Origin of the sequence: Actinobacillus porcitonsillarum, assembly GCF_003101015.1 — a bacterium.
GTDB classification, from domain to species: Bacteria; Pseudomonadota; Gammaproteobacteria; order Enterobacterales; family Pasteurellaceae; genus Haemophilus_A; species Haemophilus_A porcitonsillarum.
In genome coordinates, this window is the sequence record NZ_CP029206.1 from 807,401 (window position 1) to 865,071 (window position 57,671).

General features: G+C 41.1%; 45 protein-coding genes (2 of these 45 running past the window's edge). 26 read left to right on the forward strand and 19 right to left on the reverse strand.

Going from position 1 to position 57,671, the window contains the following annotated elements; genetic code table 11:
- The 4 genes in view from DDU33_RS04110 to ptrA are tightly spaced (at most 48 nt apart) and all read left to right on the forward strand, a layout consistent with a single transcriptional unit that may run on beyond the window.
- Nucleotides 1-185, forward strand: the end of a protein-coding gene (locus DDU33_RS04110) for a DUF2572 family protein (protein WP_108923319.1). 466 nt of this gene lie to the left of the window's left edge; the window shows 185 of its 651 coding nt (coding positions 467-651); its start codon lies off the left edge, out of view; the stop codon is at nt 183-185.
- Nucleotides 175-489 carry a DUF5374 domain-containing protein gene (locus DDU33_RS04115; RefSeq protein WP_108923321.1) on the forward strand — a complete coding sequence of 105 codons (315 nt, stop codon included), beginning with the start codon at nt 175-177 and terminating at the stop codon, nt 487-489. Before DDU33_RS04110 ends, DDU33_RS04115 begins: the two co-directional genes overlap by 11 nt.
- Nucleotides 490-537: 48 nt before the next feature.
- Nucleotides 538-3,795 (forward strand): exodeoxyribonuclease V subunit gamma, encoded by a 3,258-nt coding sequence (recC, locus tag DDU33_RS04120; RefSeq protein WP_108923324.1) that lies wholly within the window; start codon nt 538-540, stop codon nt 3,793-3,795.
- Entirely contained in the window at nt 3,792-6,749 is a 2,958-nt protein-coding gene (ptrA, locus tag DDU33_RS04125; protein ID WP_108923326.1) for a pitrilysin, read from the forward strand. Before recC ends, ptrA begins: the two co-directional genes overlap by 4 nt.
- A gap of 40 nt (nt 6,750-6,789) precedes the next feature.
- Here ptrA and putA read toward each other — a convergent pair whose 3' ends face one another.
- From putA to dnaK, 5 genes are all read right to left on the reverse strand, one after another.
- Nucleotides 6,790-10,398, reverse strand: a complete 3,609-nt coding sequence (gene putA, locus DDU33_RS04130) for a bifunctional proline dehydrogenase/L-glutamate gamma-semialdehyde dehydrogenase PutA (RefSeq protein WP_108923327.1) — start codon at nt 10,396-10,398, stop codon at nt 6,790-6,792.
- 225 nt (nt 10,399-10,623) lie between these two features.
- Nucleotides 10,624-12,132, reverse strand: coding sequence for a sodium/proline symporter PutP (gene putP, locus DDU33_RS04135; RefSeq protein ID WP_108923329.1), 1,509 nt, complete (start codon nt 12,130-12,132; stop codon nt 10,624-10,626).
- Nucleotides 12,133-12,439: 307 nt separating this feature from the next.
- Complete coding sequence (locus DDU33_RS04140) at nt 12,440-13,669, reverse strand: serine/threonine transporter (RefSeq protein WP_108923331.1); 1,230 nt, start codon at nt 13,667-13,669, stop codon at nt 12,440-12,442.
- 238 nt (nt 13,670-13,907) lie between these two features.
- Entirely contained in the window at nt 13,908-15,056 is a 1,149-nt protein-coding gene (dnaJ, locus tag DDU33_RS04145) for a molecular chaperone DnaJ (RefSeq protein WP_108923333.1), read from the reverse strand.
- A gap of 300 nt (nt 15,057-15,356) precedes the next feature.
- Nucleotides 15,357-17,258 (reverse strand): molecular chaperone DnaK, encoded by a 1,902-nt coding sequence (dnaK, locus tag DDU33_RS04150; RefSeq protein WP_005818091.1) that lies wholly within the window; start codon nt 17,256-17,258, stop codon nt 15,357-15,359.
- Between the two features lie 396 nt (nt 17,259-17,654).
- Here dnaK and DDU33_RS04155 point away from each other — a divergent pair, with 396 nt between their 5' ends.
- The 5 genes from DDU33_RS04155 (at nt 17,655) to DDU33_RS04175 (ending at nt 22,045) form a co-directional block, all read left to right on the forward strand.
- Nucleotides 17,655-19,679 (forward strand): M13 family metallopeptidase, encoded by a 2,025-nt coding sequence (locus DDU33_RS04155; protein WP_108923335.1) that lies wholly within the window; start codon nt 17,655-17,657, stop codon nt 19,677-19,679.
- 110 nt (nt 19,680-19,789) lie between these two features.
- Entirely contained in the window at nt 19,790-20,020 is a 231-nt protein-coding gene (locus DDU33_RS04160) for a zinc ribbon domain-containing protein (protein ID WP_005818265.1), read from the forward strand.
- Nucleotides 20,021-20,257: 237 nt separating this feature from the next.
- Complete coding sequence (locus DDU33_RS04165; RefSeq protein ID WP_108923337.1) at nt 20,258-20,629, forward strand: hypothetical protein; 372 nt, start codon at nt 20,258-20,260, stop codon at nt 20,627-20,629.
- Nucleotides 20,611-21,189 (forward strand): DNA-3-methyladenine glycosylase I, encoded by a 579-nt coding sequence (locus DDU33_RS04170; RefSeq protein WP_108923339.1) that lies wholly within the window; start codon nt 20,611-20,613, stop codon nt 21,187-21,189. Before DDU33_RS04165 ends, DDU33_RS04170 begins: the two co-directional genes overlap by 19 nt.
- A gap of 25 nt (nt 21,190-21,214) precedes the next feature.
- Nucleotides 21,215-22,045 carry a glycosyltransferase family A protein gene (locus DDU33_RS04175; RefSeq protein ID WP_005818268.1) on the forward strand — a complete coding sequence of 277 codons (831 nt, stop codon included), beginning with the start codon at nt 21,215-21,217 and terminating at the stop codon, nt 22,043-22,045.
- Between the two features lie 25 nt (nt 22,046-22,070).
- Here DDU33_RS04175 and malQ read toward each other — a convergent pair whose 3' ends face one another.
- The 4 genes from malQ to malE form a co-directional block, all read right to left on the reverse strand.
- Entirely contained in the window at nt 22,071-24,083 is a 2,013-nt protein-coding gene (malQ, locus tag DDU33_RS04180) for a 4-alpha-glucanotransferase (RefSeq protein WP_108923341.1), read from the reverse strand.
- 206 nt (nt 24,084-24,289) lie between these two features.
- A complete protein-coding gene (gene malG / locus DDU33_RS04185) occupies nt 24,290-25,180 on the reverse strand; it encodes a maltose ABC transporter permease MalG (protein ID WP_005826016.1) in 891 nt (296 codons plus the stop codon).
- 203 nt (nt 25,181-25,383) lie between these two features.
- Nucleotides 25,384-26,940, reverse strand: coding sequence for a maltose ABC transporter permease MalF (gene malF / locus DDU33_RS04190; protein WP_108923343.1), 1,557 nt, complete (start codon nt 26,938-26,940; stop codon nt 25,384-25,386).
- A gap of 247 nt (nt 26,941-27,187) precedes the next feature.
- Nucleotides 27,188-28,372, reverse strand: coding sequence for a maltose/maltodextrin ABC transporter substrate-binding protein MalE (gene malE / locus DDU33_RS04195; RefSeq protein WP_108923345.1), 1,185 nt, complete (start codon nt 28,370-28,372; stop codon nt 27,188-27,190).
- A 325-nt stretch (nt 28,373-28,697) separates the two neighbouring features.
- Between malE and malK the strand changes: the two genes are divergently transcribed.
- From malK to malT, 5 genes are all read left to right on the forward strand, one after another.
- Nucleotides 28,698-29,837, forward strand: coding sequence for a maltose/maltodextrin ABC transporter ATP-binding protein MalK (gene malK / locus DDU33_RS04200; protein WP_005821321.1), 1,140 nt, complete (start codon nt 28,698-28,700; stop codon nt 29,835-29,837).
- Between the two features lie 80 nt (nt 29,838-29,917).
- Nucleotides 29,918-31,210, forward strand: a complete 1,293-nt coding sequence (locus tag DDU33_RS04205; protein WP_108923347.1) for a maltoporin — start codon at nt 29,918-29,920, stop codon at nt 31,208-31,210.
- Between the two features lie 227 nt (nt 31,211-31,437).
- On the forward strand, nt 31,438-32,292 hold the full coding sequence (malM, locus tag DDU33_RS04210; protein ID WP_108923349.1) for a maltose operon protein MalM: 855 nt from the start codon (nt 31,438-31,440) through the stop codon (nt 32,290-32,292).
- A gap of 176 nt (nt 32,293-32,468) precedes the next feature.
- Nucleotides 32,469-34,526: an alpha-amylase gene (locus DDU33_RS04220; RefSeq protein WP_108923351.1), complete on the forward strand. Its 2,058-nt coding sequence runs from the start codon at nt 32,469-32,471 to the stop codon at nt 34,524-34,526.
- Between the two features lie 138 nt (nt 34,527-34,664).
- Nucleotides 34,665-37,382: an HTH-type transcriptional regulator MalT gene (malT, locus tag DDU33_RS04225; RefSeq protein WP_108923353.1), complete on the forward strand. Its 2,718-nt coding sequence runs from the start codon at nt 34,665-34,667 to the stop codon at nt 37,380-37,382.
- A 186-nt stretch (nt 37,383-37,568) separates the two neighbouring features.
- Here the strand turns inward: malT and glgP are convergent, their stop codons facing one another.
- Complete coding sequence (gene glgP, locus DDU33_RS04230) at nt 37,569-39,968, reverse strand: glycogen/starch/alpha-glucan family phosphorylase (protein ID WP_108923355.1); 2,400 nt, start codon at nt 39,966-39,968, stop codon at nt 37,569-37,571.
- Between the two features lie 212 nt (nt 39,969-40,180).
- Nucleotides 40,181-41,140 carry a ferrochelatase gene (gene hemH, locus DDU33_RS04235; RefSeq protein WP_108923357.1) on the reverse strand — a complete coding sequence of 320 codons (960 nt, stop codon included), beginning with the start codon at nt 41,138-41,140 and terminating at the stop codon, nt 40,181-40,183.
- A 248-nt stretch (nt 41,141-41,388) separates the two neighbouring features.
- Between hemH and rpmH the strand changes: the two genes are divergently transcribed.
- The 4 genes from rpmH (at nt 41,389) to DDU33_RS04255 (ending at nt 43,053) form a co-directional block, all read left to right on the forward strand.
- Nucleotides 41,389-41,523 carry a 50S ribosomal protein L34 gene (gene rpmH, locus DDU33_RS04240; protein WP_005599701.1) on the forward strand — a complete coding sequence of 45 codons (135 nt, stop codon included), beginning with the start codon at nt 41,389-41,391 and terminating at the stop codon, nt 41,521-41,523.
- A gap of 61 nt (nt 41,524-41,584) precedes the next feature.
- A complete protein-coding gene (gene rnpA / locus DDU33_RS04245) occupies nt 41,585-41,929 on the forward strand; it encodes a ribonuclease P protein component (RefSeq protein WP_005820524.1) in 345 nt (114 codons plus the stop codon).
- Nucleotides 41,875-42,198, forward strand: a complete 324-nt coding sequence (gene yidD, locus DDU33_RS04250) for a membrane protein insertion efficiency factor YidD (RefSeq protein ID WP_039895991.1) — start codon at nt 41,875-41,877, stop codon at nt 42,196-42,198. The genes rnpA and yidD overlap by 55 nt, the downstream gene beginning before the upstream one ends.
- 225 nt (nt 42,199-42,423) lie before the next feature.
- Complete coding sequence (locus DDU33_RS04255; RefSeq protein ID WP_108923359.1) at nt 42,424-43,053, forward strand: tellurite resistance TerB family protein; 630 nt, start codon at nt 42,424-42,426, stop codon at nt 43,051-43,053.
- A 29-nt stretch (nt 43,054-43,082) separates the two neighbouring features.
- Here DDU33_RS04255 and DDU33_RS04260 read toward each other — a convergent pair whose 3' ends face one another.
- The 4 genes from DDU33_RS04260 to rplU form a co-directional block, all read right to left on the reverse strand.
- Nucleotides 43,083-44,027 carry a DMT family transporter gene (locus DDU33_RS04260; RefSeq protein WP_108923360.1) on the reverse strand — a complete coding sequence of 315 codons (945 nt, stop codon included), beginning with the start codon at nt 44,025-44,027 and terminating at the stop codon, nt 43,083-43,085.
- Complete coding sequence (locus tag DDU33_RS04265) at nt 44,024-44,950, reverse strand: DMT family transporter (protein ID WP_108923361.1); 927 nt, start codon at nt 44,948-44,950, stop codon at nt 44,024-44,026. Before DDU33_RS04265 ends, DDU33_RS04260 begins: the two co-directional genes overlap by 4 nt.
- Before the next feature lie 85 nt (nt 44,951-45,035).
- Nucleotides 45,036-45,293, reverse strand: a complete 258-nt coding sequence (gene rpmA / locus DDU33_RS04270) for a 50S ribosomal protein L27 (protein ID WP_005820534.1) — start codon at nt 45,291-45,293, stop codon at nt 45,036-45,038.
- A gap of 20 nt (nt 45,294-45,313) precedes the next feature.
- The gene (gene rplU / locus DDU33_RS04275; protein WP_005820536.1) at nt 45,314-45,625 is read right to left on the reverse strand and encodes a 50S ribosomal protein L21; all 312 of its coding nucleotides are present in this window, start codon (nt 45,623-45,625) and stop codon (nt 45,314-45,316) included.
- 267 nt (nt 45,626-45,892) lie between these two features.
- Between rplU and ispB the strand changes: the two genes are divergently transcribed.
- The 6 genes from ispB to mutM all read left to right on the forward strand — a co-directional run bounded on the left by ispB (nt 45,893) and on the right by mutM (nt 51,838).
- Nucleotides 45,893-46,876: an octaprenyl diphosphate synthase gene (gene ispB, locus DDU33_RS04280; RefSeq protein ID WP_005820537.1), complete on the forward strand. Its 984-nt coding sequence runs from the start codon at nt 45,893-45,895 to the stop codon at nt 46,874-46,876.
- Between the two features lie 133 nt (nt 46,877-47,009).
- The gene (locus DDU33_RS04285; RefSeq protein ID WP_005820539.1) at nt 47,010-47,750 is read left to right on the forward strand and encodes an epoxyqueuosine reductase QueH; all 741 of its coding nucleotides are present in this window, start codon (nt 47,010-47,012) and stop codon (nt 47,748-47,750) included.
- Between the two features lie 82 nt (nt 47,751-47,832).
- Nucleotides 47,833-48,768: an ACP S-malonyltransferase gene (gene fabD, locus DDU33_RS04290; protein WP_108923363.1), complete on the forward strand. Its 936-nt coding sequence runs from the start codon at nt 47,833-47,835 to the stop codon at nt 48,766-48,768.
- A 73-nt stretch (nt 48,769-48,841) separates the two neighbouring features.
- Entirely contained in the window at nt 48,842-49,567 is a 726-nt protein-coding gene (gene fabG, locus DDU33_RS04295) for a 3-oxoacyl-ACP reductase FabG (RefSeq protein WP_108923365.1), read from the forward strand.
- Between the two features lie 93 nt (nt 49,568-49,660).
- On the forward strand, nt 49,661-50,947 hold the full coding sequence (gene brnQ, locus DDU33_RS04300) for a branched-chain amino acid transport system II carrier protein (protein ID WP_108923367.1): 1,287 nt from the start codon (nt 49,661-49,663) through the stop codon (nt 50,945-50,947).
- Between the two features lie 66 nt (nt 50,948-51,013).
- A complete protein-coding gene (gene mutM, locus DDU33_RS04305) occupies nt 51,014-51,838 on the forward strand; it encodes a bifunctional DNA-formamidopyrimidine glycosylase/DNA-(apurinic or apyrimidinic site) lyase (protein ID WP_005820545.1) in 825 nt (274 codons plus the stop codon).
- Nucleotides 51,839-51,876: 38 nt separating this feature from the next.
- Here the strand turns inward: mutM and ddc are convergent, their stop codons facing one another.
- From ddc to rpmB, 4 genes are all read right to left on the reverse strand, one after another.
- Nucleotides 51,877-53,412 (reverse strand): L-2,4-diaminobutyrate decarboxylase, encoded by a 1,536-nt coding sequence (ddc, locus tag DDU33_RS04310; protein WP_005820547.1) that lies wholly within the window; start codon nt 53,410-53,412, stop codon nt 51,877-51,879.
- A 130-nt stretch (nt 53,413-53,542) separates the two neighbouring features.
- Nucleotides 53,543-54,907, reverse strand: coding sequence for a diaminobutyrate--2-oxoglutarate transaminase (locus tag DDU33_RS04315; protein ID WP_108923369.1), 1,365 nt, complete (start codon nt 54,905-54,907; stop codon nt 53,543-53,545).
- Between the two features lie 356 nt (nt 54,908-55,263).
- Entirely contained in the window at nt 55,264-55,434 is a 171-nt protein-coding gene (gene rpmG, locus DDU33_RS04320; protein WP_005624479.1) for a 50S ribosomal protein L33, read from the reverse strand.
- 11 nt (nt 55,435-55,445) lie between these two features.
- Nucleotides 55,446-55,682 (reverse strand): 50S ribosomal protein L28, encoded by a 237-nt coding sequence (gene rpmB, locus DDU33_RS04325; RefSeq protein ID WP_005599762.1) that lies wholly within the window; start codon nt 55,680-55,682, stop codon nt 55,446-55,448.
- A gap of 402 nt (nt 55,683-56,084) precedes the next feature.
- Here rpmB and murG point away from each other — a divergent pair, with 402 nt between their 5' ends.
- Together murG and murC are read left to right on the forward strand one after the other, a co-directional pair.
- Nucleotides 56,085-57,140, forward strand: a complete 1,056-nt coding sequence (gene murG, locus DDU33_RS04330; RefSeq protein ID WP_108923371.1) for an undecaprenyldiphospho-muramoylpentapeptide beta-N-acetylglucosaminyltransferase — start codon at nt 56,085-56,087, stop codon at nt 57,138-57,140.
- 52 nt (nt 57,141-57,192) lie between these two features.
- Nucleotides 57,193-57,671 carry the 5' end (the start) of a UDP-N-acetylmuramate--L-alanine ligase gene (murC, locus tag DDU33_RS04335; protein ID WP_108923372.1) on the forward strand. Its footprint extends 949 nt past the window's final position, so only the first 479 of its 1,428 coding nucleotides appear in the window; its start codon is at nt 57,193-57,195; its stop codon lies beyond the right edge, outside the window.

Here is a 57,671-nt window from a genome sequence, read left to right on the forward strand (position 1 = left end):
TTACACAGGACTATTTTGATATTACCGGTACAAAGAAAATCTACGGCACGTTATATTCCGGGTTTGATAATGAAAGAGAAGAGCGGAATCTCACATTTAAACGCAGTGTGATTGATAATTTAGACCAAAAATACTCCATCTGGCGAGAATTGCCTTATACAAGGAATATATTAAATGATCCGTAACAAAATAAAGGCGGAAACCTTTGTTTCCCTTTTGGTGGTATTGGCATTGTTTGCTATGATTTGGTTAAGTTATACCGCTTGGTTACAAACACAATCACAAAAACAGAGCCAGCTATATCAAGAACAGCAAGCCTTACAGATCGTTGAAAACCAGCTTGCATTGCAAATGGTGGGGATGACGTGTGAATCTCAGGTTCAGCAGAACCAGTTGGTATTTCATATTCAATGTTCTTCGAATGTGATAACCGTAAAATATCCACAAGGGCAGGTGACGGTAAAAAAATCGAACAGCAAAACAAATTGAATCTCCCTGTAAATTCAAGCACAATAGCTCATTCAATAAGGGGCTTGTATGTTTACGGTTTATTATTCTAATCAGCTTACGGCATTAGCCGAAATGCTTATTCATCATCAAAAGGTTAATTCGAACGAAGATCCATTCCAATCAGAAACCATTTTGGTGCAAAGTGTCGGCATGGCACAATGGCTACAAATGCAAATTGCGGAAAGCATGGGCGTTGCAGGAAACTATGAATTCCCATTTCCAACCAGTTTTTTATGGCAACAATACCGCCTGCTTTTTCCTCATCTCCCTAAAGAAAATATTTTTGAACGTGGTGTGATGACATGGCGCTTGATGCGGATTATCCCTTCTGTTCTTGAACGTCTGGAATTTCAAGGCTTGCGTGCTTATTTAACGCACGATAAAGAGCAAGACTCACTCAAGCTGTATCAATTAGCCACGAAAATTGCTGATTTATTTGACCAGTATTTAGTTTATCGTCCTCATTGGCTTGTCTATTGGGAAAATGGACAATGGCAAGAGGTTGTTAGAGAAATTCAGAGCCAACCTTTTTCTACAAACCTTCAAACAGGCATACAAGAGAATGTTCATTGGCAAAGCCTCTTATGGAATATGCTCATCGAAGATACCCGAAAAGATTACGATGAGTTGTTATTTACCACTTCTCATCGAGCTTACTTACAACAAAAATTCTTCGACAAGCTCGAAGATTTAACTGAAGAAGAGTACAAAAAATTACCTAAGCGTATTTTTGTTTTTGGTATTTCTTCCCTCCCGACAACACAATTTGCGACACTCTTAAAATTAAGTGAGTATTGTGATGTACATTTATTTTTCTTAAACCCAAGCCAAATGTATTGGGGCGATAGTATTGAAAATGTCGCTTTAGAAAAAATAGCGCTCAAGCAACAATTATCGGAAACAGAAATTCAGCAATTACTTGCTCAACAAGGCAATCAGTTGTTATCAATGTGGGGAAAACAAGGGAGAGACTTTTTTGATCAACTTGCTGAATACTCGCCTGAGCCAATTGAATTGTTCTTTGAAAATGATCAAGAGAGTAATTTATCTCGCTTAAAACAAGCCATTTTAAATAATGATAATCCGAGCTATCTTGAGTTAGAAAACGACAATTCCATTCAAATTCATAATTGCCATAGTGCGATGCGAGAAGTGGAAGTATTACAGAATCAGCTCCTTCACTTATTTGAGCAAAATCCGCACCTTTCTCCAAAAGATATTATTGTGATGGCGGCGGATATTGAACAATATGCACCTTACATCAATGCGGTCTTTTCTCGTTATGGACGGGAAGATGCACGTTATATTCCTTTTACCATCTCGGATCAAAAAATTAGCCAAGTTGATCCTGTGATTTCCAGTTTTCTCGTCATGCTTAAATTAAGGGATAGCACCTTTAGTGCAGAAGCTTTGCTTGATTTATTAGAAGTGGAGGCGATAGGACAACAATTTGGTTTTAACCGTGAAGATTTAACCTGTTTACGCCATTGGATAAAAGAAAGTGGTATCCGCTCAACATTAACCATCGAGCAAGAAAATGGTTGGCAAAACTATAACTCTTGGGAAAATGGATTAGATCGCTTGTTATTAGGTAGCTGCTTAAAAGAAGAAAATGGCATTTGGCAAAACACGATTGCCTTTAACGAAAGTTATGGATTATCCGCAGAACGTGTCGGGAAATTAGCAGAATTTATTGAAAAACTGACCGCTTGGTCGGTGCTGTCTTTAGAATCGCATCCGATTTCTACATGGAAGCAAGCGTTAGAGGATCTCGTTAAGGCAGTTTATCAAGAAAATGATGCGAGCAATGATGCGTTATTCCTAATTCAGCAAGAATTAGAAGCACTTGAAGCATTGGTTTTACAAGCTAAATTTGATGAACCGGTTGCTTTTGAGGTCATTGAGCGAGCTTTACAAGATCGCCTAAATAGCCAGTCTCATGTGATGCATTTTATGACAGGAAAAGTGAATTTCTGTACTCTACTTCCAATGCGTGCGATTCCATTTAAAGTGGTGTGCTTGTTGGGAATGAATGAGGCAGATTTTCCTCGTCAGCCGGTGATCAATAGCTTTGATTTAATGCAATATCACCCACGAAAAGGGGATCGAGCAAGACGTGAAGATGATCGCTACCTCTTTTTAGAAGCGCTACTTTCTGCCGAGGAGGTGTTTTACATCAGCTATGTTGGCAAATCCTTAGTGAAAGATGAAGAGAGAGAACCTTCTGTTCTGGTAAGTCAGTTCGTAGATTATTTAGCGAAGTATTACTCGCTCTCTTTGGAACAAGAGCACCCAATGAATGCGTTTAGTGAGCGTAATTTTAAATCGGGTTATGTTTCTTATCACAAAGAATGGCTCGAATTTGCGCAACAAGCGGTTGAATCTCACGACTTTTTTGCAAAATCTCTCCCGGAAAATAGTGAATTACCAAAGGAAATTGAGCTTGATGAACTTATTGCCTTTATTCAAAGTCCAACAAAACAGTTCTTTACACGCAATTTAGGCATTTATTTCCGAGAAGAAGATGATGAGATTGAAGATACAGAACATTTCTCACTCTCTAAACTTGATGAATATCAGCTAACGGCGCAATTACTCACAACATCCAGTGAAATGACATCGCCCTTTTTTGAAAAGGAAACGTTAAAAGGAAATATCCCCGTTTTGAATTTTGGCAAACTTACTCAAACGGAATTGACGAACCGAATTCAAGATATGCGAGTAGAACTGGCGGAATATTTAAAAGGGGAGAGCGACATTTTGCCGTTTTCACTTCAATGTGCGCAAGTTGAAATCGTTGGCAATTTACCAAATCTTTTTGGACAAGAACTGGTTTTATGGCGAGTCGGAAAATTACGAGATAAAGATACCATCAAATTATGGATTTATTTCTTAATTTTAACTCTGTTAGAAAAAACTTTTGCTTTAAAAATGTATACATTAGAGGGCGATAAACTGACTTGTTTTACCTTTAAGACTATTGAAGTATCACAAGCGAAAGAAATATTAGAAATATATGTTAAAGCATTTCTAAAAAATAAATCAACTTTAACGATAGCCGTTACTCAAGATCTGGAAAATTATTTCAAAAAAATGCCACAAGAAAATATCGAAGAATACTGCTATCAGAGTTTAGTGAAATTATCTGAAGGGTTAAATGATGAAGCGAGTTATTTAAAAAGAATACTAACGCAATCATCTCTGATTGATTATCAAGCTGTTCATCAAAATACTTTAGATTGGTTTGCACTTATGCAAGAAAGTAAGAGGAGAAAAGAGGAATGAAGAAAACTTTAATAAATCGTTCTATTCGCTATGCGATCTATACTTTTTTATTAGCGACACAAATTACCCCAACCACATTAGCAAAAAATATGGAAAATCCGGCCGCTAATATCACGGAAATCGCCGGTTCATCATTAGGCTTTGAGTTGATTAAAACCACAATCAATAAAAGCCCAAATGATAAAGCGTTATACCAAGCGATTACCCTGAAAAACGGTATGACAGTGTTGCTTATTTCAGATGAGAAAGCGAATAAATCCTTAATGTCGGCAGCCATTCCGGTTGGCTCGATGGAAGACCCCATTACCCAGCAAGGGCTTGCTCACTATCTGGAACATATGATTTTAATGGGGTCAAAGCATTATCCTGAAACGAATAGCTTTGATAAATTCTTGAATGAAAATGGCGGCTATAACAATGCTTCAACCGCTCCTTATCGAACGGCTTATTATTTTGAAGTGAATAATAATGCTTTTGACGAAGCGGTTGCCCGCTTTGCAGATACCTTGGCGTTTCCGCTACTTTCTGAAAGCAATGCCAAGAAAGAAGTGAATGCCGTGAATGCAGAAATGGTGCGGGCGAAATCGAATGATAGCTATTTATTGCATAGTGTAAATCTTGCCACTGCAAACCCCGCTCACCCAATGACAAAATTTGCCGTTGGGAATAATGAAACGCTTTCCGATAAACCAAACAGCAAATTACAAGATGAGCTGATTGCCTTTTATCAAAAATATTATTCAGCCAATTTATTTAAAGCGGTACTTTATTCTAATCAATCTATTGAACAATTAGCCAAATTGGCAGAAAAGACTTTAGGAAAAATGGAAAATAAACAGCTCGAAAAACCTAAAGTCAATGTGCCGTTATTTAGAAATGAAGATAAGGGTGTAATCATTCATTATAAACCTCTTCAGCCTGAAAAATTATTATCTATTTCATTTGATATGCCGAATGATGAAGATAAATTTAAACATAAAACAGGCGAATATCTCGCTTATATTTTTAGCAATAATACCGAAGGAACACTTTCTGATTATTTAATCAAACAAGGCTTATCCGATAGTGGTGTTGAGGCACAAAGCGATCCTAATTTTAGCCGTAATCGTGGTGAGTTTACGTTTTATGTCGCACTCACTGAAAAAGGGTTAAAAGAAAAAGATAAAATTATTTCTCTCATTTTTCAGCAAATTGAAAAAGTAAAAAAAGAAGGCATTAAAGAAAATTATTTTAATGAACTAAGAGAGAGTCTAAAACAAGAGTTTACCCATTTACAGGTCGAAAAAGATAGCACTTATATCGAGACGTTGGTAGAAAAAATGCTCTTTTATCCGACCGAACATCTGCTTGATGAAAGTTATCTTGTAGAACAAATGGATACAAAAGCCATTGAAGAGAAGCTATCAGCAATGACACTTGATAACGCACGTATCTTATTGGTTGAAGAAAATGCTAAAACCGATAAATTCTCGCCTTATTATCGAGCAGGTTATGCGATTGAAAAAATTACAGAAGCACAGAAAAAACAGTGGCTGGATTTCAGTCAAAATCCTTCAATTAACTTACCGGCGTTAAACCTTTATTTCGCTACAGATTTTTCGCTGATCAAAAAAGAACAACGAGAAGCGCCTGAATTAGTCGCGCAGGCGCAAGGCGAAAGAATTTATGCGATGGCAAGCCGGTATTTCAGTGAAGATCCGAAAGCACGTATTGCTCTTAATTTTTCTATTATGCCAAGAACCGATGATTTGAAAGAGAGCATTAGCGCTACGATTTTAAGTTATATGAATAATCTGGCGCAAACGCAGTTGAATTTCCAAGCCTCCGTTGCCGGCATTAACACAGAAATTACTACATCGGCAAATGGAATGACGCTACAAACGGAAGGTTATACTCAGCATTTACCTAAATTGATCGTGGATTATTTAACCCGTTTTAGCCAATTTGATTTAAATGAAAAATTCCTTGCGCAGGCTAAGCAACGATTGATTGAAGCGCTTGATGGTAAGAAAACCGCAAACAGCTTAAATCAAGCGAATGAAATCTTTGCGAATTTTGCAAGTTACCCTTATTTTGAGGAAGACAAACAGCGCAAAATGATTGCGGAAATCACGTTAGCGGATATTCAAAAAATCCGTGAAAAACTGCTTTCACAAGCCACTGGGCTAAAAGTGCTATCGGTGGGGAATTTATCGGATCGCCAAGTAGAAAATCTCTCCAAAGAAGTAACGAAAGTGATCCAAAATAAAAATACGGCATTGGCAAAATATCGTTATTTAGACATCAATCAAAGTTCACGCAAGCTCAATGTTGTGAAAAATGTGCCAAATGAAGATAACGCCTTATCTATCGCTTTTATGGCGAAAGATTACGCAGAGATGGACAGCTACGTGCGAGCGCTCTTCTTAAAAGATGTGATTTCTCGCTGGTATTTTGATGATCTTCGCACCAACAAACAGCTCGGTTATGTGGTTTATGCGACCAACGGACGCATTGGCACAACCTCCGGCTTACGCTTTATGGTGCAAAGCCCGAATACTTCGCCTAAAGGGATTATGGAACATAACCAACGCTTTTTTGCAGAAAGTTTAGAAAAACTGACCGCTTTAAGCGAAGCTGAATTTAACCAATTTAAAGAGAGTTTATTGAACAAATTAACCCACAAGCCGGAGTCTCTAAGCCAAGAGTTTAGCCTCTTTACTTACGACTTTTCGTTGTTGAATAACCGATTTGATTACAGACAAAAAACTATTGAAGCAGTTAAACAGCTTACGAAACGAGATATTGTGAAATTCTACCAAGATACGGTCATCGACCAAAAAGGTTTAGTTCTCGTAAGCCAAGCGCTCGGCACGAAAACAAAATCAACGGATGCAGCCGTATTAAGTGGATTTGAAAATATTGAGAATATTGAAAATTTACAAAAAGAATTTCAGTTGAAGTTTTATGAGTAAAATTTGTAGAGTGGGCATTTTTGCCCACCCTATGTTTAATCTAATCCATTTCACTCATCAAGCTAGCATTGCCACCTGCGGCTGCGGTGTTGATGCTGATGGATTTTTCGTGAATGAGTGGGAGTAACGATTGTGCTAAAGCCAGGCTTTCAATATAAGTCAAAATCGCCCCTTTTCGTTCAGCGTAGTGGGCTTTTTGCTCTTGAGAAAGTGGGTCAAGCACAATCAGGACGCTGAGGTTATCCACATCATTAAAATCGGCAACCATCATCAAGACGTTTTTAAATTGTGTGGTGTATTTTGCCAATTCACTCTCACGTTCGACAACCGCTCTGCCTCCGCAAACGGCAATGGCGATAAGCGCTTGTATTTGTTGAGCGAGTGAGCCTTTACCGATTGCAACCAGTGGGCGAGCTTCTAAAACCATATAGTTGCTTTCGCCGGTAATGCCTTCCATTTTAAATACTTTGCCAAGCGGTGATTTTTGTGCAAGTTCGCTGATTGAAGCCAGTGCTTTTTGCTGCTCTTCACCGGAAAGTACCGCTCGCACTGCATTTTCCAACTCTCTTGTGTCAATGGCTTTTCCGCCGGTTAAGCCGTTGAGTGTCCATTCGTTGCGGTTTACTAAACGTTGTAAGTAAAGTGGTCCACCTGCTTTCGGACCTGTGCCTGATAGTCCCATTCCGCCAAATGGCTGTACGCCGACTACCGCCCCTACGGTATTGCGGTTTACATAGAGATTGCCTGCGTGAATGGTTTTAAGCCAGAGATCAACGGTTTCATCAATACGGCTATGTAAACCACTCGTTAAACCGAAGCCGGTTGAGTTGATGTCTGTCATCACTTGCGGCAATTTTTCGGCATCAAAGCGGATAACGTGCAATACCGGTCCAAATACCTCGTGTTTTAATTGGCTAATATGATCGATTTCCAACAAGGTTGGCGGTACGAAAATACCGCTGTTTGCCACTTCTGGAGCAATGGGCACTTGGTAGCACGATTTCGCCACTTTTTTGATCTCTTCAATATGGTTAAGAAGGCGTTGTTGAGCCACTTTATCAATCACCGGACCAACATCGGTATTCAGATTTTGTGGTCTGCCCACTTTTAATTCTGCCATCGCCCCTTTCAACATTTTGAGAATGTGGTCAGCAACATCACGTTGTAAATAAAGCACACGTAATGCAGAGCAACGTTGCCCTGCGGAGTCAAAGGCAGAGTTCAACACATCCGCAACCACTTGTTCGCCGAGGGCAGAACTATCCACAATCATTGCATTTTGACCACCGGTTTCTGCGATAAGCGGTACAATTTGTGGAGATTTTTGCAAATTGCGGTTAATGTTTTTGGCGGTGTCGGTTGAGCCGGTAAAGATCACGCCATTTACTCGAGGATCGGTAACCAATGCCGTTCCCACGACTTTTCCGCTACCTGGTAGGCATTGCAACGCTTGTGGCGGTATGCCGGCTTGGTGGAAGAGCTCAACCGCATAATGCGCCATCAATGATGTTTGTTCCGCCGGTTTCGCTAAGACAACATTGCCGGCAACAAGTGCAGAAGAGACTTCGCCTACAAAAATCGCCAGTGGGAAGTTCCACGGGCTAATGGTGACGACTATACCTCGAGGATTGCGGTAGCCTTGCGGATTTAAGCGAACCTCTCTTGCATAATAACGGCAAAAATCGACCGCTTCACGTACTTCGGCTATCGCATTATTTAAGGTTTTGCCTGCCTCACGCACCGCTAAATCAAAGAGCTGTGGCATATTCGCTTCCATTAAATCTGCCATTTTTTCTAAAGCCGCTGCACGTGTTTCAGGCGCTGTATTTTGCCATTCGTCTTTGAATTGTTCGGCAGCATCAAATGCGGTGGCAACATCACTACCTGTCGCATCAATGACTTCGCCTACAATCTCTAATTGATTTGCCGGATTGTGAATTGAGCGGCGTTCGCCGTTGTAATGGCTTACTCCAACCACTTGCGGTACGGCACGATATTGCTGTGATGCGAAGGCGTTGAGTTGATTTTCTAAATCACGCAGATGAATGGCATCGGTTAAATCGTAGCCTTTGGAATTTGGACGTTGGTCGCCAAATAAGTTAATCGGCATTGGAATTTTAGGATGCATTGTACCTTCAGTTTCTTTGGCTTTATCAACCGGATCTCGGGCTAAATCGTCAATACTAAAGTTTTCATCAACAATTTGATTGACAAAGGAACTGTTTGAACCATTTTCCAATAATCGGCGCACCAAATAGGCAAGTAAGGTTTCATAAGAGCCAACCGGCGCATAAATGCGACATTGTACGTTAAGATTTTTCGGGCCGACAACGTGATCGTAGAGTGTTTCGCCCATACCGTGTAAGCATTGGAATTCAAAGCGTTTACCTTGTGCTAAATGGTAAATAGTCGCTAAAGTTTGTGCGTTGTGGGTCGCAAATTGTGGATAAATCACATCTTGTGCGGCAAGCAGTTTTTTCGCACAAACGATGTAATTTAAATCGGTATGCACTTTACGAGAAAAGACCGGATAGCCTTCAGCACAATCCGCTTGAGAACGTTTTACTTCACTATCCCAATATGCCCCTTTTACTAAGCGGATCATCAGTTTACGATTATTGGCTCTTGCCCGTTCAATGAGGTAATCCACAACATAAGGGCAGCGTTTTTGGTAAGCCTGCACCACAAAACCGATGCCATTAAAACCAGCAAGATCAGGATCGGTCAGCAAGCGATCCATTAAATCGAGAGAGATTTCTAAACGATCTGCTTCTTCCGCATCAATGTTTAAGCCAATGTCATACTGTTTCGCTAATAAGAAAAGCGATTTCAAGCGAGGGTAAAGCTCATCAATCACACGTTTGTGCTGTGCTAGGCTGTAACGAGGATGAATTGCCGAGAGTTTAACTGATACGCCTGAAGAGTTATAAACCCCCATTCCCCGTGATACTTTGCCCACTGCGTGAACTGAAGCCACATAGTCGTCATAATAGCGTTGGGCATCTTCTTGGGTAAAGGCAGACTCGCCTAACATATCGTAAGTATAGCGGAAGCCTTTATTGAAGCGTGTTTCACTATGCTTGAGAGCCGCTTCAATGGTTTCACCGGTTACAAATTGCTTGCCGAGTAAACGCATTGCGACATCCACACCTTTGCGAATAAGAGGTTCTCCGCCTTTCGCAATGATGCGTGAGAGCGCAGAAGAGAGGTCATTTTCCGAATGATGCGCCACTAATTTCCCCGTGATAACCAAGCCCCAAGCGGCGGCATTCACGAAGAGAGAAGGGCTATGTCCTACGTGAGAACGCCAGTCGCCTTTGGCGATTTTATCTCGAATGAGTTTATCAGCGGTGGTTTTATCCGGAATACGTAAGAGTGCTTCTGCCAAACACATAAGGGAAATCCCTTCCGCACTTGAAAGAGAAAACTCGTGCATTAACGCATCGACACCGCTCGCTTTTTGGCGTTCATTTCGGACTTTTTCGACTAATTTTTTCGTTAATTCCTTAATGGAAGCGGCGTGTTCATCAACACGAGCTTGCGCCATAAGCTGTTTGACCAATTGTTCTTCATCAATGCGGTAGTGGCCGCTAATGGTCGGGCGAATACCGGTTGCAGGGAGTAAGTGATATTGAGATGTGGCTGACATAACATTCTCCTGTTTTATACTTTAATTATTTGCAAAAAAGGTGCGAAATTTGCCCGCTTGTTTCTTTTTTGAACTATGTAGGGTGGACGTAAGTCCACGCTTGTATTGATAGGCTATAAACGTGGACTTACGTCCACCCTACAAAAATTACGAAAATTAAAGGTTTGTGTAACTGTTACATAATTCCGAAGGCTTCAAGCGGTTATTTTCTTAACCGCTTTTGCGTTATTTTTGCATTGCCTCATCGTAGGCTTTTTCTGCTTTTTCAAAGGTTTCAATAATGTCTGCTTTAGGTGCAGGTGTTATTGCAGAGACGACAATAATGGCGATAAAGGCTAAGATGAAACCGGGGATCATTTCATAGATACCGCTGTTTGGCACAAGGTCGTTCCAAAAGACCACAACCAAAGCGCCGGTCAGCATTCCAGCCATTGCGCCTTGTGCATTCATTCGTTTCCAAAGGAGCGAGAGGATCACAACCGGTCCAAAGGCACAGCCAAAGCCCGCCCAAGCATAAGAAACCAGCCCTAGCACTTTACTGTTTGGATCTTGTGCTAAAGCAATTGCCAAGATAGAAATCGCAAGCACCATTAAACGACCAAGCCAAACGAGTTCTTTTTGGCTCGCATTCGGGCGAATAAAACCTTTGTAGAAATCTTCGGTAATCGCGCTAGAGCAGATGAGCAATTGGCAACTTAACGTACTCATAACCGCCGCTAAAATGGCAGAAAGTAATACACCGGCAATCCACGGATTAAATAACACGCGCGATAATTCAATGAAAACTTGTTCGCCGTTTTGATTAACAATCGCCGCTTGCTCTGGGGTAGCGAAGAAGTAGGCTTTACCGAAGAAACCAATACTCACTGCGCCGAATAAACAAATAATCATCCACGTCATACTGATACAACGGGCGTGCGGAATGGATTTCACGCTATCTGCCGCCATAAAGCGAGCCAAAATATGTGGTTGTCCAAAGTAGCCTAAGCCCCAAGCCGATAAACTAAGCAAACCGATAAAAGTTGTACCGCTAAATAAATCGGTAAAGTCTTTGCTTGCGGCTTCGCCTGCCGCAACAATGGCATTGTGCGTTGCTTCAAAACCACCTAAATGAATAAGCACAAAAATCGGGGTTAAGAATAGCGCAAAGAACATTAACGTGGCTTGAATGGTATCCGTCCAACTCACGGCAAGGAAGCCGCCAATAAAGGTGTAAGCAATGGTTGCTAAAGCACCAAACCATAATGCCGTGGCGTAAGGTACGCCAAAGAGGTTTTCAAATAATCTCGCACCGGCAACCACACCAGAGGCACAATAAATGGCAAAGAAGAAAAGAATAATGGCGGCAGAAACAATTTTTAGAATTTTCGTTTTATCGCCAAAACGGTGATGGAAATAGTCCGGCAAGGTTAGTGCGTTGGCGTTATATTCGGTATGCACACGTAGCCGCCCTGCAACAAATAGCCAGTTAAGATAAGCACCGATGGTTAAACCAATTGCAATCCAACCTTCAACCAAACCTGCGGCATAGACCGCCCCAGGTAACCCCATCAATAACCAACCGGACATATCAGAAGCACCGGCAGATAAGCCCGTTACAAAACTGCCTAAACTCCGCCCGCCCAAAATATAGTCGGAAAGGTTATTGGTAAAACGATAAGCGATAAAGCCAATCGAGATCATCACGATAATATAAATCAGAAATGTCGTGGTGGTGGGATCTAAACCGAACATAGGCATACTCCTTTAGATAGAAAATAGACAATGCGACTAGGCACAGTAACAAGACAATATGATGAATAATGTTTGATTGGTATGATTTTTGATCGAGTTTAGAATAAAATTTATCTTTAAGTAACAACTTTTTAACAAATTTGTGATCTACTTAACAAATTTTCTCTAAAAAATACTTAAATAGAGGTATTAAATCAGAAAGAAAGCGAGGGGAACGGGCTACAAGCGGTTAGATTTCAAGAAAAAATAACAAAAAAGGAGGAATAAACTTCCTCCTAAGTTGAATTTGTTTTTGTGTAGCTAGACTTTAGAACAAGCCGTAAACAATTGCTGAGATAGCGATTAAGCCCATAATCACAACAAAAATATTGCTAAGTTTGCCTTTGAATTGTTGTAAAGCCGGAACGGTTCTAATAGCGTACATTGGCATAATAAATAAAATCATCGCAATAACCGGACCGCCCAAACTCTCGATAAAACCAAGAATACTTGGGTTTAATGTCGCGACAATCCATAAAATGATAAAGAAGACAACCGCCGTAATTTTTTTGAATTTTGCCGGTTTAATCGGGTCGCTACGCATTTGATTGACGAGCCCCTCCAAACCTTCACGTGCGCCTAAATAGTGTCCGAAGAACGAGCTACCGATCGCTAAGAAAGCCACAAACGGGCCAAAGTAAGAAATAATCGGATTATCAAATTTATTCGCAAGATAAGAAAGAATAGAAATATTTTGCGCTTTAGCTTGTAATAATTCTTCAGGTGTGAGTGTTAATACGCAGCTGAAAACAAAGAACATCACGAAGAGTACCAAAATACCCGCAGTAGAGAATAAAACTTTGCTCGCTTGTTTATCGGTTTCTTGACGATCTTGATAAAACTTTTGTTGTGAGAGGGCAAAAGCAGAAATCGCTGGAGAATGGTTAAACGCAAAGACTAAGACCGGAATTGTTAGCCAAAGTGTTGTAAGGAAATCGCTTGTTTGTGGCACTTGGCTTAATGCTGCACCATTCCATTCCGGGATAAGATAAACAGAAAGACCAAATAGAATCGCAACGAGAGGATAAACGAGATAGGTCGTAATTTTAAGCATCACTTCTTCATTGAGTAGCATAATGCCGATCATAATCGCAATGAGAACAAAAGAAAGTACAATGCGAGGTGGTGCAGCAATATGGAGCTGGTTTTCAAGGAAAGAGGCAACGGTATTGGTAATCCCTACGCCGTAAATCAGAAGAATAGGGAAAATGGCTAAGAAGTAGAGTAGGGTGATGAGTTTTCCAGCCGTTTCGCCGAAATGTTCACGCACAACGCTAGTAATATCACTTCCTGGTGTTTTAGAAGAAAGCACAAAACGAGCAAGCCCACGATGGGCTAAATAAGTCATCGGACCGACTAACAATGTCATCACAACAAGGGGAAGGAATCCGCCCATACCTGCATTGATAGGTAAGAAAAGCACGCCGGCACCCACTGCCGTCCCAAATAAACTGAGCACCCAAGTGAGGGCGAAGCGTTTAGATGAATAATGATTCATTTTGATCTCCATAGATAAAATTATTATTGTCAATGATTCGGAGATTTAGAAATAACAATGTAAACAAATGTTAAATCGCCAAATCGGCAGACATCATATTGTTTTTTCTAATAAACACAATATAAAATCATGGAAAAGTATGATCTAGATAAAATTTATTTCTGTTTGGATAAAAAGTAACAAGCCCTAACCTCAAGAGGCTAGGGCAAGGGAGATGAAAATGCATAAAAATGCAGATTTATTTACCTAAATTGCTAAAGAATTTTTTCACGCTATCTAAAAAGCCTTCTTGCTGTGGGCGATGGTGGCTTTTACCTTCCAAGCTCTCTTCAAGTTGGCGAAGTAGCGCTTTTTGTTCTTCATTGAGTGAAACTGGTGTTTCAACTACAACACGGCAGATTAAGTCGCCAGCATAACCGCCTCTCGCACTGACTACACCTTTACCACGCACTCGGAAAAGTTTACCGGTTTGTGTTTCAGCTGGGATTTTCAGTTTGAGTTTACCGTCTAAAGTCGGCACTTCAATTTCGCCGCCGAGCGCAGCCATCGTAAAGCTAATTGGCACTTCGCAATAAAGATTTGAGCCATCACGCTCAAAAATCTCGTGTTCACGTACGTGAATAACCACATATAAATCGCCTGCCGGAGCACCATTTTCGCCTGCAGCACCTTCGCCGGATAAACGTAACTGGTTACCGGTATCCACGCCAGCCGGAATGGTAACAGAAAGGTTTTTCGTTTTATGAACACGCCCATCGCCGTGGCAAGTATGGCAAGGTTTTTCAATTTTCTTACCCGTGCCGTGGCAGTGTGGACAGGTTGCTTCAGTCATAAAGAAACCTTGCTGGCGGCGAATACGTCCTGAACCGTGGCAGTGAGGACAGGTTTCTACCTTGCTGCCTTTTTCTGCGCCCGAACCGTGGCAGGTATCACATTCTGCTAGTGTTTGAATGCGAATATCTTTTTTCACGCCTTTAACGGCTTCTTCAAGGGTAATTTCAATGTCGTAACGTAAGTCATCGCCACGTACCACACGCTGACGGCGACCGCTGCCACCACCAAAACCACCGCCGAACATCTCGCTAAAAATATCTTCGAAGCCACCGAAACCGCCACCGCCAAATCCGCCGAAGCCACCACCGGCACTACCAAATCCGCCTTGTTCAAAGGCTTGATGACCGTATTGGTCGTACATCGCACGTTTTTCGCTATCGCCTAGCACTTCATAGGCTTCTTGAATTTCTTTGAATTTTTCTTCTGCTTCTTTGCTGCCTTGGTTTTTATCAGGGTGATGCTTGGAGGCTAAACGTTTATAAGCACGTTTAATATCCTGCTCACTCGCCCCTTTTTTCAAGCCAAGGACTTCGTAGTAGTCTTTTTTACTCATAATGTTTTTGTAAATTTTTAAGAAAATTTGACCGCTTGTATATAACCCTCGCCTCTTGTGGGAGATGGATAATTTCAATGCGTTTAGCATTGAAATTCGGGAGAGGGGTAAGCGGTTATATTTAACCGCTTTTTTACAAAACAAATATTGTAGCCCCTCTCTCTGAAAAAATTGCGTTAGGCAATTTTTTCTGTCTCTCTCCCCTTGTGGGAGAGAGTGAGTTTTTCGCAGTAAATATCATATACACCAAAAGGGCGTGTTTCCACGCCCTTTGTTTACGCTTTGAGAGCGTGAAAGATTTTATTTATTATCCTTCACTTCTTCAAACTCAGCATCCACTACGCCGTCATCTTTGGCAGAAGATTGTGCTTGACCTTCAGCGTTTTGTGCTTTGGCTTGCGCTGCTTGCATTAAAGGTTCAGATGCTTTGATTACAGCTTCGATTTTTGCTTCGATCTCTGCTTTATCTTCACCTTTTGCTGCAGTTTCTAATTCAGCGACTGCCGCTTCAATTTTCGCTTTGTCGTCTGCACTTAATGCATCGCCTGCTTCGGTAATTTGTTTGCGGGTTGCGTGTGCAATGCCATCAGCTTGGTTGCGAGCTTGAACTAACTCTTCAAATTTACGGTCTGCATCTGCGTTTGCTTCTGCATCACGTACCATTTGTTGGATTTCTTCTTCGCTTAAACCTGAAGAAGCTTGGATTTTGATTTGTTGCTCTTTGCCGGTATTTTTATCTTTCGCAGATACGTTGATAACACCGTTCGCATCAATATCAAAAGTAACCTCAATTTGTGGCATACCACGTGGTGCCGGGTTAATACCTTCTAGGTTGAATTGACCTAAAGATTTGTTATCCGCTGCACGTTTACGTTCACCTTGTAATACGTGGATGGTTACTGCAGATTGGTTGTCTTCTGCTGTTGAGAACACTTGCGATTTTTTCGTTGGGATCGTTGTGTTTTTCTCAATTAAGGTTGTCATCACGCCGCCCATTGTTTCGATACCGAGTGATAATGGGGTTACGTCTAATAAAAGAACGTCTTTTACATCGCCTTTTAATACACCACCTTGAACAGCCGCACCAATCGCAACCGCTTCATCCGGGTTCACATCTTTACGTGCTTCTTTACCGAAGAAGTCAGCTACTTTTTTCTGTACTAATGGCATACGTGTTTGACCACCAACAAGAATGATGTCGTTGATGTCATTTACACTTTTACCTGCTTCTTTTAATACTTCTCTTAATGAGTCGATTGAGCTATTTACTAGATCTTCTACTAGCGCTTCTAATTTCGCACGTGTTACGTTGATCGCTAAGTGTTTAGGACCTGTCGCATCTGCAGTAATGTATGGAAGATTTACTTCCGTAGATTGTGCTGATGAAAGTTCGATTTTCGCTTTTTCAGCTGCTTCTTTCACACGTTGTAACGCCATTGGGTCGTTACGTAAATCTACGCCTTGCTCTTTTTTGAACTCATCAATGATGTAGTCGATCACACGGTTATCGAAGTCTTCACCACCTAAGTGAGTGTTACCACCGGTTGCTAATACTTCAAAGGTTTGTTCGCCGTCAAAGTTGTCGATTTCGATGATAGAAATATCGAATGTACCACCACCTAAGTCGTAAACTGCGATGACTTGGTTTTCTTTGCTAGAACCTAAACCGAAAGCAAGTGCTGCGGCAGTTGGTTCGTTAATGATACGTTTAACATCTAAACCTGCGATACGACCCGCATCGATTGTTGCTTGACGCTGTGCATCGTTAAAGTATGCCGGTACAGTAATAACCGCTTCAGTTACCGGCTCGCCTAAGAAATCTTCTGCTGTTTTCTTCATTTTTTTCAATACTTCAGCAGAGATTTGCGGTGGCGCTAATTTATCGCCTTTTACATTTACCCACGCATCGCCGTTATCTGCTTTCGTGATTTCGAAAGGCATAATTTTAATATCACGTTGAACTTCTTCGCTGTCAAAACGGCGACCGATTAAACGTTTGATTGCAAATAATGTATTTTTCGGGTTTGTGATCGCCTGACGTTTTGCCGGCTGACCTACTAATGTTTCGTTATCTGTATATGCAATGATTGACGGGGTTGTACGTGCGCCTTCTGCGTTTTCAATAACACGAGCAGAATCGCCGTCCATTACCGCTACACAAGAGTTTGTTGTACCTAAGTCAATACCAATAATTTTACCCATAATTTTGATTCCTCTTTAAAATTTGTTTATTACGTTTTGTAACGTTACCGACAAGATGGCGACTATTCGCTAATTTTCAAGTCTCATTTTGAAATTTTCTTGTCGATTTTTGTTCTAACGAAATGGAAGAACTTACATTCTTCATTCAGACGAAGCCATAAATAGGGGCAAAAATAGCGGCTTCAAGGGCAAACATAAAATTTTTTGCAAATTTTTGTTAAAATCTGACCGCTTGGTTTTTTAAATGTGAAAACATAACGTTTTTAACTCTCTCCCCTTGTGGGAGAGAGACAGCCGAAGGAGGCGTTTAGCCTACGTAGGCAGAGAGAGGGGGAATGTAACAACCTTTCTTTCATAAGACGTGAGGTTTTACATAATCAAAAAAGAGAAAAAATAATGAAAAAAACATATTTAGCGGGCGTATTTGCCCTTTTATTAAGTGTGAATAGCGTTGCACAAACCTACCAAAGTACTTTAACGCAAGGTGTTGATAAACAAGTTGCGCCGCAACAAGATTTTTACCGCTACGTTAATGGCAAATGGCTTGAAACAGCTGTAATCCCACAAGATCGCACCTCTTGGGGAACGCTAGCGGAACTGAATGAATTAAACGAAAAACGTTCGCTTGAATTATTACAAGCGGTCATTTCTGATCCGAAATTTGCCAATGATGGGCGAGCTCAACGTTTAAAAGCCGTTTATGAAACCTATACGGATTTAAATGCACGAGAAAAAGCAGGCTTATCGCCTATTCAGCAAGATTTAAGCCGTATCGCTCAAATCCAAAACGTGGCGGATCTCAACCAATATATTATCAATGAAGCGAAGCAAGGCAGCACGATGTTGTTTGGTTGGGCGGTCTTTGCTCACCTGAAAAACTCTCGCCAGAATGCGGTTTATTTAGCCAATGAAGATTTAGGGCTAAGTAACGACTATTTCCAAAAAGATACACCGGAAAACCGTAAAACCCTCGCAATGTATCAAGATTACATCACGCAAGTGCTAAAAATAGCGAAATTAGATAAGCCGGAAGCACGAGCCAAAGCGATTGTAGAATATGAAAAAGCGGTAGCGAAAACGCTCTTTACCAACGAAGAAGAGCGAGATATGCAAAAACGCTATAACCCTGTTTCGCTCACAGAACTGGCGAAATTAAGCAAAAATCTCAACCTTGCCGATTATTTAAAAGCGGTGGGAGTAACGACCGATGAAGTCATTTTATGGGAGCCTCGTTATTTCCAAGCCTTAGATAGCTTGATTGAAGAAAAACAGATTGGAGTGATTAAGGATTACCTGACTTTCCGATTACTTTCTGATGCGGCACCTTACTTGAATAAGCAAATGGACGAGCTACGTTTTGCATTTTACGGCACTAAATTAACCGGACAAAAACAACAACGTGCTTTAGAAAAACGTGCATTATCTACAGTAAATAGCTGGATTGGACAAGATTTTGCCCAGTTCTATGTGGAAAAATTCTTCCCACAATCGGCGAAAGAAAATCTTTTAACGATGGCGAAATATCTTGTGAAAGCCTATCATCAACGTATCGACAAATTAGATTGGATGTCGGCACAAACGAAGCAAAAGGCTAAAGCGAAGTTAGATAAATTTATTGTTGAGGTCGGTTATCCAAATAAATGGCGTGATTATTCAGCGATGAAGGTTAAAAATGTGGCGGAAGGCGGTACGCTTTATGCCAATATGCGAGAAGTGTCGAAATGGCAATATCACTACAATTTAAATAAAGTAGGCAAACCGGTGGATTTAAATGAGTGGGGAATGTTGCCACAGGTGGTAAATGCTTCTTATAGCCCATTGATGAACCGTATTGTTTTCCCGGCAGGCATTTTGCAAGCACCGCTTTATGATATTCACGCTGATCCAGCCGTCAATTTTGGCGCAATCGGTGCAATTATTGGGCATGAAATTACGCACGGTTTTGATGATAGCGGTTCAAAATTTGATGGCGAAGGTAACTTAACCGATTGGTGGACTGCCGATGACCGTAAAAAATTTGAAGCATTAGCGGATAAGTTGGTGGCTCAATTTAATCAGTTTGAAGTCGCCCCAAAAGTTCACGTAAATGGTCGCTTTACCTTAGGCGAAAATATTGCGGATTTAGGTGGTTTAAGTATTGCCTACGATGCGTTAAAACTTTATGAGCAAGACCATGGGCAAAGCCCAACTTTAGAAGATTTAACCTCGGATCAACGTTTCTTTATGAGCTGGACACGTTCTTGGCGTTATAAAGCGACCGTTGAAGCCTTAACGCACCAAGTTAAAAGCGATCCACACGCACCAGGGCAATTCCGTGCCTTTGCGCCTGTTTTGAATATTCAAGGCTTCCACCGTGCATTTAACACCAAGCAGGGGGATAAAATGTACCGAAGTGCAGCGGAGCAGATTAAAATTTGGTAATTTGCAAAAATAAAGCGAAATTTAACCGCTTACATTATATTTACTCTCTCCCACAAGGGGCGAGGGTTGGTGAATGGAAATCATTGAATAAGGTTGAGAAGGAGTGTTTCATGGCACTACACCGTTGCCCAGAATGTCGTAAAAAAATCAGCGAGAGCGCAGAAATTTGTCCTCATTGCGGTTTTTCATTTAAAGCGGCAGATTTAGAGGCTTATAAACAAAAACTTGAAGCACGTCGTTTACATAATCAAGAGCTTAACCGCCAAAGCAGTAAAATCCAGCTAGTCTGGTTGTTGATTTTTATTGTGGTATTGGCAGTTGCGGCTTGGTTTAATCAATAGTTAAGGCTTATTGATGTTTTGTGCTTATAAAATATGCTATTTTATACCTAGCACGCAAAATGCGTACTAGGTTACGCATAGTTGAGTGGCTTTGCCACTCTAATTCTCCGTTTCGTAGGGTGGGCATCCTTGCCCACCGTTTGATTACCCGATCGTTGTTTTGGTGGGCTGGGATGCCCACTCTACGCATCTTAAAAATTAGCTTTTGTGCAAATACTAAATAATACTGGGGAAAAAATGAAAAAGAAATTACCGGTTTTACTCCTTTCAGCATCATTGATGGCGGCGTGTTCCGCTCAAACAGATTTACCGATGATTGGGGGAGAAAAAGATGCTCACGGTTGTTTAAGTTCAACAGGAGCCAGCTATTCCGTTTTAAAACAATCTTGCGTGCAGTGGTTTAATGTGGCGGATATAAAATTGACTGATCCAAACAATGAAACCTTAGCGGTTTATGTGATTTTGTCGGAAGATAAAATGTTGGCAGAAGTGAATGCCGCAGATTTACCGGAAAACACGATACTACAAGCAGTAAAAGGCGGTTATGTTTCTAAAGATAAAAAAGTCCGTTTGAAGAAAGTAGGTCATGAATGGAAAATTTACAAATAACACGTTGCAGCTGGGCAAACGGGAGTGAAATTTATCAACGCTATCACGATCAAGAATGGGGTAAACCTGAATATAGCAGCCTAAAGCTATTTGAAAAAATTTGTCTGGAAGGTCAGCAAGCCGGGCTTTCTTGGATTACGGTGCTAAAGAAACGGGAAGCCTATCGTGAGGCCTTTTTCCAATTTGACCCAGAAAAAATTGCACAAATGCAAGAAGCAGACATCGATCGCTTAATGCAAAATGTAGGGCTTATTCGCCATCGTAAAAAGTTGGAAGCCATTGTGAAGAATGCGAAGGCTTATCTCCAAATGCAACAAAATGGCGAAGATTTTAGTCAGTTTATTTGGGAATTTGTCGGTGGAAAACCGCAAATTAATGATGTGCCAAATTTAGCGACTGTTCCTGCTAAAACAGCGATTTCTACGGCAATGTCGAAGGCATTGAAAAAGAAAGGATTTGTCTTTGTGGGTGAGACAACCTGCTATGCGTTTATGCAATCAATGGGATTGATTGATGATCATTTAAATGATTGTTTTTGTAAAGTTAGGTCGTGTTCATAATTTTTGATAAGGAGGTTTATAAAAAATGGAAAATATGTCGGTAGCTGTTGTGACTTCAACGATAGGGCGCCCAGAGTTGATCCGGGCTATACGAAGTGTGCAGGAACAAACTTACCCTTGTGTACATTATATCTTTGTTGATGGCAAACAATTTGAAGAACAAGCTAAAGCGATTTTGAAGGATTATCCTAATGTGATAGTAACTTATTTACCAATGAATACAGGAGCGGGTGGTTGGACAAATAGTAGTATTAATGCAATAGCCCCTTTTCTAGTTAAAGAAGATATTATTTGTTATTTAGATGATGATAATTGGTATGAGCCTTATCATATCGAACGCTGTATTGCGACTTTTAAAGCTAATGAGAATGCTGATTTGGTGTATTCTTTAAGAAATTTTTATACCTTAGATGACACGTTTCTTTGTAAAGATTTTACAGAATCTATAGGTTTTTATGAAAATAAAATTTCTTATCCTCAAACGATATATTTTGATTTTAATAATCAAGTTTACAATTTAACCCATACCTTAAATCGTATTTTAATCGATACTAATTGCTATGCGATGAGAAAAAGTATTGCTATACAATTATCTCAATTTTGGGCAAGCAATAAGCAGAACGATTATGCTATTTTTAAGAAAATCAAGGAGTTGGAGTTAAATTGTGTTTGTACTAATACATTTTCAATTAACTATGTTTTTGATGCAATAAAGCAGATTGGGCCGTCAATATCTATTTTTAGTGAGTTAGGACTTTCTAGAAATGAAATTATTGATTTAATAAATGCTATTAGAAAAAAGGAAAATGAAATAAATTTAGATTTACATGGAGGAGTATATCCTTGGCAAAAATAAGTGGGCTATGCCCACTTATTTATTCTTAACCATTTCGTTTTGTCTCAATAGTATTCAATAATTGAGAAATCGCGTTATCCGCAAAAATCTCTTGTGTAGTTTTGCTCAATTTTCTCCGCCAGTTTGGATATTCGGTGCTGGTTCCTGGGATATTCACAGGCTCTAACATATTCAGCCAGTCTTCTGGTTGTGAGCCGAATAGTACGCTGTTGGTATCTGCCACATAGCTTTGTAGCTGGTGGTTGAAGGTTTGCGTAACGCCTGCACTATCTGCTTCTAACGGTTGTACCGCTTCAACGGCACGGCGGATCGCTTCTTTGTTTGTATGGCGAGTGTTTTTCAGAATGTTCAGCACTTTCTCATTCGGGTAAACGCCATATTTTTGCCCTAACTCAAAGTCATGTCCTTTCCAGTAGCCTTGTACCGTTGGTAAATCGTGGGTACTTAAGGTGGTCATCGCTTGATACGGATAGTTCGCCAGCGGTTTGCTACCTTGCTTATCGTACTCAAAATAGAAAATGTTGTAGGCTAAAATACCTTTGCTTTCAAGGGTTTCTAACATTCCTTTTGGCACAGTGCCTAAGGCTTCCGCAATGATTAAACATTGGTGGCGTTGGCTTTCAAGGGCTAAGATGGAAAGCAAATCTTCCAACGGATATTTTACATAAGCACCATTTTTCGCCGAGTCGCCTTTCGACACCCACCATAAACGAGCAAAGCCGAGAATATGGTCGATACGCAATGCCCCACAATCTTTCATATTAGCACGCAGTAGATCGATAAACGGCTGATAGCCACGCGCTTGCAACACTTCAGGGTGCATTGGCGATAAGCCCCAGTTTTGCCCTTGTGGTGCCATAATATCTGGTGGAGCACCCACAGATGCGCCTAACACAAACAGATCTTTATCCGCCCACGTTTCCGCCCCGTTATCCGCTACGCCAACAGCTAAATCACGGTAGAAACCAATCGGCATACCGAGCTGTTTTGCCAGTTCGTTACAGGCTTTAAGCTGTTGTTGTGCCACAAATTGCAACCACATATAGAAACGGACTAAATCGCTCTGTTCTTGTTGGAATTGTTGTACCGCAGCGGTGTGATAATCTTGATATTTTGCGTCCCAGCAGTTCCAGCCCCATTGCTCGCTGAATTGAGAAGAGAGCCATTGGTGTAAAGCGTCAAAAGTGCCTTGCACTTTCAATGCCTCACCGTTTTCGGCAATAAATTGCTCGAAAGCGGTTTGATCTTGCTGTTTAAATTGTTCATACGCCAAGCGTAAGCCTTGCAATTTCAGCCACATCACTTGTGAATAATCGACATAATCTTTTTGGCGAGCCTCGTTTAATTGACGTTGAATATCCGCTGAGTTGAACCACGCTTGAGCTTCACTGCTTTGTTGGAAGGCCTCAATCGCTCCAACGTTGATATAAGCAATGTTTTGCCATAAACGAGAAGACGGACTGTAAGGGCTTGCCCCTTCAGGATTGGCAGGGAATAGCGAGTGAATTGGGTTTAAGCCGACAAAATCACCGCCTTTTTCCGCTAATTTCGTTAAAAATTCCGCTAAATCGCCAAAATCGCCGATCCCCCAGTTTTGTGCTGAACGTAGGGTGTAGAGCTGTAAAATCGCTCCCCATAATTTTTTATGCTCCGCCAGTTCTTGTGGTTGGTAAGCACGCTCAGGGGTAACGATAATGCGACATTCTGCGGTTGTGCCGTTTAGGCTTAATTGATGATAACCAAGGGGTAAATCACGAGGCAGGTCAATGCTATTGCGTTTGCATTTTCCCGTTAAAATCTCACCGCTTTCAAGGGTCAGCGTCCAGTCTGCGTGAACGGTTTGGGTTTTATCCGCCACAAAAAGCGGAATAAAAACTTGCTCGCCTTGTTTGACGACTTTAACAAGCGGTAGGATTTTGCGACTTTTTGGCGAACCGAGCAATTTTGCTACTTTGCCATAAACGGACGGTTGGGCATAAATACGGCGACCGTGTTCATCTACGAAGTAACGATTTAAAAATGGGTGGTTTTGTTTCATTGTTATTGTTTCCCGAATGGTAGATATATTTCCTCTCTCCCGCTTGCGGGAGAGAGACAGATTTGAGCAAAGCAACGTCTTTGCGAAAATCAGAGAGAGGGCAAACAGCCGAGGTTATTTTTGTGATATTTTACAAGCCCTCTCCCTCCGAAAATCCTACGGATTTTCTCCACCCTCTCCCGTAAACGGGAGAGGGGAAGGTTTTGTTATCCTTTCACCCCACCTGCCGTTAATCCGCCGACTAACCAGCGTTGTGCGATGATAAAGACTAAGGTAATTGGAATGGCTGATAAAATCGCTGCTGCTGCGAAATCTCCCCATAGGTAGTTTTGTGGGTGTAGGTATTGTTGCATTCCGACCGCAAGGGTGTAGTTTTCCACATCACGCAATAAGAGAGAGGCAACAGGCACTTCGATAATTGCAGAGATAAAGGCAAGAATGAAAACCACCGCTAAAATTGGCACAGATAATGGTAATAAAATCAAACGGAATGTCTGCCACGGGGTTGCACCGTCAAGTGCGGCTGCTTCTTCGAGCGATTTATCAATGGTTTCAAAATAGCCTTTGATCGTCCAAACATGCATTGCGATACCGCCAAGGTAAGCGAAGATCACGCCGCCGTGGGTATTTAAGCCCAAGAATGGCACATAGGTTCCTAAGCGGTCAAATAATGCATATAACGCCACAAGTGAAAGTACCGCTGGGAACATTTGGAAAATCAACATACTTTGTAACAGCATTGATTTCCCTGCAAAGCGTAAACGTGCGAAAGCGTAAGCTGCCGTAGTGGAAAGTGCTAGAGTAATAATCGCTGTTACGCCTGCGACTTTCACCGAGTTCCATAACCAAAGTAGTACGGGGAATGGCGGCGGGGTAACAGTGCCGTCCGCATTGGTGACGCTAAAACCGAGTGCCAATTTCCAGTGTTCAAGGGAAATTTGGCTTGGGATAATTTCCCCTAATGCCAAGTTACCCGGGCGAAGTGAGATCCCTAAAATCATCAGTAAAGGGAACATAATCAACGCACAGAACACAATAAGAAAGAAATGCGTTGCAAATAAACGTGCTTTCATTGATTTAGGTTGAACGATAGCCATAGTGTTACTCTCAATATTATTTTGTACATTTCCCCTCGCCCGTTTACGGGAGAGGGTGGAGAAAATCCGTAGGATTTTCGGAGGGAGAGGGCTTGTAAAATTTTTATTAAAAGTTACCGCTTGTTTGCCCTCTCTCTGCTCAAAATAGCCTTACGCTATTTTGAGCTGTCTCTCTCCCGCAAGCGGGCGAGAGGAATAGTGTTTTAATCCTGTTGTAATTTGGTCAAACGAATTTGGAACAACGCTAATCCGCTGACGAGTAAGAAGATGATTACTGCGATTGCCGCCGCTAAACCGAAGTCTTGCGTACCGCTACCTTCAAAGGCGATACGGTAGGTATAGCTGACTAACAAGTCGGTATGTCCTGCCGGTGTACTGGTTCCGATCATTGACGGACGACCTTGTGTTAATAATTGAATTAACACGAAGTTATTGAAGTTGAAGGCGAAACTCGCAATCATCAATGGCATTAACGGTTTGATTAACAATGGCATGGTGATTTTGGTAAAGTTTTGCCATACCGATGCACCATCAATCGCTGAGGCTTCATATAAATCCGTTGGAATGGCTTTTAATAACCCCATACATACGATCATCATATATGGATAACCTAACCAAGTATTCACGATTAACAACATTGTTTTAGCTAAGAATGGGTCATTAAACCATTCTGGGCGGATACCGAATAAGTTATTTAAAATTAAGTTAATCTCACCGAAACTTTGGTTAAATAAACCTTTAAATACAAGGATAGAGATAAAGCCTGGTACTGCATAAGGTAGAATTAACAGTAAACGATAAACGGCTTTACCTTTTAACGCTTCCCACTGCACCAGCGAAGCGAAAATCATACCGAGTAAAGTGGTAAACACGACAGTTAAGAATGCAAAAGTAACTGTCCAGATAAAGATTTGAATAAACGGTTTTTGTACGCCTTCGTCCGTTAAGATTTTCACGAAGTTTTGCCAGCCGATTGCTACGGTATAACCCGGTTCAACACGTTTACCGGTAAAGTTATCTTGTTCATCAATTTGCTCAAAGAAGCCGACATCATCATTTGGTTTGAAGCGTTCGCCCGTTTCATTGTTCGTTAAAACTTGATTGGCTTCATCATAACTAAAGCGGACTTTTTGTTGTGAGAATTGACGAAGTGAGCTCATTGTGAGGCTTTCTTCGTTAGGTAAAATAGCATTGATACTTTGTAATTGTTGGCGATTTTGCGTAATGATTTTGAGTGGTGCAACTTTGTTTTCAGGTAAAGCCGCCACTTCTTCCATTTTCACATCGCCTTTTAAATTATTTAATGCAAGCGGTGTAGAAAGGTAATTTTTTTGCGTATTTTTATTCTCAAGCACTAACTGATATTGGTTGTCAGCAGTTTCAAGCAATTTAAAATCATAGCGTTCGCCGGCAAAGTAGCGTTGGCTTTGTAATTGGCCTACTACTCGTTCAAAAGCTAATTGGTTAGAACCGCTATAATTGGTAAAAGCAATAACAACGGTACAGACAAGAGGAAAAACCACAAAGATGCCAATTGCGGAAACGCCAGGGAAAAGATAGCGCCAACGGTATGCTCGTTCTGAACTAAAAACAAAAATACCCGAGGTAACAACAACGAGGGTTAATAATGCAAAAAGAATTTCACCCTGCAAATAAATCGTAAAAACCAGATAAAACGCAATGAGGTAAAGGAAGCCAACAAGTGCTCTCTTGCCCCAAAGTTGAGCTGGTGAAGTGGTAGAATGAGTGGAGGTTAGCATTTTAATTTTTCCTTGTTTTAGTGCTGCGAGGAAGAAATTGCAAAAAATGAAAAGAATAAGACCGCTTGTCAATTTCCCCTCTCCCGTTTACGGGAGAGGGTGGAGAAAATCCGTAGGATTTTCGGAGGGAGAGGGCTTGTAAAATTTTTATTAAAAGTTACCGCTTGTTTGCCCTCTCTCTGCTCAAAATAGCCTTACGCTATTTTGAGCTGTCTCTCTCCCGCAAGGGGGAGAGAGTTACATAGCATTACTCTTTTTCAATCTTCGCTTGCGCTTCATCTAATGCCGCTTTTACAGATTGGCGACCATTTACCGCACTGTCAATCGCTGCTTTTTCTGAATACCAGAAACGGCTCATTTGAGGAATATTTGGCATAATTTCACCATTTTCCGCATTCGCCATCGTTGCTGCGATACGTGGGTCTGCCGCTAATTTCGCTTGGTAGCTCTTAAGTGCTACAGCGCCTAACGGAGTATCTTTGTTCACGGTTTCTAAACCAGTATCGGTTAATAAGTGGTTTTCTAAGAACTCTTTCGCTAAGTCTTGGTTAGGGCTTGAAGCATTTACCGCTGCGCTTAATACGCCAACGAATGGTTTACCTGCTTTGCCGTTTAAGGTTGGTAATACCGCTACGCCATATTTAATACCGCTTTTCTCAATATTTGCCCAAGACCAAGGACCATTGATCGTCATTGCCGTTTCGCCTTTATTGAAAGACGCTTCAGCCACAGAGTAGTCAGTATCTGCGTTGATCACTTTGTTTTTCACAAGCTCAACGACAAATTGTAAGCCTTTTTGTGCTGCTTCATTATTTACGCCTACATCTTTCACGTCGTAACCGTTAGCGGTTGCTTTAAATGCATAAGCACCTTGAGAAGAGATGATTGGCCATGTGAAATACGGTTCAGCAAGGTTCCACATAATTGCGTGTTTACCTTTTGCTTTAAGCTCTTTGTCTAACTTCTCAACTTCTTCCCATGTTTTTGGTGGATTAGGAACTAAATCTTTGTTGTAGATTAAAGAAAGTGACTCAACGGCAATTGGGTAAGCAATTTGTTTACCGTTATATTTGGTTGCTTCCCAGCCAATGTCAGATAATTTCGCTTTGAAGTCTGCACTTGGATGCACTTCAGCTAATAAGCCTGATTGTGCATAGCCACCCATACGGTCGTGAGCAAAGATAATAATATCTGGGCCATCACCGGTTGATGCTACTTGAGGGAATAATTCTTCTAATTTACTTGGGTGTTCTACAACAACTTTTACCCCAGTTTCCGCTTCGAATTTTTTACCGACTTCCGCTAAGCCGTTATAGCCTTTATCAGCGTTAATCCAAATGTTTAATTGACCTTCAACTAATTTAGCTTGTACGCCTTGTGCCATACATAATCCAGCGAATACGGCTAATGCTGCTTTGGTTAATTTTTTCATAGGTTTTTCCTCATTTTAGTGAAATGAAATTTTTGGCATTGGAATAGTGAATGATTTACTTTTTGACTTCATCATACCCCCATATCCTCCCCCTTTTTAAATTCTGTGATCATGATCACATTTTGTCTTTTTTTAACAAAAAATGAGAAATAGATCACAAAAATTTGTGTTTAAAATGTGATCTAAATCACAAGAAATGTATTTTTTTACGCAAAAAATTTTTTTACACAATAGAAAAATTTTTTAGAAAAGTATGATTTCAATCTCATTTTGAATGAATAGACTAGACACCAAAATTAAGTAGTAACTCAGAAGGGCAATACTAATGGCAAATGTAAAACTTACCCATGTTGGAAAATCTTATGGCAATGTCCATATTTCACGCGATATTAACCTTGATATTCAAGAAGGTGAATTCGTTGTTTTCGTTGGTCCTTCTGGTTGTGGCAAATCTACCGTATTACGCATGATTGCAGGTTTAGAAGAAATTACAACAGGAGATCTTTATATTGGCGATACACGTATGAATGATGTGCCTCCAGCAAAACGTAATATCGGTATGGTGTTCCAATCTTATGCACTGTATCCGCATTTAAACGTGGCAGAAAATATGTCATTTGGTTTAAAACTCGCAGGAGCAAGTAAAGAAGAAATAGAGCAGCGAGTGAATCATGTTGCGGAGATTTTGCAGTTAGCACATTTATTACAACGTAAGCCAAAAGAACTTTCAGGCGGTCAGCGCCAACGTGTAGCAATTGGTCGTACGCTCGTTTCTCAACCTGAAGTGTTCTTATTAGACGAACCGCTTTCTAACCTTGATGCAGCATTACGTGTGCAAATGCGTGTAGAAATTTCGAAATTACATAAAAAATTGGGTAGAACCATGATTTATGTTACCCACGACCAAGTGGAAGCAATGACCCTTGCTGACAAAATTGTCGTATTACAAGCATTAGGTAATAACACGCAAATTACCACTAACGTGGCTCAAATTGGTAAACCACTTGAATTATACCATTACCCGGCAAACCGTTTTGTCGCAGGCTTTATTGGCTCACCAAAAATGAATTTCTTGCCAGTGAAGGTTATTGATGTAAAAGAAGATGGTGTGAAAGTTGAGTTACCAGATTCGACCCACCTTAACTTCTGGATTCCAGTGGAAAGTACAGGTGTACAAGTTGGAGACAACCTCTCTTTAGGTATTCGCCCAGAACATTTACTACCTTGTGAACAAAGTGAAATTTGTATTAGTGGTACAGTAAAAGTAGTAGAACAATTAGGTAATGAAACACAAGTTCACGTTGAGTTACCGCCAATCAAACAAACTTTAGTTTATCGCCAAAATGATATTGTATTAGTAGAAGAAGGCGATGAAATGTCTATCGGTATCAATCCAAACCGTTGCCACTTATTTAAAGAAGATGGCACAGCTTGCAGACGCTTATTTAAGGAATTAGGTGTTTAACGATTTTTTTTCATAATGTAAACCGAGGGACAAGTGAGCAATCAGGCGTCCCTATATTAAAAAAATTAAAGGAGTTCTCTATGAACATCAATAAAAGCTTGCTAGCAACCCTTATTTCAGGTGCATTATTCTCAACATCTGCTTTAGCGGTAGATTTCCATGGTTATGCTCGTTCAGGTATCGGCTGGACATCAGGCGGTGGTGAACAATCAGCATTTACTGTAAATGGTGGCGGTTCAAAATACCGTTTAGGTAACGAATCAGATACTTACGCTGAATTAAAATTAGGTCAAGAGCTATTTAAATCGGGCGAAAAATCAATTTATTTCGATACCAATGTAGCTTATGGCGGTACGTTACACAACAATGACTGGACAGAAACAAGCCCGGCATTACGTGAATTAAACGCACAATTCAAAAACTTTGCCGACAGCTTACCAGGTGCAACTTTATGGGCAGGTAAACGTTTCTACCAACGTCATGATGTTCATATGAACGACTTCTACTACTGGGATATTTCAGGTCCGGGTGCAGGGGTTGAAAATATTGATTTAGGTTTTGGTAAACTTTCTGTTGCGGTAACTCGTGATACAGAAGCTGGTGGTGCATTCTCTTACTATTATGATCCTGTAACAAAATCATATAAAAGCAATAGAGAAAAAGATGGGACTATTTCTAAGAAAGATGTTTACAACGACATTTTCGATGTACGTTTAGCAGGTATTGAACTTTGGAAAGATGGTTCTTTAGAACTTGGTTTCGATTATGCTAACGCACATAAAAAAGATGATTCTGCTTATGTAAATGAAAATCCAACTAAAAAAGGATATATGGTAACAGCCGAATACACCCAAGGTAATTTCTTCGGCGGTTTCAATAAATTCACAGCGCAATATGCGAAAGATTCTATGACATCTTGGAACAATGGTCATGCTCAAGGATCTTTAGCAAGCAACCGTGGTCATATGCTTCGCTTAATTAACCAAGGCGTTGTTCAAGCAAGCGATAAAGTTGAAGTGATGTATGCCTTAATCTACGAAAAAACAGATTTAGACAACAAACAAGGTAAAACTTGGTACTCAGCAGGTATCCGCCCAATGTATAAATGGACTGATACAATGAGTACTATTGCTGAAGTTGGCTATGATGTGATCAAAGATCAAGCAAGCGGTAAGAAAAACAACCTTGTAAAATACACCCTTGCACAACAATGGCAAGCAGGCTCAAGCATTTGGGCTCGCCCTGCAATCCGTGTATTCGGTACTTACGCACACTGGAACGACAAATTTAACACTGCAAACCGTACAGATGCTGGCTATAAAGCAAAAGACGGCGAATTTATCGGCGGTGTTCAATTTGAAGCCTGGTGGTAATTAAGTATAACTAAACGCCCTTTTATAAGGGCGTTTTACCTAATTACTCCCCCTCTTTCGCAAAGTTTTATTCCCCTCTCCCGTTTACGGGAGAGGGTGGAGAAAATCCGAAGGATTTTCGGAGGGAGAGGGGAGCCCTCTCTCTGATTTTCGCAAAGCCGTAACTTTGCTCAAATCTGTCTCTCTCCCGTTGACGGGAGAGAGAAATTTTAACTCTCGGAGGATTTATGAAAACCAAAATTGCTCTTTTCCTTTCAAGTTTATTTCTTGCCTCTCAGCTTTCAGCCACACCATTACAACCAACAAAAGCGGAATTAGCCAAAATCCAATGGCAAGATGTTGCACTCTCACAAAAAAATGAAACACAAGTTGCAACCCTCACCAATAAATTAGCCGGTGCAAGTGGCTCTGTGGTAGCTTATAAAATCCCGGCAAATCAGGGGACGATTAAATTAGACATCACAAGTCCGGTGCAAAAAGACAACACCGTATTTGTGCCGAACGTATTAATTTTAGATGCACAATTTAACCCAGCAATGAGCTATCCTTCTTCTCAATTTAAATTTAGTGAAGAACGTGGTTTAAATCCGGCGCAATATCAAGCAGAACTGAGCCTCACACCAACGGCAAATCAAGATTTTATCTACTTGCTTGTTTATACGACTGAACAAGATTTACAGGGCACAACAACGATGACCCATCCGGCTAAATTACTCGAAAAAGCCAAAGGCAACCAACCACCTGCAATTGCAGATATTACGGTCGCTCATACTAATAAAGGGCAAGTGAATGTTGAAGTTGATGGTATTCAGTCTAGTCAATTTATCGGTTTAAACGGCCCGTTATTTGAAGCGAAAACACCAGCGCCAACGCAAATTGGTACAACAACCGCTGCAACAAAAGCAGTAACTAAACCAACACAGCCGGTTGAATCCAGCACGGAAGATTATTTCAATCAAGCAGTAGTAAAAGCATTGAAAAATAACGATGTGAATAAAGCGATGAACTTGGTCAATGAAGCGGAACAACTTGGCTTAAAACAACCACGCCAGATTTTTATTAAACACGTTTCAGCGAAGTGATTTCTTACTTCCTCTCGCCCGTTTACGGGAGAGAGACAGATTTTCGCAAAGTTACGGCTTTGCGAAAATCAGAGAGAGGGAAAGTTGCCCTCTCCCTCCGAAAATTCTACGAATTTTCTCCACCCTCTCCCGCAAGCAGGAGAGGGAAAAGAAGAACATCTCAAAAGGAAACCCAAATGAAAAAATCACTACTTTGGCTTTCACTTTTTGCATCCACTAGCCTTTCGGCAAATCAATGGCAGAGTGAATATTTCCCGACATTTGAATCCAACGAAAAACTACTTTATCAAACAAACGCCCAACTCAAAAAAGGTAGCTATCCTTTCCAATTCTCACTCAATCAACAATGCTACCAACCGCAAACCGCACTGAAATTAAACCAAGTCGTCAGCCTTGTGCCTTGTAAAGATCCGGTTGAATCTACCCGGCTGTTCCGTGACGGAAAATACAGCGTAGAAATTGATATGCGAAGCGGCACACCAACAGCAAAATTGACGGTAGAGGCAACCAAAAGTGCTAATGAATTAGTCGCTGTTTGCCCGAAATGGGATGGCAAGCCGTTAGAGGTTGAGGTTTCTAGCCTGTTCAAAGAGGGCGAAACGGTGCGAGATTTTTATTCAGGCAACACGGCGAAAGTGCAAAACGGCAAAGTCATTATGACACCGTCCGCAGACAGTAACGGCTTATTGCTATTAGAACCGGCACAAGCGGTTAAATCTGAGCCGATTTTTACGTGGAAAAACGCCACCGTTTATTTTGTTCTAACCGACCGCTTTTATAACGGCGACCCGAGCAACGACAACAGCTACGGACGTAAAAAAGACGGTAAAGACGAAATCGGCACTTTCCACGGAGGCGATTTAAAAGGGCTAACCCAAAAACTGGATTACTTACAACAACTTGGCGTAAATGCGATTTGGATCAGCTCACCACTCGAGCAAATTCACGGCTGGGTCGGCGGCGGTGAAAAAGGCGACTTCCCGCACTACGCTTACCACGGCTACTACCACCAAGATTGGACGAAGGTCGATGCCAATATGGGCAGTGAAAACGATCTGAAAACCTTTATCGACCAAGCCCATAAACGGGGTATTCGTGTTATTTTCGATATTGTGATGAACCACACTGGCTACGCCACTCTTGCCGATATGCAGCAATACGGCTTTGGTGCATTACATCTCAAAGGCGAAGACATTGAGAAAACGCTTGGCAAAAATTGGACAGATTGGACACCAAAAGCAGGGCAGAATTGGCACTCTTTCAACAATTTAATTAACTTTAGCGATAGAACGGCGTGGCAGAAATGGTGGGGTAAAGCGTGGATTCGCTCCGATATTGGCGATTACGACAGCCCGAAATTTGATGATCTGCGAATGTCGCTCTCCGCTCTACCGGATCTGAAAACCGAAAGCGAACAAGCGGTCGGTTTGCCCGAATTTTTTGCAAATAAACCCGATACACAGGCAAAATTCCGTGAAAATGCCAAAGTCCGCGATTATCTGATTGGCTGGCTGTCTGACTGGGTAGAAAAATATGGCGTGGATGGTTTCCGTGTCGATACCGCTAAACATGTAGAAAAAAGCACTTGGTTGGAATTGAAACAATCGGCGGAAAAAGCCTTGGAAAAATGGCAAAAAGCCCATCCGAATCAATCCTTTGGCGATAAATTCTGGATGACGGGTGAAGCGTGGGGACACGGCGTTCATACCAGCGATTATTACAAAAACGGCTTTGATGCGATGATCAATTTCAGCTTCCAAGATCAAGCAAAAGAGGCACTAGGTTGCTTTGCTAAAATTTCGCCAGCCTACCAACAAATGAGCGAAAAACTGAAAGATTTTAATGTATTAACCTATCTTTCTTCGCACGATACCCGCTTATTTTTCAGTAGCGACAGCGAAAATAATCTTGCCAAACAGAAAACCGCAGGCAGCTTGCTGATGCTCTCGCCGGGGGCGGTACAAATTTATTATGGCGATGAAAGCGGTCGAAAATTCGGTGCAACGGGTTCTGATCCTATTCAAGGCACGAGATCGGATATGAACTGGCAAGATCTGGCAAAAAGCGCCGATCATCAAGCCTTGTTAAAACATTGGCAAACCCTTGCAAAATTCCGCCAAAATCACACCGCTATTGGTAATGGCGAACAAAAAATTCTCGAAACCAACAAGTATTTTGCCTTCTCTCGTCAAGACGGGCAGGACAAAGTGATGGTTGTTTGGGCTGGGGAATAATTTAAAAATCATTCAAGCGGTCGTTTTTTATGATCATTTTACAAATTAGATCAAAAAAACGACCGCTTGCTTTTTCCCTTTTTTCAATAAAATTTGTTAAAATCCTTGCACTTTATACAGGCAGAAAATAAAAACACAATGCAAGTCGTTACAAAACTCATTCCAACAAAGTTAATTTCTCATAAATCGAATGCGTTACATAAATCGCAAAATCAAAGTATTGAGCGTACCAAATTATTGGGAACATTGGCATTAGCCAAAAGTTATCCGCTTACTTTAGTGATTGCACCGGCAGGCTATGGCAAAACGACATTGGTTTCGCAATGGAAAGCAAGGTTATTAGCAAAGAATGAGCCGGTTTCGTGGTTTGCATTAGATGAGAGCGATAACAATGCGGAGCAGTTTAGTCGCTATTTTGCCTCAGCCTTAGAGCAAGCGACAGGGCTTCCCCTAGGGGAGATTGTTTATAAAAACAATCTCATTGAATATTTTGGACAACTTTTAATTGCCTTAAATGAGGCTCCCCGCCATTTTTATTTGATTATTGATGATTATCATCTGATCGATAATCCTGAAATTCATGATGCGTTGCGATTTTGGTTAAAACACCAGCCAGAAACGATGAGCCTTGTGATGCTTTCTCGTTTAACGCCGCCGTTGAGTATTACGAATTTACGTATCCACGAGCAATTATTAGAAATTGATGTTCATCAGCTTGCTTTTTCGCCGGCGGAAACTCGCCTTTTCTTCGAACAAAAATTAAATAAAACATTAAGTGATGAATGGGTTTTTGCCTTGTGTGAAAAAGTTGAAGGCTGGGCGACCGCACTTCAGTTGATGAGCTTTGCCATTAAGCAAAATGTGGACTTGCTTGAGTTCCCTGAAAAGCTGTTAAACAAGCTAAATCAACAACATATTGCAGATTATTTGAATGAAGAAGTTTTCCATTATGTTGATCCACAGATGAAGTTGTTTATGCAACGTTGTGCTGTTTTACGTTCGATGAATGAAAAACTGGTCGTTGCGGTAACGCAAGATGAAAATGGCGTGAAAAAGCTTGATGAATTAGAAAAAGCTGGATTATTTATTAGCCGTTTACTCAATGAAGATGGCGAAATTTGGTGGAAGTTTCATCCGATTTTAGCCTCTTATTTATCGCAAAGCTGTCGTTTGGAATTGCCGAATGAGTGGCAACGGTTGCACGAGATCGCCTCAAAAACATGGCTTAAATTGGGCTATGGATCAGAGGCGTTATATCACGCACAAATGCTAAATGATCCACAGACGCTTTATCAGATTTTACAAGATCACGGTTGGGCGTTATTCCACCAAGGACAACTGAAATTATTAGAGACCAGTTTAAGTTATTTGTCGGCGGAACAACTTTGGCAAGATGAGAATTTGGTGCTATTAAAAGCATGGCTAGCACAGAGCCAACATCGTCATCAAGAAGTCAGTGGTATTTTGCAAAAATTTCAGCCAAAACAACCGCTTACCGAGAGTTTGCAAGGACATTTTGATGCGTTAAAAGCACAGGTGGCAATCAATGCCGGTGATGAAGAGCAAGCCTATTCATTAGCAAATCAAGCCTTGAAGAATTTATCGGACGAATTTGGTTATGCACTTATTGTGGCGACGTCTGTGATTGGCGAGGCACAGCATTGCCGAGGTTATTTGAAAGAAGGACTTTCGCTGATGCAGCAGGTTGAGAAAATGGCAACCGAGCAGCATGCTTATCATCACTGGCTCTGGTCGAGATTACAGCAGTCAGAGATTTTATCGGCACAGGGCTTTTTACAATCTGCCTACGATTTACTGAAAGATACGACCTTACAAACGAATGCTTTTCATCAAATTCCAATGAATGAATTTTTGTTGCGTTTAAAAGGACAAATTTTGTGGGAGTGGCATCATCTTGATCAAGCAGAGGCGATGGCAAATGCGGGGATAGAGGTGTTGGAGAAAGAGGAAGAACAGATCCAGAGTTTGATTATTCTTGCCAAAATTTCTCTCACCAAAGGCGATCTCAATAATGCGGAGCGTTTGATTGAACAAGGGAAATTATTGATGTCTCGTTGTTCGCCTCATAAAGATTGGATTACGGCGCTAGATGAAGTGCAGCTTATTTACTGGCAAATGCGTAATGACACCTCGCAATTAGAAAGTTGGTTGGCTCAAGTAAATATTCCAACGCAGGAATATAACCATTTTACCCAGCGTCAATGGCGGAATATTGCACGTTGTTATTTATTGCAAGGCGATTATGAACAGGCGTTAAAAATTTTGAATAGCTTGCTGAAAACCACCGCTATTTTTAATTTAGTCAGCGATTCTCAACGGGCTTTGATTTTGCGTAATCGGGTTTATAGCTTACAAGGCAAGCCGGAGTTGGCACAGCGTGATCTTATTCAAGCGCTAAATCTTAGCCAACAGACGAACTTTATTAGCGCCTTTGTGATTGAAGGCGATTTAATGGCACGTCAAATTCGTGAGCTCTTGCAAATTAACGTGTTGGAAGAATTGTCGGTACATAAAGCGCAATTTATTTTACGCAGTATCAATCAGCATAACCGCCATAAAACCGCCCATTTTGATGAGGAGTTTGTGAAGAACTTGCTTGAAAATCCGCAAGTGCCGGAGTTGTTGAAAATCAGCCCTCTGACACAGCGTGAATGGCAGGTACTTGGTTTGATTTATTCGGGTTATAGCAATGAGCAAATTTCGCAGGAATTAGTGGTGGCGATGACCACGATTAAAACGCATATCCGCAATCTTTATCAAAAAATTGGCGTGGCAAACCGTGCTGAAGCGATTGAATATACACGTAGTTTGTTGAGAATGATGGGGTATAGTTGATTGGGGGAGCTAGCGATATAAATCGTTTACTCACTTTAACTCTCTCCCCTTGTGGGAGAGAGACAGCCGAAGGAGACGTCTAGTCTCCGTAGGCAGAGAGAGGGGATTTCCCCTCTCCCTGATTTTGCTTCTAAACGAAGCAAAATCTTTCCCTCTCCCACAAGGGGAGAGGGTTTTAACGTGCGATTATTTTTTCCAAATACGAGTTTGGTAATCACGGATTGAACGGTCGGAACTAAATGTACCAAGACGAGCAGTGTTTAGAATGGTTGATTCTAACCAAGCGGTCTGATTTTGGTAACGTTTTGCCACTTCTTTTTGCGCTTCACGATAGCTTGCAAAATCAGCTAGTACGCAGAAGTAATCTTTATTTAGCATATCGTACACTAACGGTTCAAAGGTATCTTTATTACCGCCGGAGAATGTGCCGTCTGCTAAGGCATCAATCGCTTGTTTTAATGCGGCATCTTGCTCATAGTAAGTGCGAGATACATAGCCTTTTTCACGTAATTCACGGACAGAATCAACAGTATGACCAAAAATTACTACGTTGTCGTTGCCTGCAAATTCAGCGATTTCAACGTTCGCACCGTCTAATGTCCCAAGTGTGATTGCACCGTTTAAGGCAAGTTTCATATTACCTGTACCTGATGCTTCTTTACCCGCTAATGAAATCTGCTCAGAAACATCCGCTGCCGGAATAATTTTTTCGGCAAGGCTAACACGGTAGTCCGGTAAGAATGCCACTTGTAATTTACCTTGCATATCCGGATCGCTGTTAATCACTTTTGCCACCGAGTTGATCGCTTGAATGATCTGTTTTGCCATAAAGTAGCCCGGAGCTGCTTTACCCGCAAAGATAAAGACACGTGGTACGAAATCTTGTGTTGGGTTCGCTTTAAGCTCTTGGTAAGTCGCGATGATGTTTAAGAGATTTAAATGTTGGCGTTTGTATTCGTGGAAACGCTTAATTTGAACATCAAAAATCGCATCGCAATTTACTTTTAAGCCTAATGTTTGTTCAATTTCTTTCGCTAATACCTGTTTATTGTGGCGTTTAATATCACGGTAAGCGGTCTGGAATTGTGGATCTTTTGCAAATTTCTCGATTTGTGATAATAACTCTAAATCTTTCGTCCAGTCGCCTTCTACGTGTTTGTCTAATAACGCACTTAAATGTGGGTTAGCTTGGCGGATCCAACGACGTGGCGTGATACCGTTTGTAACGTTATGGAAACGACCTTTGAATAAACGTGCGTAAGCCGGGAATAAATCACTCACAACTAAGTCTGAGTGGATTTGTGCCACACCGTTTACCGCAAAAGAACCAACAACCGATAAATTCGCCATACGAACACGGTGGTTCATCAACACGGCAGTTTCTTCCCACGCTTGAGCAAATTCCGCTTCGCTGAATTCTGCTTTCACTTGTTGATAAAGCTCGTGGTTAATGCGATCAATGATGATTAAGTGGCGAGGTAATAATTTTGCCACGAGATTTTGATCCCATTGTTCCAATGCTTCCGGTAATAATGTGTGGTTGGTGTAAGCAAATGTTTTTGAACAAATAGCCCAAGCCTGATCCCAAGTTAAATTGTATTGGTCAAGTAAAACACGCATTAACTCTGGAATAGCGATTGCAGGGTGAGTATCGTTTAATTGGATAACTTCGTATTCCGGTAATTGTTCTAACGTTCTGCCTTGTGCTAAGTGGTTTTTCAAAATATCAGCCACAGAACACGCACAGTGGAAGTATTGTTGCATTAAGCGCAGTTCTTTCCCTTCTTGATGGTTGTCATTCGGGTAAAGGACTTTCGTTAATTTAGAGGCATCAACCACTTTGCTTTCTGAAGTAAGGTATTCGCCATCGTTAAATTTAGCTAAATCGAAAGAAGTTTCGCTATAACCTTGCCATAAGCGTAATGGCTGTTGTACGCCTTTGTAGCCCACAACCGGTAAATCGAAGGCTTCGCCATATACCGTCCATTCAGGCTGCCAGTCATATTTGTCGCCTTCACGGTGCCATACTTGACCACCAAAGCCAACCGTTTGACGGAAGTCCGGGCGGTGATATTGTTGTAAATAGAAATCACGGCTCCACGCATCGCCTTCTTCACGTTGTTCGCCAGCCCAACCAAAACTTTGTTTGAATAAGCCGTATTGGTAGTGTAAGCCATAGCCCACAGCCGGTTGTGCAAGGCTTGCCATTGAGTCTAAATAGCAAGCAGCTAAGCGACCTAAACCGCCGTTACCTAAAGACGGATCACGTTCTTCTTCTAAAATATCAAATAAATTTTTGCCGTATTTCGCTAATTGTTGTGCAACTTCATCGTAAACGCCAAGGCTTAATAGGTTATTGCCTAATAGACGACCGATAAGGAATTCCATTGAAAGATAGTTCACTTTGCGTGTGTTTACAAGCGGTGCATTTTTCGGATAATTTTGCAAAATCGCTTGTTGGCTCACTTGTGCAATAAATTGATACCATTGAGTATCAGAAAGGTTTTCTGCCGTTAAAAAACGTTCTTCACAATAGGTTTTTAACGATTGTTCAAATAAAGTGTTAAATTCGGTTGCTGTTGTCATGGGATATAAACTCCAAATCAAGAAAAAATAAGATTGGGCTTATTATTTGAAAAAATGACGGGGCGTAAATCCTCCCTTATTCATCTATTTAGGTATGAAATGGTAGTAGTACTTCTTCTTTTTTAATGAAAATAGACGTTAAAAATGGCTCTGTTTCAGCCCCTGTGGGGCTGAGCTTAACGAACCTAGCACGGCTCGTGCTAGGTTATTTCTCAAATACACGCCTCAATTAACTTAATTAAGGTCTTTATATGATCGCCACTGGCATTAAGTGCCGGGATATAGCGATAACTTTCTCCACCCGCGTGTATAAAGTTTTCTTTATTTTCTTCCGCAATTTCTTCCAATGTTTCTAGGCAATCAGCAGAAAAACCTGCGCAAATGACGGCAACTTTTTTGATACCCTTTGCAGGAAAGCTTGAAAGCGTTTCATCGGTATAAGGCTGTAACCATTCTTCATCGCCAAAGCGAGATTGAAAGGTTACGCACCATTTTTCTGCGGATAACCCAAGCTGTTTTGCCACAAGTTCCGCCGTTTCACGGCAATGATCAGCATAAAAATCCCCTTCGGTTTCATAACGCTTAGGAATACCGTGAAAAGAAAATAATAGCAATTCATCTTCCGCAAGTTGTATCGTATTAGCGAGAGCCTGAATGTAGAGTGGATCATCGTGATAGCTATGGATAAACTCAAAGGGCACGATGCGACGCTGTTTTTTTAGGGCATCGGCAAAGGCGTCAAAAACAGAGGCGGTTGTTGTACTGCTATATTGTGGATAGAGCGGTAGCACAATGATTTTATCGACTTGCTGTTGTGTTAATTTTTCAAGAGCACTTTCCATACTCGGGTTACCATAGCTCATACCCAATTCAACAATGATAGATTGATTTTTGGCATCAAAATAGCTTTGTAGTGCTTTTTGCTGTTGGCGAGAGATCGCTAAAAGTGGCGACCCCTGATCTGTCCAAATGGATTGGTAGAGTTTTGCAACACGAGGGGAGCGTTTGGGTAAAATGAATAAATTAAGGATCGTTTGCCATTTTGTTTTCGGCAGATCGATCACGCGAGGATCGCTTAGGAATTGTTTTAAATAACGCTTTACTGCGGATGTCGTTGGCGCATCCGGTGTGCCTAAATTGGCAAGTAAAATACCTATTTTTTGCGTTTTCATTTGATTATCTCGGAATTTAAATAGACAACTAGTTTGCTTGAATTTTTATAAGATGACAAATAGAATTTACATATCATCACGTTAAAGAATGCTTTGTGATTGCGTTATCCAGAGAAAAATTTACAAACAATTAAAGTAAAGCGTTGTTTTTGCCTTGCCTTTTGTTTGTTTTGTCGTTAAAATGGCGACCTCTTTTTATGATCCTCAATTGGCATTAAGCCAAAAATTATTAAATTAGGTAGATAACAATGAAACGTACATTTCAACCTTCTGTATTAAAACGTGCTCGTACTCACGGTTTCCGTGCTCGTATGGCTACTAAAAATGGTCGTCAAGTTTTAGCACGTCGTCGTGCTAAAGGTCGTAAATCTTTATCTGCATAATTGCAGCTAAAGTAGGCGAATCACAACTGTGAAGACGCTAACCTTTTCTCGGGAGCTACGTTTGTTAGCTCCCGTTCAATTTAAAGCTGTGTTCGAAAATCCTCAACGAGCCAGCACCCCTCAAATGACTTTACTTGCTAAAGCAAATGATGCTGAAGTTCCCCGTTTAGGCTTAACCGTTGCTAAAAAGCATTTAAAACGAGCTCACGATCGTAATCGTATCAAACGCATTGTGCGAGAAACTTTCCGCTTAAAACAACACGAGCTTCCTTGTGCAGATTTTGTATTTGTGGCAAAAGCCGGCATCGGTAAATTAGATAATGCAACGCTTTTCGAAACGCTTGAAAAATTATGGGCAAGACACATTCGTCTGAGCAAAAATCCGGCTCCTCCTGTTCAGAAGTAAAAAGCTCAGAAGTAAAAATGGGTTTAGTTGCTAAGTTGCTTCTACTTCCGATTTATTTTTACCAATATGCGATTAGTCCGCTTATTGGCCCTCGTTGTCGTTTTTATCCTACTTGTTCAACTTATGCGGTTGAGGCGATTAAAATTCATGGAGCAATAAAAGGTGGCTATTTAGCCTTAAGGCGTATTGCACGTTGTCATCCTTTTAGTGAAGGCGGAGATGATCCTGTACCACCTAAATGTGAATGTTCAAAGCATAATCGCCTTTAATTTAAATTATTTGTCATCTTTACAATTCTTTGTGAACCATCCTATTATTTGCCAGTCTATGTTAGTGACCGTTATTTATAATAGTCACAGAAAATTTTATTCATTATGTAGGTTGAAAACGATTAGATATATGTCTAATCGTTTTATTTTTTTATTTAAAGAACTTTTTAATAAATTGATGATCTAAGTACATACAATTTATGAAAACACATAATGGAGTAAAAGATGGATTTCAATAATATTCTTAACCAGGTGCTTGGTGCGGCAAAAGAGCAAATCGCAAAAACAGCAAACGGTAATGAAACAACGGATAAAGTAACTAAAATAGGTGGCGGTGCTGCTGCAATTGGTATTTTATCGATGATTTTAGGCAGAAATGGCGGTTCAAACTTAGCAAAATTAGGCTCTTTAGCAGCTTTAGGTAGCATGGCTTATCAGGCTTACCAAAATTACCAAAGTAAGCAAAATCAAACTCAAACAGATATTACACCAACAGGTTTTTCTGCTGATGAAACGAATGATACAAGTAAAATCATTCTACAAGCAATGATTGCAGCAGCTGCAGCTGATGGTGCGATTACCTCAGATGAAGCAGAAGCAATAGCAGCGGAAGCAGGTAATGATCCTGAATTACAACAATGGTTACAACAAGAAATTAATCAACCGGCAACGGTTGCTGAAATTGCTCAGCAAGTAGGTCGTAATCAAGCATTAGCTTCACAAGTCTATCTTGCAGCACGTATGGTATGTAAAGATTTAGAGCGTAAAGAAATTATTTTCTTAGCCAATCTTGCTGAAGCTTTGGGATTAAATGAACAGTTTGTCGAAGAGTTAGAAAAACAAGCTGGTTTCTAAGTGAAAACTCCGCTAATCGCGGAGTTTTTTTATGTTCTTTTTCTTAGAGATCGTCCGATTTGATAAAAAAGTTTATCGCCAATAGCCGCAGTCATAGCCCCAATCACAACGATAAATGCACCGAGATAGCTGATCCCATTCATATCAGGAGAAGCAAAAACAGCCGGGTAAAAGCGGTGTCCAAGTATTGAGAAAAGCATCGTAAAGATGGGGATCATGGTTGTTACTACACTCACTTTTGAGGTTTCCCATTGGTTCAGTGCTTCACCATAAGATCCATAGGCAATAAGGGTATTTAAACAGCAATAGATAAAGCATCCCCATAAGAAGGGACTATCTATCTTTCCAATTTGAGCCGCTTCAGCAAAAGGTGTAAAAGCCACGCCACAGCTTAAATAAATCATCATTAGAATTTGTTGTGAGCTAAAATGTTTTAATAATAGCTTTTGTGCAATGCCGTAACATACCCAAATTAAACTTCCACATAGGCTTAATAGCACTCCCAAAGCATAATGGCTTAGTTGGAAAAGTTCGTGGAACTTATCATTAAAGAAAGCAAGCAACCCTATAATCAGTAAGACAAAGCCAATTTTTTGAGCAAACGTAAATCGCTCTTTAAAGAGAAGTACTCCCAGAAAGATCATTAAAAAGGGCGCAAATTGCCATAATACCTGCGTTGTTGTAGGGGATATATAGTGTAGCCCTTCAGCAACGAGAAAGAAATTCCCCGAAAGTCCGAGTACACCGAGCAGCATTAAACCAAACTGTTTACGATTAGAAGCGGTTAATTTTGGTAATTTTTTTGCAAAAGCTAAAATAATGAATAAGCCAATACCGGCAACCCAAAAACGAGCCCAAACCAATGTTTGTGCCTGCATCACGCTCAGAACTTGTTGAGCCGCAATGGGAAGGGTTCCCCACATTGCTGTTGCGGTAAGAGCCAAAATAAAGCCTAAAATAGGGTTCTTTTTCATTTTTTCTTCCTTGTCCCCAAGATGCGATGACCTACGGCGGATAACAATGCGCCGCTCACTACACATAATGCCCCGATCACGCTGAGAAAAGAGAGTTCCGGTGCTGCAAAGTAATCGGGTAGCCAATAATAGGCGATTTCTGAAAAGCCTAGCGTAAGAATGGGAATAAGCGGCATCATTATGCTGACTTTCGAGACATCCCAGCGATTTAAGGCTTCAGCATAAGAACCATAGGCGATGATTGTATTTAAACAGCAATAAATCAGACAGAGCAGGGCGATGGGGCTTAAATTCTCTGTTTGTGAAAGAGTGGCGAAGGGGGTAAAAAACAAGCTGCATCCAATATACATCACAAGCAGAATTTGCATTGAATTAAAGCGTTCAAGCATAATCTTTTGCGCTAAGCCATAGCCGATCCAAAGTAAACTGGCAACCATTCCACATAAAATACCGAAGGCATAATCATTCATTTGGGCGAAGTCATCAAAGCGATTGTGAAAGAATAACCCCAATCCGATTAAGACGACTAAAAAGCCGATTTTTTGATGAAGCCCAATAGTTTCTTTGAAAATAATCACACCACATACAATCATTGCAAAAGAAGAAATCGGGCTTAATACTTGGCTTGCCATAGCAGGAATGTAACGCAGTGCCACGTTAAAGAGGAAGAAGTTACAAGATAACCCAAAAACACCGAGTAAGATTAACCAACGATACTTGCGCGTAAAAGCGGTCGGTTTTGGTAATTTTTTTGCAAAGAGTAGCATTAAGAAGACACCGCACATAGCAACAACAAATCGAAACCAGACGATGGTTTGCGCATTCATTTCTTTTAGAACGGGTTGTAATGCAATAGGAAGCGTTCCCCACATCATCACCGCAGTAAGTGCAAAAAGAAAACCAAGAAAGGGTTGTTTATTCATAGGATTTTGCCAATTTTAGGATACAAAAAAACCTCACCAAAAGTGAGGTTCTTTTTTATTCATTTTGAAATGAATATGTTGATCATTACTCAGCAACGATGCTTACATATTTGCGATTTTTCTCGCCTTTCACTTCAAATTTAACTTTACCATCTGCAGTTGCAAATAAAGTGTGGTCTTTACCCATACCTACATTTGTACCTGCGTGGAATTTTGTACCACGTTGACGAACAATGATGCTACCTGCTAAAACAGATTCGCCACCGAAACGTTTAACACCAAGGCGTTTAGCTTCAGAATCACGACCGTTACGAGTTGAACCACCAGCTTTTTTAGTTGCCATCTACTTGATCTCCTCTGAAATTATGCTTGAATCCCAGTGATTTTCACTTCTGTGAACCACTGACGATGACCTTGTTGTTTACGGCTGTGTTTACGACGACGGAATTTAACGATGCGAACTTTTTCGCCACGACCGTGTGCTACAACTTCAGCCACTACTTTGCTACCTGCTACTACAGGTGTACCGATTTTAACATCTTCGCCATTAACGACCATTAACACTGAGTCGAATTCAACTTTCTCACCAGTTGCAACTTCAAGTTTTTCTAAACGAACAACTTGACCTTCGCTTACTCGGTGTTGTTTGCCGCCACTTTGGAAAACTGCGTACATATTTACTCCGCTAATTTGTGCCATTTACGCTGTGCGATTGGCACTTTTAAATTCATATAAAATAGGGTTGCAATTCTACGCAAAAAGAAAACAAAGAGCAAGAACGAAATTGAAGAAATTTTAAAAAAGATAGATTTCGGTAGAAAATCCTAAAAATTTGTTTTTGACAAATAGATGGAACTGCTCCTACTTCCTGTAAAAATTTTGACGGTTGGCGAAAGTAGGGTAAAATCCCACTAATTTTGGTTCTAGAACAGTAAAAATAAAATGACTCAATTATTAACATTGGAACAAATTCAAGCCCTTGCTGCAGAAGATATGCAAGCGGTAAATGCAGAAATTCTGGCACAACTTAATTCGGAAGTGCCTTTAATTAACCAATTAGGTTTTTACATTATCAGTGGCGGCGGTAAACGTATTCGCCCTTTGATTACTGTATTGGCTGCACGTGCTTTAGGTTACCAAGGGGCTAAACAAATTACCACTGCAGCCTTTATTGAGTTTGTTCATACCGCAACCTTACTACACGATGATGTGGTTGATGAGTCGGATATGCGCCGTGGGCGTGAAACGGCAAACGCTGCCTTTGGCAATGCAGCAAGCGTATTAGTTGGGGATTATATTTATACACGTTCTTTCCAAATGATGACATCGGTAGATTCTCTTGAAGTCTTAAAAGTGATGTCGGCAGCAACTAATGCTTTGGCAGAAGGTGAAGTGCAGCAATTGATGAATGTGAATGATCCAAATACCACAGAAGAAAATTACATGCGTGTGATCTATAACAAAACCGCACGTTTATTTGAAGCGGCAACGCAATGTGTGGCGATTGTGGCAAATGCGAGTAAAGAAATTGAAATTGCATTAAAAAATTACGGTTGTTACTTAGGCACGGCTTTCCAACTTGTAGATGATATTTTGGATTATTCAGCTAACGCACAAGCGTTAGGAAAAAACGTTGGCGATGATTTTGTGGAAGGCAAACCAACAATGCCTCTTCTTCACGCAATGCGCCACGGTAATGAAGCACAAGCGAATATGATTCGCCAAGCCATTGAGCAAGGCGGAAATCGTGAAAATATTGATGAAGTGTTAGCGATTATGGCTGAACATAAATCTTTGGATTACACGATGGAAAAAGCGAAAGCAGAAGCACAAAAAGCGGTTGATGCAATCGCCATTTTGCCGGAAAGTGAATATAAACAAGCATTGATCTCATTGGCGTATTTGTCGGTGGATCGCTCTTATTAAATAATTTTTTAGGGACACACTACGAGTGTCTTCTATGAAATTAATGTTGTAGGGACGCCACGCTGGCGTCCACATTTTCAATATGATCATAAACGGACACACGCAGTGTGTCCCTACATTTTATATATTAACAATGACAGAACACCAACCCCAAGCCCACAAAGAAGCGTTACAACAAAAACGCAAATTAACCCGTAAAGGCAAAGATCCGAACGCCCCTTTTGTGCGAGAAAAACTAGAGCTGCCAAACGGACATAACAAACTTTTACTACACTCTTGCTGTGCCCCTTGTTCAGGTGAAGTGATGGAAGCTATTCACGCTTCAGGGATCGAATTTGCGATCTACTTCTACAACCCAAACATTCACCCATTAAAAGAGTATCTGCTACGCAAAGAAGAGAACATTCGCTTTGCTGAAAAACACGGTATTCCGTTTATTGATGTCGATGACGATTATGAAAACGACCGCAAAGAGTGGTTCAAAAAGGCAGAAGGAATGGAGTGGGAGCCAGAACGTGGTATTCGTTGCACAATGTGCTTTGATATGCGTTTTGAAAAAACCGCAAAATATGCCCACGAAAACGGCTACCCTGTTTTTACCAGCTGTTTAGGGATTTCCCGTTGGAAAGATATGAACCAAATCAACGGTTGCGGACACCGTGCGGCAGCCGCTTATGATGATGTGGTTTACTGGGATTACAACTGGCGTAAAGGCGGCGGTTCACAACGGATGATCGAAATCAGCAAACGTGAACGTTTCTACCAACAAGAGTACTGTGGCTGTGTCTATTCGTTGCGTGACACGAACAAATGGCGTTTAGAAACAGGGCGACAACGTATTGAAATCGGTAAATTGTATTATTCGCCCGATTAAAAAGTAGGGACACACTGCGTGTGTCCGCCATCAAGCGGTTAATTTTCAACAAATTTTTACAAATTCAAAAGAGGAACAAACAATGTCTAAATTTGCAATGGTATTCCCAGGACAAGGTTCGCAAGCGGTTGGTATGCTTGCTGATCTTGCACCTGTTTACCCAGTGGTCGAACAAACGTTCAAACAAGCCAGTGATGTGCTTGGTTATGATTTATGGGATTTAGTCCAAAACGGCACGGCGGAAGATTTGGGTAAAACTGAACGTACTCAACCTGCGTTATTGGCGGCTTCTGTTGCGTTATACCGTATTTGGCAAGAGAAATTCCCAGAGCAAAAACCTGCGGTAATGGCAGGACACAGCTTGGGCGAATACTCAGCGTTGGTTTGTGCCGGCGTGTTGGATTTCCAAGATGCGATCAAATTAGTGGAACTGCGTGGTCAAGCGATGCAAAGCGCTGTGCCGGCAGGGACTGGTGCGATGTTTGCGATTATCGGCTTAGATAACGAAGCGATCATCAAAGCGTGCGAACAAGCGGCAAGTGAAATCGGCGAAGTGGTTTCAGCAGTAAACTTTAACTCACCGGGTCAAGTAGTGATTGCCGGCACGAAAGCGGCGGCAGAGCGTGCAGGCGAATTATGTAAAGAAGCTGGGGCAAAACGTGCGTTACCATTAGCGGTAAGCGTGCCTTCACACTGTGCCTTAATGAAACCTGCGGCAGAAAAATTAGCGGCTGCATTGCAAAATATTTCGTTAAATGCACCGCTTGTTTCTGTGATTAACAATGTGGATGTAGCTGTTGAAACCGATGCGGATAAGATCCGTGATGCTTTAGTTCGTCAGCTTTATAGCCCGGTGCGTTGGACAGAGACGGTCGAAAAAATGGCTCAAGATGGTGTGACGACTTTATATGAAATTGGTCCAAATAAAGTCTTAACAGGCTTAGCGAGCCGTATTGTGAAAGAGTTATCGGCAAAAGCAGTAAATGATGTGGCATCGTTTGAAACGGTAGTGTTTTAATTAGTAAGATGTCAGTTTTTAAGGGCGAGGTTTACCCTCGCTCGAACCATAATTTGTTTAAAAGGAGCTAGCAATGCAAAATAAAATCGCATTAGTCACTGGGGCAACCCGTGGAATTGGGCGTGCAATCGCTGAAGAATTAGTGTCTAAAGGTGCATTCGTTATCGGCACGGCAACGTCAGAAAAAGGGGCGGAGTCAATCTCAGCTTACTTAGGTGATAAAGGCAAGGGCTTAGTGTTAAATGTGGCTGACGCTGAATCTATCGAGCAAGTACTTGCACAAATTAAAGAACAGTTTGGCGACATTGATATTCTCGTCAATAACGCAGGGATTACCCGTGACGGTTTATTAATGCGTATGAAAGAAGATGACTGGTTCGATATTATTCAAACCAACTTAACCTCAATTTACCGTTTATCCAAAGCAGTATTACGCCCTATGATGAAAAAAGGCGGCCGTATTATCTCTATCGGCTCTGTGGTTGGTTCATCAGGTAATCCGGGACAAACCAACTACTGTGCGGCAAAAGCAGGTCTTGTCGGTTTTTCTAAATCGTTGGCGAAAGAAGTGGCTTCTCGTGGCATAACCGTAAACGTGGTTGCTCCAGGTTTTATCGCAACGGATATGACGGACGAGCTTACTGAAGATCAAAAAAATGCGATCTTAAGCCAAATTCCAGCTGGCAAACTTGGCTCGGCACAAGATATTGCAAAAGCGGTGGCATTTTTAGCTTCTGATGATGCGGCATATATCAACGGCGAAACCATTCACGTGAATGGCGGTTTATATATGAACTAACCGTTTAAAAGCGGTTCATTTTTTACCGAGTTTTGCGAGATTTAACGCAAAATTCGGTTTTATTCTTTTTATTTTTTTATTTATTTGTGTGTTATGACTAAAAATACGTTTATTGTCGGCTTTATGCTGTTTGCAATTTTCTTTGGGGCGGGCAACCTGATCTTTCCGCCAAAACTCGCATTTGAAAGTGGTGAAAATTTCTTACCTGCAATTCTTGGTTTTATTACAACAGGTGTAGGCCTACCCCTCTTAGGTATTATTGTAAGCGCTTGTTATGATGGGGGGTATAAAGCTGCTCTCAATCGTATTCATCCTTGGTTCTCTGTTATTTTTTTAATGGCAATCTATCTTGCAATAGGCCCATTTTTTGCAGGACCTCGTACTGGTGCAACGGCTTATGAAATTTCATTAGTCCCCTTTTTAGGTGAAACCGATCCAATTTCGCAATTTGCTTTTACCTTGGTCTATTTTACTTTAACCCTTTGGTTAAGTTTAAATCCATCTCAAGCAGTAGATCGTGTGGGGGCAATTTTAACACCTGTACTGATTTTGACGATTATTGCTTTGGTTATCAGAGCTTTCTTTATTCTAGAACCAACTACCGCGGTAACGCCGCCGGAAGATGAACATTCTTGGTTATTTAAAGGCGTTGTGGAAGGTTATTTAACGATGGATGCTCTTGCTTCATTGGCATATTCCGTCATCGTTTTAAATGCGATTAAATCAAAAGGCATTTCTCCTTCTGCGTTAATTAAACAGACTGTAATGGCAGGGCTGGTAGCAGCAACAGCATTGGGGGTTATCTACTTCTCATTAGGTTGGATTGGTAACAACATGTCAATTAGCCCGGAAACGCTTGCTCAGCTTGCGGAGAAAAATCAGGATCTCGGTACTTATATTTTAAACACCATTACCGCACAGGCGTTTGGTGAATATGGGCGTATTTTGCTGGGCGTAATTGTCTCGCTGGCGTGTTTAACTACGGCTGTTGGTTTATGTGTTTCGGTGAGCGAATACTTTTATGAAATTTTCCCGAAAATTTCTTACCGTAATTACGTGATTTTATTCTGCCTTATCAGCCTCATGATTGCGAATCTAGGCTTAAAAGCGGTAATCCAGAAATCAATTCCGGTATTACTGGTGCTTTACCCGATTGCAATGACGGTCATTTTGTTACTAGGTATCAATGCGTTATTCCGCTTACCCTTAGTCGCTAAACGTTTAGCGTTGGCGCTTGTTACCATTATTTCGATTTTATCGGTTGCAAAATTTGATTTTACCCAACAACTCCCGTTGAAATCCTATTCAATGGAGTGGCTGCCATTTGCTATTATTGGGTTAGTGATTGGATATCTCGTCCATAAAATGATGAAACGATAAGTATTTTAGCGGTCATTTTTGCAAAATAATATGTAAATTTGACCGCTTTATTTTAGGGAGATAAGTATGCCTGAATTACCAGAAGTTGAGACGAGTTTACGAGGTGTTGAGCCTTATTTGAAAGGCGAAAAAATCAAACAAATTATTTGCCGAACAGAAAAGTTACGTTGGCCCATCCCAACGGCATTAACCGACATGCAAGGGGCGAAAATTATTGATTTATCTCGTCGAGCGAAGTATTTAATTTTACATACAGAGAAAGGCGATATTTTAGTGCATCTCGGAATGTCCGGCTCTTTGGGGATTTTAAAAGAAAGTGATAACCAACCTGTGGGTAAACATGATCATGTTGATTTGATTACAGAAACCGGCACGATTTTACGTTATAACGATCCTCGTAAATTTGGTGCTTGGTTATGGGCAAAAGAGGCATTAAAGCACGAGTTATTGGCAAAATTAGGCCCTGAACCGCTTTCAAATGAATTCACAAGCGGTCGTTTATGGGAGAAAAGTCGCCAAAAAACCGTTGCCGTTAAAAATTTCATTATGAACAATGAAATTGTGGTTGGAGTTGGTAATATCTATGCCTGTGAGTCTCTCTTTATGGCAGGAATTCACCCAGAACTAGCGGCGCAAAATTTAACTGAAAAGCAGTGTGAACGCTTGGTCAAAGTGATTAAAGAGGTTTTAACAAAGTCGATTATTCAAGGTGGCACAACGTTGAAAGACTTTATTCAACCAGATGGTAAACCAGGTTATTTTGCCCAAGTCTTACAAGTTTATGGGCGGAAAGGGGAAGCGTGTAATGATTGTGGTTCACTCATTGAAACCAAAATTATTGGGCAGCGAAACACCTATTTTTGCCCACATTGTCAAAAGCTCCCGAGATAATAAAAACGCCTTTTTACAAAGGCGTTTTTTCGTTTCAATTAATCAATCGGTGGTACATAAGTCCCGTTTGCAATAGCATCTTTAATGCGTTCTGCTTCGCTTAGCACTTGCGCCAATAACGCTTTGACGTTTTCGAGTGTTGCGATTGGGCTTAGCGTAGTCATTTTCAGCGATTGTTTATCCCCGACTTTGGTCACCCCAATGTTCGCTTCGCCACGGGCAAAGAGTTCATCTGCCACATTTTGGTTTAAGGCATCGATAAATTCAGCAGGGTAGCCTGCCGGTGCAACACGGAACAATACCGAAGCAAATTGTGCCGGAACAAGCATTTCCAAGCCTTCTGTTTCGTGAATGTATTGTTCCACTTGTTTGGTAAGGTAAACACCGTGGTCGATCATTGAAGCGTATAGTTCTTCTCCTAAGGCTTCTACCGTAAACCATAATTTCAACGCATCAAAACGGCGTGTCGTTTGGAGCGATTTCGCCACTAAATTTGGTACACCGTGCGCTTCATCGTATTCTGAATTTAAGTAATCCGCTTTGTAATCAATGAAACGGTAATTTTGCGGATCTTTTAATAAGAATGCGCCGCAAGAAATCGTTTGGAAGAAATGTTTGTGGAAATCCAACGTAATGGAGTCGGTTAATTCAATACCATCTAAAAGATGGCGGAAATCTTTTGAAAGCAGTAATGCACCGCCCCAAGCCGCATCGACGTGTAACCAAACGCCAAATTTGTTAGTAATCGCACGAATGGTTTTTAACGGATCGATTGCGCCAGCATCGGTTGTCCCTGCGGTGGCGACCACACAAGCCACCACTTTGCCTTCTAAATAAAGTTTGGCTAAAGTCGCTTCTAATGCGTGTGGATCCATTTGGGCATTTTCATTGCAAGGCACGGTAACTACAGATTGGAAGCCCATTCCCATCATTGCCATATTTTTTTGCACAGAGAAGTGCGCATTTTCAGAGCAAATTACTTTTACTTTTTGCATTGCATCAGGTGGGATACCATCACGTTGTACCGACCATTCTGAACCGTCTGCATTTTTCCAATGTTTCGCAATGCAGGCATCACGCGCAAGCAGCACACCCATTAAGTTTGATTGTGTACCGCCCGAAGTAAAGACCCCGGAGGTGCCTTCGCCGTAGCCGGCTTTTTGACGCAACCAGTCAATCAAATGCTCTTCCATAATCGAACCGGCAGGGCTTTGATCCCACGAGTCCATAGATTGGTTAGTGGCATTGATTAACACTTCCGCAATTTGGCTCGTCACCATTGTCGGACAATGTAAGTGCGCTAAAGAGTGAGGGTGATGAACTTTAAGACTTGGATTTAAGAAAATTTCAACTAAATGATCTAAGGATTTTTGTACACCTACGCCCTCTTTAGTCGGTTTAAAACCATCAACCAAAGCACGCATTTGTTTGATTGAACCGCCGGTGTACATTTTTTCATTTTTCAGCCAAGAACTGACCGCTTGCACGGCATTGTGCATTGCGTTTTCGTAGTCTGCAATAGATTGAGGATCGTTACAGAACAGGGATTGTTTGTGTTTTGAAATATCTGACATTGTTTTTCCAATTTATTTGTAGGGGCGAAATATTTTTCGCCCAAAACAATCAAGGGAATATCAGGGCGAAAAATATTTCGCCCCTACATAACCAATATATAATAAGCTTCTATGAAACTGACCGCACTTATTAACCACGCACCGCTTTTAATGCGTCTGCGACAGATTGTTTGAAGCGTTTAATGAATTCTTCACATTCTGCTTGGTTGATATTTACTGCACAAAGCACACGAACCACGTTGCCGCCACGTCCGCCACGTTCTAACAATAACTTGTTGTTAAAGCAGGCTTTTTGGATTGCAACCGCTAATTCGCCATCTTGTGGATAAGCACCTGTTGCGTCTGCCGATTTGCGTTCGTCCACAATGTCGATCCCCATCATTAAGCCTTTACCACGAACATTGCCGATACAAGGGAATTCTTTGCTTAATTCACGTAATGCACTCGTTAAGTATGCGCCACGTTCTTCCGCATTTTTCGCAAGATTTTCTTCACGCATAATTTTAAGTGATGCGTAACCAGTTGCCATTGCTAATTGGTTACCACGGAATGTACCGGTGTGTCCTGCCGGTTGCCACGCATCAAATTCTTTGCGAATAGCCAATACCGCTAATGGTAATGAACCACCTACCGCTTTTGACATCACAACGATATCAGGCTGAATACCTGCGTGTTCAAAGGCAAACATTTTACCGCTGCGGCAGAAGCCTGCTTGAACTTCATCAACAATCATTAAAATGCCGTGTTTTTGGGTTACTTCACGTACTTTTTGTAAGAACGAAATTGGAGCAGGCACCACGCCCCCTTCGCCTTGGATTGCTTCTAAAATGACCGCAGCCGGTTTTACTACGCCGCTTTCTACATCTTCAATGAAGTTTTCAAAATAGCGTTCAACCGCTTTCGCACCCGCTTCGCCACCAATGCCGAACGGGCAACGGTATTCGTGCGGATATGGCATAAATTGTACGCCCGGCATTAAGCCTTGCACTGGATTTTTCGCACCTAAGTTACCGGTTAAAGATAATGCACCGTGGGTCATCCCGTGGAAACCGCCAGAGAATGCGATTACATTGCCACGTCCAGTATAGGTTTTGGCTAATTTGATCGCCGCTTCGTTAGCATCTGCACCTGAAGGACCGGTGAATTGAAGAATGTATTGATCTTTAGGGAAGAATGATAAAAGTTCTTCGGTGAAAGCGTCTTTTAATGGCGTGGTTAAGTCTAAAGTATGTAACGGCAAGCCACTGTCTAAAACGTCTTTGATTGATTGCATTAGTACAGGGTGATTATGACCTAATGCTAATGTTCCTGCGCCCGCCAAAAAGTCGAGATATTCATTTCCTTCTACGTCTGTTACCCAACAACCTTGCGCTTTAGCATAAGCAAAAGGAAGTTTGCGTGGATAACTACGCACATTGGATTCCATTGCATCTTGACGATCTAAGAAATGTTTGTTTGAGGCGAGAACTGCTTTTACAGGAGTGTTAATTGTCATTTTAAAAAACCTTCTAAATGAGGTGAAAAAAATAAGTCGGGTGCCTTGCGGGAAGCCTAAGCTTTCTTATCCTGAGAGATAAGATGCCATGGGGCATTTGACTCGCTACTTATTAAAAAAAGCGTTTCAGCTTTTTTGTTTTTACCCTGCTTGTAGAAATAAGAGCAGGTTGGAAACAGCTCCAAATGAAGGGATCATTTGAAGAGGGCATATTGTATATTTTTATATCAAAAAGGGAAGAGAAATTTAGCTGGTAGAACAAGATATAAGGTTATCTGCCTAATTGATAAGCAAACGTTTGCATTTTAGGTATGAAAAAACCCGACAAGAGTCGGGTTTTAAAATTCAAACTAAAATTATTTGATTTTAGCTTCTTTATAAACAACGTGTTTACGCACAACTGGATCAAATTTTTTGATTTCCATTTTTTCTGGCATATTACGTTTGTTTTTTGTTGTTGTGTAGAAGTGACCAGTTTCAGCAGTTGAAACTAATTTGATTTTCTCACGATTACCTTTAGCTGCCATTGGTTAGCTCCTTAGATTTTTTCGCCACGAGCACGGATTTCAGCTAATACTGCATCGATGCCTTTTTTATCAATAATACGCATACCTTTCGCTGTTAAGCGTAAAGTTACGAAACGATTTTCAGACTCAACCCAGAAACGGTGAGTGTGAAGGTTAGGTAAAAAACGACGACGAGTCGCGTTTAATGCGTGTGAGCGGTTGTTACCAACTGCTGGACGCTTGCCGGTTACTTGGCAAACTCTTGACATTTTAATTCTCCAATTACTTAAGTAAGTTTTATATGGTTCGGGCGATGAGTGCTGACTCAACACAGCTTACTCACTACCTCGTCAGGTATAAACCCGACCAAAGACTATATTAAAGGTCGCTGATTATACTCTTGTTTCCTTTTTTATTCAAGTGCTGAATGTGAAATACAATTAAGAATATTTTAATTATAAATATTATCTTCATTGCTTTTTACCGTTAACTTTATGATGGATCACTCGATGTAACGGTGTGGTTTTTGTTATTTATAAATAAAATATAGAAAAAATATACGAAAAATTAAGTGAAATTTTCCGAAAAGATACTAATTTCTTGTACAATAAGTAGAATTTTACTTTATTAAAAGTGCATATATATTCTATCTCAAAGGATCTATAAAGAAGATGGCAAAAAAATTATTGGTAATGGCAGGTGGCACTGGTGGACACGTTTTCCCTGCGATTGCTGTGGCAAGAGAATTACAACAACAAGGCTGGGAAATCCGCTGGTTAGGAACAAAAGATCGTATGGAAGCAGATCTTGTGCCAAAACACGGTATTCCGATTGAGTTTATTCAAATTTCAGGATTAAAGGGCAAAGGGATCAAAGCATTACTTACTGCCCCTTTTGCGATCTTAAGGGCGGTACTTCAAGCAAAAAAAATTATTAAAGTGTACAAGCCTGATGCAGTACTTGGAATGGGCGGTTATGTGTCCGGACCGGGTGGTATTGCGGCGAAATTATGTGGTGTGCCTGTGATTTTGCACGAACAAAATGCGGTAGCAGGTTTAACCAATGTATGGCTTTCTAAAATTGCTCGCCGTACTTTACAAGCGTTTCCAACAGCATTTCCAAATGCGGAAGTTGTGGGAAATCCTGTTCGCCAAGATCTGTTCCAAATTGCTCCACCTGAACAACGTTTTGCTGAAAAGGGCTACCCAATCAATATTTTAGTGATGGGCGGTAGTCAGGGGGCATTGGTAATCAATAAAACGGTACCAGAAGTGGCGAAAGTTTTAGGACAGAATGTGTTTATTAGCCATCAAGTTGGTAAAGGCAAATTAGCTGGTGTGGAAGAAGTTTATCAAGCCACAGGAAACGGCATTGCAAGTGAATTTATTGATGATATGAAAGCGGCTTATGAATGGGCAGATTTGGTAATTTGTCGTTCGGGTGCTTTAACCGTATGTGAAATTGCCGCAGCAGGATTACCAGCAATTTTTGTACCGTTTCAACATAAAGATCGTCAGCAATTTTTAAATGCAGAATACCTTGCACAAGCAGGTGCGGCAGTGATTATTGAACAACAGGATTTTACCCCTGAAAGTTTATTAAAAGCATTAGAGCCTTTAATTGCCGATCGCCAAAAACTCACGGAAATGGCAATCAAAGCAAGAGCGAAAGCCACGCCATTAGCCGCAAAACGTGTGGCGGAAGTGATTGTGGAAAATAGTTTGTAAGCGGTCAGATTTTGTAGTTTTTTTGCAAAATGATCGAATATAAGGAATAAAAATGAAAAATTTCCAAGATAAAGTTAAAAAATTAGTCCCTGAAATGCGTCGTGTAAACCAAATCCACTTTATTGGGATTGGCGGTGCTGGTATGTCTGGGATTGCTGAAGTATTATTAAATGAAGGCTATCAAATTTCAGGCTCGGATATTGCTGATGGTGCAGTCACGCAACGCTTAGCCAAAGCAGGTGCAAAAATTTGTATCGGTCATCAAGCAGAAAATATTGAAGGTGCGAGCGTAGTCGTAGCTTCGAGTGCGATTGATGAAAGTAACCCAGAAGTCGCGGCAGCAAAAGAAGCGCGTATTCCTGTGATTCAACGTGCACAGATGTTAGCGGAAATTATGCGTTTCCGTCACGGTATTGCGATTGCAGGTACTCACGGTAAAACTACCACAACCGCAATGATTTCAATGATTTATACCGAGGCAAAACTCGACCCAACCTTCGTAAACGGCGGTTTAGTGAAATCAGCGGGTAA

Coding starts and splice junctions, on each gene's coding strand:
- DDU33_RS04160 (WP_005818265.1), top strand. CDS start 19,790: ATGGCACTACACCGTTGCCCAGAATGTCGTAAAAAAATCAGCGAGAGC.
- DDU33_RS04165 (WP_108923337.1), top strand. CDS start 20,258: ATGAAAAAGAAATTACCGGTTTTACTCCTTTCAGCATCATTGATGGCG.
- malF (WP_108923343.1), bottom strand. CDS start 26,940: ATGCTAACCTCCACTCATTCTACCACTTCACCAGCTCAACTTTGGGGC.
- malQ (WP_108923341.1), bottom strand. CDS start 24,083: ATGAAACAAAACCACCCATTTTTAAATCGTTACTTCGTAGATGAACAC.
- DDU33_RS04315 (WP_108923369.1), bottom strand. CDS start 54,907: ATGACAATTAACACTCCTGTAAAAGCAGTTCTCGCCTCAAACAAACAT.
- malG (WP_005826016.1), bottom strand. CDS start 25,180: ATGGCTATCGTTCAACCTAAATCAATGAAAGCACGTTTATTTGCAACG.
- ddc (WP_005820547.1), bottom strand. CDS start 53,412: ATGTCAGATATTTCAAAACACAAACAATCCCTGTTCTGTAACGATCCT.
- murG (WP_108923371.1), top strand. CDS start 56,085: ATGGCAAAAAAATTATTGGTAATGGCAGGTGGCACTGGTGGACACGTT.
- mutM (WP_005820545.1), top strand. CDS start 51,014: ATGCCTGAATTACCAGAAGTTGAGACGAGTTTACGAGGTGTTGAGCCT.
- hemH (WP_108923357.1), bottom strand. CDS start 41,140: ATGAAAACGCAAAAAATAGGTATTTTACTTGCCAATTTAGGCACACCG.
- putA (WP_108923327.1), bottom strand. CDS start 10,398: ATGTCAGCCACATCTCAATATCACTTACTCCCTGCAACCGGTATTCGC.
- ptrA (WP_108923326.1), top strand. CDS start 3,792: ATGAAGAAAACTTTAATAAATCGTTCTATTCGCTATGCGATCTATACT.
- malT (WP_108923353.1), top strand. CDS start 34,665: ATGCAAGTCGTTACAAAACTCATTCCAACAAAGTTAATTTCTCATAAA.
- DDU33_RS04265 (WP_108923361.1), bottom strand. CDS start 44,950: ATGAATAAACAACCCTTTCTTGGTTTTCTTTTTGCACTTACTGCGGTG.
- brnQ (WP_108923367.1), top strand. CDS start 49,661: ATGACTAAAAATACGTTTATTGTCGGCTTTATGCTGTTTGCAATTTTC.
- DDU33_RS04170 (WP_108923339.1), top strand. CDS start 20,611: ATGGAAAATTTACAAATAACACGTTGCAGCTGGGCAAACGGGAGTGAA.
- fabG (WP_108923365.1), top strand. CDS start 48,842: ATGCAAAATAAAATCGCATTAGTCACTGGGGCAACCCGTGGAATTGGG.
- dnaK (WP_005818091.1), bottom strand. CDS start 17,258: ATGGGTAAAATTATTGGTATTGACTTAGGTACAACAAACTCTTGTGTA.
- malM (WP_108923349.1), top strand. CDS start 31,438: ATGAAAACCAAAATTGCTCTTTTCCTTTCAAGTTTATTTCTTGCCTCT.
- DDU33_RS04255 (WP_108923359.1), top strand. CDS start 42,424: ATGGATTTCAATAATATTCTTAACCAGGTGCTTGGTGCGGCAAAAGAG.
- DDU33_RS04155 (WP_108923335.1), top strand. CDS start 17,655: ATGAAAAAAACATATTTAGCGGGCGTATTTGCCCTTTTATTAAGTGTG.
- rpmB (WP_005599762.1), bottom strand. CDS start 55,682: ATGTCAAGAGTTTGCCAAGTAACCGGCAAGCGTCCAGCAGTTGGTAAC.
- putP (WP_108923329.1), bottom strand. CDS start 12,132: ATGTTCGGTTTAGATCCCACCACCACGACATTTCTGATTTATATTATC.
- malK (WP_005821321.1), top strand. CDS start 28,698: ATGGCAAATGTAAAACTTACCCATGTTGGAAAATCTTATGGCAATGTC.
- malE (WP_108923345.1), bottom strand. CDS start 28,372: ATGAAAAAATTAACCAAAGCAGCATTAGCCGTATTCGCTGGATTATGT.
- rpmH (WP_005599701.1), top strand. CDS start 41,389: ATGAAACGTACATTTCAACCTTCTGTATTAAAACGTGCTCGTACTCAC.
- DDU33_RS04115 (WP_108923321.1), top strand. CDS start 175: ATGATCCGTAACAAAATAAAGGCGGAAACCTTTGTTTCCCTTTTGGTG.
- recC (WP_108923324.1), top strand. CDS start 538: ATGTTTACGGTTTATTATTCTAATCAGCTTACGGCATTAGCCGAAATG.
- dnaJ (WP_108923333.1), bottom strand. CDS start 15,056: ATGAGTAAAAAAGACTACTACGAAGTCCTTGGCTTGAAAAAAGGGGCG.
- DDU33_RS04175 (WP_005818268.1), top strand. CDS start 21,215: ATGGAAAATATGTCGGTAGCTGTTGTGACTTCAACGATAGGGCGCCCA.
- fabD (WP_108923363.1), top strand. CDS start 47,833: ATGTCTAAATTTGCAATGGTATTCCCAGGACAAGGTTCGCAAGCGGTT.
- yidD (WP_039895991.1), top strand. CDS start 41,875: ATGGGCAAGACACATTCGTCTGAGCAAAAATCCGGCTCCTCCTGTTCA.
- rpmA (WP_005820534.1), bottom strand. CDS start 45,293: ATGGCAACTAAAAAAGCTGGTGGTTCAACTCGTAACGGTCGTGATTCT.
- rplU (WP_005820536.1), bottom strand. CDS start 45,625: ATGTACGCAGTTTTCCAAAGTGGCGGCAAACAACACCGAGTAAGCGAA.
- DDU33_RS04140 (WP_108923331.1), bottom strand. CDS start 13,669: ATGAATCATTATTCATCTAAACGCTTCGCCCTCACTTGGGTGCTCAGT.
- DDU33_RS04220 (WP_108923351.1), top strand. CDS start 32,469: ATGAAAAAATCACTACTTTGGCTTTCACTTTTTGCATCCACTAGCCTT.
- DDU33_RS04205 (WP_108923347.1), top strand. CDS start 29,918: ATGAACATCAATAAAAGCTTGCTAGCAACCCTTATTTCAGGTGCATTA.
- DDU33_RS04285 (WP_005820539.1), top strand. CDS start 47,010: ATGACAGAACACCAACCCCAAGCCCACAAAGAAGCGTTACAACAAAAA.
- ispB (WP_005820537.1), top strand. CDS start 45,893: ATGACTCAATTATTAACATTGGAACAAATTCAAGCCCTTGCTGCAGAA.
- rpmG (WP_005624479.1), bottom strand. CDS start 55,434: ATGGCAGCTAAAGGTAATCGTGAGAAAATCAAATTAGTTTCAACTGCT.
- glgP (WP_108923355.1), bottom strand. CDS start 39,968: ATGACAACAGCAACCGAATTTAACACTTTATTTGAACAATCGTTAAAA.
- DDU33_RS04260 (WP_108923360.1), bottom strand. CDS start 44,027: ATGAAAAAGAACCCTATTTTAGGCTTTATTTTGGCTCTTACCGCAACA.